This window comes from Sphingobium ummariense RL-3 (genome assembly GCF_000447205.1).
GTDB classification, from domain to species: Bacteria; Pseudomonadota; Alphaproteobacteria; order Sphingomonadales; family Sphingomonadaceae; genus Sphingobium; species Sphingobium ummariense.
Genome location: NZ_AUWY01000136.1, coordinates 173,014 through 230,684, shown reverse-complemented (window position 1 = coordinate 230,684; position 57,671 = coordinate 173,014). Strand labels below are relative to the sequence as shown.

The window sequence follows — 57,671 nt, the reverse complement described above, 5'->3', positions numbered from 1 at the left end:
CTGGCACATTAAATGTCACGTCCTGTACGCCAGCGCTGATGAACATCGCCTGGAGTGAGGCTTCCCCCAAATCGTTGCTGAGTGTCTGGGTGAGATCGCCGCGGAAAGTCGGGATGGCACCGAGCGTATAGGGGTTCATGGCGCCGACATGATCGATCGGTACCGAACCCAGCGTCCCGGTATCGACGATCGAGTGAAGCACATAGGTGCCGCTTGCCGACATGCCATAACGCCCACCACTTCCCATGAAATCCGCCGTGGTGTCATATTGCAGCGTCGCGTCGATACCCTCCTGCATGAACGATCCCAGGTTGATCGTGCCCGACAGAAACGCGGTGTGGATGCGCTGCCCCGGATTGGCTGGATCGGGGCCATAGGTGAAAGCAGAGCAGAACGCCTGATCGCCGCCGTTGCAGAGCGCGGCGATCTGGGCACTGGTTGGATTGGATATCGCGCCGTTGATTTCGATCCTGTACCAGTCGACCGATACACCCAGCCCGCGCAGTCCGCCCGTACCCCGATAGGCGATGCCAGCCGTCCAGGTGTCCGCAAGTTCCGGCTGCACATTAACATTTCCTGCGGTAGCATTTTGCGGGATATTGTTCGTCTTGCTTATCCCATCAACCATCAGCGTCAGCGGATTCGTGAGCACGCTGCCCGGGCTGAACAACTCGTTGAGCGCCGAGGCGCGAATATCGCGTGACCGTGAGACGCGCAGATTGAGTCCCACGAGCGGCGTCCACACCGCACCGGCCTTCCACGCGGTCTGCCCGCCGGCGGTGCTGTAGTCGGCGTAACGGACCGCGCCATTACCGCTGAGCCCGGTGAACAGCGGCACGGTCGCCTCGACATAGGCTTCCTTGACGCTGAAAGCGCCCGACCAGGGCACGGCGTTGCCGGCACCAAGATAGCCGTTTGCCGCCGCGATCGGATCGGCGGTGAGCTTCTCCGTCTCGCGGCGATATTCGCCGCCCACCGCCAAACGTACGGGCCCGGCCGGCAAATCGAACAGGTCGCCCACGATGTTGGCAGCGGCGGTCAGTTGGGTATAGTCGACGTCACTGGCAGGCTCGCCCCAGATATAATCGTGCGCCGCCGCGCTGCTGTTACCTTCTCCGAACAGATTGAGTGGCTGGCACCCCGCCGCGGCCGGATTGCTCTGCGCAACGGCGCGGCAAACGATTACGCCATTGGGCGTCCCGGTCAGGAACCGGCCTTGATCAACGGCATCGATGGCGAAGTTCAGGTTGCTGGTGATGAGCACCTGCGAACCACGTTGTCGATAGTAATTTTCGCCATAGCTCGCATGCGCATCCCAATTCCAGCCGTCGCCCAACTCCCCCTTTAGGCCGATCGTGCCATGTGGCGTTTCATTGGTGACGCGGAACTGGTTATTGCCGATATCGAACCCGATGCGGCTGATGTTGATGCTGCTCGTCTCTGGCAGCACTGCACGGACGGCGACGGGAAGAAAGGCATTGTCTCCCCGGATGACCTGGCGGTCAAGGCGCAGGACCGCGCTCCGGATGTCGCCCTGCGCCTTGGACCAGCCGCCCTCGGCATAAGCGGTGAGGCTGTCGGAAACGTCGAAATAGAGACTACCGTAAACGGTGATACGTTCAACGCCCGGCACCGTTGTCGTCTGGGCATTGACCGAGACGCCTTCGCCGCCAACCATCACACGCCCGTCGATCGGATTGCCATAATCGAATCGCCGCAGTGAGCCGTCGGGGTTGAAGGTTAGTCCGACCAGTGCCGCCGGACCCGATACAATCACGCCGCCCGCCCCGAGCGAGTTCACGACATTCTCGGCAAGCAGCAGATTGGTGGGACCATTGCGATCGGTGACGATCAACTGCCCCCGCCGACCCCAGTCCCTAGTGTAGAAGCTGCCGACACCTTCGACGTCCGAATAATCGACACTGAATACGGCATGACCACGCCCGCTCGCAAAATCAGTGCCGGCAAGAAAGCCGACGCGGAAGCGGCGGTCGTCGCCCTGTTCCGAAATGCCAGTCTGCACACGGGCATCGATGCCGTCATATTTCGTCTTCATGATCAAATTGACAACGCCAGAGACCGCGTCGGAACCGTACAGCGCCGAAGCCCCGCCGGTCACCACATCGACGCGGTCGATCATGATCGTCGGGATCAGGTTGAGGTCGGTGGTGGTCGGCACACTCTGATTCGCCGATGGCGCGAAGGGCACAACGCGGGAGCCATTGACCAGGACCAGCGTCCGCTGGCCGCCCAAGCCGCGGAGGTCGGCGGTCGCCTGGCCTGGGCTCGACAGGTTGGTCGCGTTGGCATTGGGCGAGCGCGTCGCCTTGAACGCTGGATTCTGATTGAGCACATCCATGATCGTTTCAGATCCTTGGCGGTCGAGCACTTCATCCCCAATGATCTGAGTAGGAGACGGCGCATCGAGACCATTTTGCGCCGTGCGTGATGCGGTGACGACGATCGCGTCACTCTCGGGCTGTGGGGTCGCATCCTGCGCCGCCGCCGGATAGGCCAGCAGCCCCAAGCCGCTGCACGTAGCCAGAAAACCTGCGTGGTTCATCTTTATTCCCCTCCCTTTAATCAGCGCCGCGCTGTTGGGGGCGGCAGGCCGAGCAGTGCGGCCGGATTATCGACAGTCATCCGGCGCACTTCGGACGCGCTAAACCCGCGTTTACGGAGAAGTCCTGCAACCATCGCGATCATGTCGTCGGGCAGAACCTGCCCCAACTGACCGCCGTCGCTGCTCAAGATGACATTGTCCGGGCCAAGCGTGCGGATCGCTTCGGCATATTGGTCGAAGGTGAAGCTTGCCCGTCGTCCGATCAGGAAGCCCGTAACGAATTCGATTTGCGCGCCCAGCGCCACCGCTTCCTGCATCTGCGCCATGGTCATATCGATCGGGTGGCCAATCGCGTGCGTGACGACGATCCGCGCGATCCCCTGTCGCTTCGCTTCCCGGATCACCATCAGCGCTTCCGTCGGGCTTACATGCCCGGTCGCCAGCGCCAGCTTGACTTCGCTGTCACGTATCTTCGCGGTTGCGATCGCGGCGATTACCGCCTTAGTTTCGGGCAGCAACTCGCCGTTGCGCGACACGCGAACGAACGGCCGGTCCCGGCCTCCCGCCGCGACATTCGCTTCGCTGTCCCAGGTCGGCATGCTGACGATCCGTGCACGTCCGCCCTTCACTTCGCCGAAATGATGAACCGCGGCGGGATTGAGGCCCCCGACCGTAAGGTTAAGGCACAATTGGCCGAATATTTCGACGCCCGGCACCGCTTTCGATGCCAGATAAGCGAGCTGGGCTGTCTGATCATAATGCTGCTTGATCACGAAGCCGCGCATTCCGGCCTTTTTCGCGCGCGCCGCCATCTCGAGCACGTCGAGCGCTCGCCGGGCCTGCACGCTGTGCGGGCCGAAGCTGTCGGGGTCAAGATGCGTGTGAATGTCGATGACATCGCGCAGCAGCGCGCGGTCGGCTGCTGTCGGCGCCGGCAGTTTGCCCAGCGGCGGCGGTTCAGCGCCAGCGCTGATCAGCAGCGCCGCAGCACCCAGCAGGCTCAAGGTTCTTCCCATGCCGATCATAGCCGAATCCTCCCGCCGATGACAAAATAGGTGCCGCGCCGATCGTAGAATTGTGAGTTGGCAACCGTCGGAGTCGCGATCGAGTTGGGCGTGATCGGTGGATCAACGTTGAGCAGATTCTCGACGCGGCCATAAAGCTCGACGGTTGAACTGAGCGCGTAGGCGGCGTTTACATCGACATAGCCGCGGCCCGACACGGTGTTGTCGATCAGGTCGAGCGTCGTGATGTTGAAGCGCGTGTCGAACTTGCCGCCGCCAATATATCGGTATCCCAGTCCGAGCTTCCATGGGCCCGCCGCATAATTGGCGTCCAGGTTAAAGCGCCACTGCGGCAAGCCGGCCGGTGGCGGTGCGATCCCAGCAAGCCCGACATAGTCATTGGTTATGCCATTGGATGTGGTCGAGATTTCGGCAACGTAATTGGCAAGCCCGCGCAGATTGAGTTGCCCAGTGCCGAGGCTGAAGCGGTACTGCAGCTCGATATCAACACCGCTGGTCTTCATCGAATCCGCGTTGAACGGGATCACGTTGACCTGCGTGATGCGCTGAGCGGCATCGCGAACCACCCCGGCGCAGAACTCTGTTCGCCCCTGCTCGCAATAATCAACAATGCTCTGCGGCGCGATCGTCGAGATGGCCTGCTTGATCGCGATCCGATAGTAATCGATGGCCGCACGGAAGCCCGGCAGGAAGCTTGGCTGGAAGATCACACCGGCCGTCAGCGTGTCCGCACGCTCGGGTTTGAGCGCCGAATTGCCACTGGTGATCTGCAGGGTTGGGCGCGACGTATTGGTGCGAGGATCGATGATCGCGCTGATCACCTGATTACCGCGTTGGAACAACTCGTAATTGTTAGGCGCCCGGATGTCGCGCGAAAGCGTGGCGCGAAAGCGCAGGTCGGGAATGGGCGAATAGCTGGTGCCGACCTTCCAGGTCGTGACGCCGCCGCTCAGCTCATAGTCGGTATAGCGGACTGCCGCATTGACATCGAGATTGTCGGCCCAGGCTGCGCCGTTCACCAATGGCACGACAACTTCGGCATAACCTTCCTTGACTGTAAACTCGCCACTGAATGGTTGCGAATTGATCGAGCGCCAACGCCGGAGGGCTGAATCGGCATCCGCGGTAAGCTTGGTCATTTCACGCCGATATTCCGCGCCGAGCGCAAATTTGACATCGCCGGCCCAGGTTTTGAACGGATTGCCGGAGACGTTGGCGGCGAATACATCCTGTTCCTGCCGCGACCGGGTCCACGAAGTCCCGCGATAATAGTCCAGCGCCGCCTGATTGATCGATCCGGCGCCAAATGGATTGATCGGCACGCAATTGCGAATGTCGCCATAGGGATCCTGCGCTGCGGTCGGATTGGGGGTGTTCAGCAGCGCACGGCAGATCGGTTGGCCCGTCGCCGGATTGACCACCGTATCCAGCCCAAGCGTCCAGCGATTGGAGATACGGTTGTAATGGCTGATCGATTCATAATCGTTACGGCTGATCTGGCCCGAAACATCCCAGCGCCAGCCATCGCCAAAGCGACCCTTGAGTCCGAAGGTCCATCGTTTCACGTCAGTCGCATTGTCGAAGACCGAGGTCTGGTCCTCGAAATTCATACGACCGACGGTAATGCTGGTCAGCCCTGCAGCCGCCATTGCAGTGCGAACCGAGGAGGGCAGAAAGGCGTTGTCGTCGCGGACGAGGAAGCCGGCATCGTCGCGATTGGGCGACAGGTCAGACAGCACGTTGACGCGCGAATAGAGAAAATCGGCGAAGAACTCGACATCGTCGCTCAGTTCGTACCGCAATTCGCCATAGCCTGTGATCCGCTCGATCTCCGGCAGGATATTGCCCTCGTCCACCAGCGAGGTGCCATCGCCCCCCGTCATGAACGTGCCGCCGATGTTCGTCCCGTAATTGAACGGAATGACCGTCCCGCCTGGGCCGAACTGCACCCCGGTGCCGGTTGGGAAGCCCAACTGCTGGGCTATCTGAAGGCCCACCGCGCGCGTCAGCACGCCACCCGCGGTCATCTGCACGAAGCGCGAATTATTGGCTATCAACAGCCGCGGCTGTCCGTTGGTACGGGTATAGGCCGGGTTGGTCAGCAACGCGGTCTTGTCATTGCCCCAGGGCCGCGTTCCTTGCGCCGTTTGCCCGTCGTTGTGCATGTAGTCGGCCGCGAAGGTCAGGTGCAGCCTGTCGTCCATAAGACCGATGCCATATGCCGCGCTCACCGATGGTCGATGATGATCGTCATAAATCGACTGACCGTAGGACGTATCGAGCCTGAAGCCCTTGAGATTCTTGTTGAGCAGGAAGTTGACCACGCCCGCGACGGCGTCGGATCCATAGGCAGCCGATGCGCCCCCGGTGACTATCTCGACATTACTGATCAGCGCCACCGGAACGATGTTCGTGTCGATCGTCCCCGCCGGATCAGTGAATGCGACCCGCCTTCCGTCGATCAGCAGCAATGTCCGCTGCGTACCGAGGCCCCGTAGATCGACGTTGGAGGCACCGACGGGTTCGCTCGACTTGCCGATATTTTGGTTGATGCGCAATTGCGGCACGTCATCGAGCAGTTCCGACACAGTGCCGGCTGCTTTCGATTCCAGATCCGCCCGGCTCAACGATGTCACCGGCGTCGGCGCGGTGAAGCCGCTGATGCGCGTGCCAGTCACGGTGATCGCCTGATCTTCGGTGGGCTTTTCGATGGCCGCTGCCTGGGGAAGATCTGGCGCATCTCGTAGCACTGGCGCGGTGCTGATGGTCCGCAGGATAGAATCCGGCGCGCGCCGCGCTCCGCTGGGGACATCGACAACATAGGCATTGGCATTGGCCCTTCTTGCCGCCAGGCCTGATCCGGCAAGCAGCAGGCGCAGGGCCTCGTCGATCGATAGGCTGCCGCGCACCGGCTGGGAACGGACACCCACCATTCGGGTAGGATCGAACAGCACTGCTTTACCGCTCTGCCGACCGAATGCCTCCAGCGCCTGCGCCATGTTCTGCGCGGGAATGTCGTATGAGCGGCGCTCTGGCACTGCGGCCGCTGCCATCGGTAAATTTGGGAAAGCTCCCAATGTCATGCCAGCAAGCATCATAGCCAGAATCCGGCCGCGAGCCCGATAGTGCATCCTCACCCCCAATGTCAGCGGCGCATTTATTTGTGCCTATGCTGACTAAGACGCAGCCGGTCTGGGGGTCCGAACGCCGGACGAAAATAATTATCAGTCTGGCTGTCTATCAAGGCGCTCGCGCCACGTGAGGCGGATCGTGCCACCCTCTTCCTTGTGCGCGCGAACCGGATAGAGTGCTTCCAACGCCGCGACGAAATCGGCTTGGTTAGCCGTCGGGAAAATGCCGCTGACCTTTAGCCGCGCGATCGTGGGGTCATCGACCATCAACGGCATAGCGGAGTAGCGGTTCACTTCCTCCACTGCATCGCCCAGGCTGTCGCCGCGGAAGATCAGGGCGCCGCGGTTCCATGCGGTCTCGCGCTCCACGTCTGCCGCAACGACCTCGACTTCACCTTGGCCTTCGGCAATGAGCTGCTGCCCGGGTGATAGCTCGGTGCGATCGAGCGCCGGGATGATCCGCCCCAAACCGTTATGGCGTACCGGCTCGACCCGCACCTTTCCTTCGACCAGCAGGACCTGGATATGCCCGTCTTGCCGGATACGCACGTCGAAGGCAGTGCCCAGCGCCGTAACCTGCCGGCTTTGTGCCGAAACGATGAACGGTCGGGCTGTATTTTTCGCGACATGGAACATCGCCTCCCCCTGCAACAGGCGCACGTCGCGGCGATCGGCCGAATAACGTACTTCGACAAGCGAGTCGGTGTTGAGCGTCACCTTCGATCCATCGTCGAGCAGGATATCACGCCGCTGCCCGATCGCGGTCGCGAAACGCTGAACATTATCCACGGTCGCGATGTCTGGCACCGCCCTGGGGGAAAGGGTCAGGCTGCCCAGCCCGATGGCAGCCAGCACGCTGGCGGCCAGTGCTGTTCCCAATGCCCAGCGCGGTCCTATCGAACGCTTGCGGACACGCGCGAGTTCGAGCGCGGCGCGGCGCATCTCGCGCACTTCCGGCATGGTTGCGAAAGCACCCACCTGTTCGATACGCCTATCGATCGCGTGCCAAGCCTCGCTATTGGCTGGATCATCGAGCCAGACCTCAAACCTCTCGTCGGCGGCGAACCAGTCTGGATCAAGCTGGCGGCACGTCGCCCACCAGATCGCCGCCTCCTGTGGAGGGTCAGGGGGGGGCTGGTCGCGGCGCGCGATCATGGCAGCTGTTCCCGCAGCAGGGTAAGCACACGGCTGATGTCCTTCTCGATCTGGCGCTGCGACAGGCCGAGCAACGCGGCGATCTCCCGTCCGCTCATTTCCTCGAAGCGGTTGAGTATGAACACCATGCGCGGTCGTTCCGGCAAAGTCTCCAGCGCCTGAATGAAGCGCCGATAACTGTCGCGGCCGATCGCATGCTGTTCAGGTGAAACATCATCGACCAGTCGTCCAAAGGGATCGGCGAAGCCTTCGCTCTCGATGTCCGGCTGCACCCGCTCCCGTCGGGCTCGATCACGCAACAGGTTCATTGCCACCTGGAAGACATAGCCTCCGACATTTTCAACCACCTCACCCTGGGCGCGGCGCGCGAGCGCGGCGAAGACATCCTGCGTCAAGTCATCAGCTTCGGCGCGGTCAGTCACGCGGCGCAAAAAGAAGGCATGCACAGCGCGTTTGTAGCGCAGAGCGAGGGAGGCGACGTCAAGGTCGCTTTCCGGATGCCTCGAGGTGCTCATAATCTCTGTTGCTATGTATGACGCAGAATAACGGGATCTCCGAACACTGCCGACGACGCCCAGCGCGAGGGTGACGCGATGACTGCGCTGACGAGGTTCACCACCATCCTGCGCGATTCAAGGCTTCGTCAGACGACAAGCGGCTGGCCGGCGCTGTCAAGGTATATTGGCGGCACGTAGACAGGCGGCATGAGCCGTCCCTCCCGCAGCCCATTCCGCTACTTCAACTCGTCGCCTGAGGTGATCCGCCTCAGTGTGCTGATGTATGTCCGCTACCCGCTGTCGCTGCGGAATGTGGAGGATCTGCTGTTCGAGCGCGGCGCTACAGAAGTTCTCCTCTGTTCATGCCAATCTCCACAACCACGTCTCACTGGAACGCCATCTCGTCGATCGAAAGACCTACAAGGAACGACGCTCCGCGGCCCTCGCGGAGTGGCGGTCGGTCGCGAGCGAGGCCCCTGCCCTTCCCCACCCGAAGTGCATCCGATGGACGATTTCGCGTTAGACTGACGGCACCGCCAAGGCTCCTGTCGGGGGAATCGGGTTCCCACAGGATCGCGACCTGGTCGGCGCGTTCGGCCAGATGCCGGTCGATGCAGTTGGCGCTGACGTTCAGCCGGCCGTCGGCGAACCACCGCACGCCGAAATCCGCCGCGCGCCCCGCCCCGTCCAGCAGCGCTCCATCTGCCCATCCCGCCGGAACCGGGTAGTAATCGTCCTCGACGGAAGCGGCGAGGGAGGGAGATCGTCCAGCCCGTCCTATTTCACCTTGTCAAGATAGGAGGACATGCGCTTGGCGGCAAACGGGGGCAACTTCACCGCCCTTGCCGCCGCGATCTCTCCGGCGGAGGGCTTGCCCACCTGCACCAGCCCCACCATCCCCATCGAATAATGCGGCATGCACTTGATGCCGTAGAGGCCGGGCTTGGTGACCTTCATCGACACCTCCTTGTTCATGGCCCCCTTCATCGGCGTGGCGCCCGCAGGGAGCATGGTCGGGAGGGTTTCGGCGTTGTGGCTGGGATCGGACGGCTTGAAGTGGATGACGTCGCCCGGCGCGGCCTTTACGAAGGCCGGTTCGAACACCATGGCGCCTTCCGCGCCCTGGTTCTTCATATGGACGATAATGTCCCGCGCGCCCGCAGGCTGCACCGAGAGGAACAGCGCCGAAAAAGGCAGGGCCGCTGCGGCCAGGCGTGGCATGGGGCGATGAATCAAGGCTCTCTCCATGGGCTCGTACGGTGCGATGCACCGGGTTGACCGGAGAGATGCTCCCTCAGCCTCGCGACCGGCAATTGGCCTTTGGTCCTAGAGTGCCAGCCCGCCTTCCGGGGCGACCGGCACCAGCGGAAGGCCCATGTCACGCCAGCCGTCGGTTCCTTCGGCCAGCCACCAGACCCGCCGGTAGCCGAGCGCGTGCAACCGCCGCGCGGCGTTCCAGCTGAGCCAGCAATCGGCGCGGCAGAAGACGACGACCGGCCATTCGCGCCGGCCGCGCGTCAGCCGGGCCATTGCCCGGATGAAGCGCCGTTCGGCATCGGAGGCGATGGCGCCCTGTCCGCCTTCGGGAAACCAGCGGGCGCCTTCTATGCTCTCATGCGGCGCGGCAAGCCGCCAGCGGCCGTCCGCCTGTCGATGTCCGCCCTCGGCGGGCAGCACGTCGAGGAACAGCGCGTCCACGTCAGGGCGGAGCAGCGCAGCGGCGGCAGGCGCGATCCGCGTCACGCCCTCGGGCGGACGGCGCGTGGGCGCACGGTAGCGGGTGATGCGATAGCCGGCCGCGTCGAACAGCGCATCCTGCCCATATGCGATGTCCGGACTGGCAAGCAGCATGGCTACGGCTATCCAGTCCCACCGTAGCATCGATCCATCCTTTCTCATGGCCCAAGGTGCAATGGTAGCGGGTCACGCAGGCGGATAGAGTCCCGACCAAGGGAGAAGGATGTGAAACGCCATGTCGCGCTGTTGCTGGCGCTGGCGGCGGCAGTGCCGGTCCGCGCCGGCCCGGTCGTCGACCCGCTCGGTTCGCCCATGTGGACCGCTCATGCCAGGACGTTGTTCGGCGACGATCCCGTCCGCTTCGATCCACGGGTGAAGGTGGACTTCCCTATAATCGCGGAAAATCAGCGCGCCTTTCCCGTGGTGATCGACGCGCGGACGATTCCCGGCGTTCGGCGCATGATCCTGTTCGCCGACCTCAATCCGATCCCTGTCGCCATCGATTACCGCCCGGTCGCGGCAGCGGCCTATGTCGCGACGCGCATCAAGCTCGATCAGCGGACTCCGGTACGCGGCGCGGTGCAGATCGACAGCGGCGAATGGCTGGTCTGGGGAGGCTGGGTGGACGCGGCGGGCGGCGGCTGCTCGACTCCGCCGGTCAGCCGCGTCAAGGGCGACTGGGCGGACCATCTGGGCGAGATCCGGGGGGAGGCCTGGCCGCTTCCCGGCGGCGACAGCCGGCTGCGCCTGTCCTTCCGCCATCCAATGGACACTGGCCTGGTCGAGAATATTGCGGCCTATCATCTCGAGGAGATCGACGTGAGAGGCGCGGACGGCCGGCCGCTTGCCGAGATGGCGATCTGGGCATCCGTCGCGGAGGATCCAGCCCTCACCCTGATGCCGCGGATCGGTGCCGGCGAGCGGATAGGCATCGAAGCGCGCGACACCAACGGCCGCGACTATCGCGCGCAGGTGGAAGTGGCGCGGCAATCGCCGTTGCCGGCCCCGCCCGCGCCATGATGCGGCTTTCGCGCCGTGCGGTGCTGGCAGGCATGGCCACGCTGAGCGCTTCCCAAGCCCGCGCGGCGGACGCCTATCGCATCGAACCCATCGCCGTTGCCGATGGCATCTGGATGGTGCGCGGCGCGAACGAACCGATCGCGCCAGGCAATGGCGGCGCCATCGCCAATATCGCGATCATCGCCACCCCGGCGGGAACGGTACTGTGCGACTGCGGGCCGTCGATCCGCTATGCCCGCTCGCTCCGTGCTGCGGCCGAGCGGCTGACGGGGACACCGGTGGTCCGCGTCTATGTGACGCATCTGCATCCCGACCATGGACTGGGGATTGCGGCCTTCGAACCCGCCATGGTGGCGGCGCTGCCCGGGACCACGGCCGCGCTCGCGCGGGAAGGCGCTGGCTATTCCGATGCCATGTATCGGATCCTCGAAGACTGGATGCGGGGGACAGAGCTGGTACTGCCCGGTCGGCAGGTCACAACGGAGATGGAGGATTTCGGCGGTCGGCGCCTGCGCCTGCTGGCGCTGTCAGGGCATAGCGGGGCGGATCTGGCCATCGTGGACGAGGCGACGGGGGTGCTGATCGGCGGCGACCTCGTCTTCCACGACCGGGCGCCCAGCACGCCGACCGCCGACCTTGACCGGTGGCGGGCGAGCCTTGACCGGCTGAAGGCGGAACCGCATCGCTGCGTCCTGCCCGGCCATGGCCCCCTCGATCCCGGAGGAGTGGAGGCGATTGTCCAGACGCGGGACTGGATCGACTGGCTGGAACAGGCGCTGACCGACGCCGTGAAGGCGGGGCTCGACATGGTGGAGGCAGGCCGAATCGCCATCCCCGACCGTTTCTCCACCATGGCGGTCGCGCGCTACGAATTGCAGCGCAGCGTGTCGCATCTCTACCCCGCGCTGGAGGCGAGACTGCTACCCCGGATCGACCGGCCCCGCCAGGAATAGGTCAGAAGCGGGCCCGGACGCCGGCATACCAGCGCCGCGGCGCGCCGGGGCCATAGGCGCGCGGGTCGGAAGCGCCCGGCGCTTCCTCAAGCTCGATCTCATCGACCTCGCTGAAGGTTCCGAAGGTCGCATAACGCCGATCGAAGGCGTTGCGCAGTTCGGCGAACAGGCTGACGCCCGGCACCATCGCGATCGAACCCCGCAGGTTGACGGTGAGGTAGCCGCCCAGCCTACCATTGTCGTTGCCCTCGTCGCCGAGCAGATATTGGCCCGAGCGTGCGATCATGTCGCCGCCAACCGACCAGCCCTTCCCCGCAAAGTCCAGGGTCAGCGTCGCGCTGTGGCTGGGAATGCCGGGCAGGCGGTCACCCCGTTGCACTGCAATCTCCCCGTCCTGGTCCGCCTGCGGGTTGGCGGGGCTGGAAAGACTCAGGGGACTGCGGTAGGTCGCGTCGGTGAAGGCATAACTCGCCCCGGCGGTGAAGCCGCCCCGCGACGCCTTGAGACTCAGCTCTACGCCCTGCCGCTGCGTGCTGCCGATATTCTGGAAGAAGGCACGGCCGCGAACGTCGGACGCGACGAACTGGATGTCGTTGCGATTCCGCGTGCGGTAGGCGGACAACAGCCCCTCGATCTGGAAACCTCCGGCGCTCCCCCGCCAGCCGGCGCCGGTTTCCCAGCTTTTCGCGACGACCTGCTTCAGCGGCGGGTCGGCGATGAAGAAATTGGCGAGGCTGCAGGGCGCCTCCTCGTCGGCGCAGGAAAGCTCGGCAGGCGTCGGCGCCCGGTTGCTCTCGGCATAGCCGGCGCGCAGCGTGAGCCCACCGCCCGTCGCATAGTCCAGTTCGATGCCCGGATTGAGCCGCCGGAAGCTGTGCCGCCCGTTGAGCGCCGTGCCGATCCGGTCCTGCAGCACGATATGGGCATGATTGTAGCGCAGCCCGATCTCGGCCGAGAGGCCGGACGCGATCGGCAATCGGTCCTGCATGAAAACCCCCCAATACTCGGTGCGGGCAACCAGGCTCACCGGGGCGATGGCGCCGTCCGGCTGGGCGATGAAGGCGCCCAATCCCGCGACGCTGCGCGTTTCGGTCAGTGCCCCCAGTTCGACCGACGTATCGAAGCGGGTGCGGCTGCTGTCGTAGCTCACCCCCAAAGCGAAATGATTGTCGCCCGCCGGCAGGGGCCGCTCATCCACGATCTGGAACAGCGCCCCCATCGCATCGGTGCGCGTGCGGCCGCGGTTCAGCACGCCATAGCCTTCACCGCCTAGCATGTCCGAGATCGGATCGCCGCCTGTGCCCATGAGGAGGGCCTGAGCCTCCTCCCCATCGTCGCCCCCGACGGTCTCGAGGCACAGTAGTCCTTTGGCATCCTCCTCCTCGCACCCTTCGATATCGGCGGCGTCCCCATTGACGCTGCGCAGGGTGAGGCGTTGGGCATAGAGCGTCCCTTCCAGCCGTGTGCGATCCGCCAGCGCGAGCCAGGGATGCAGGCTGACCCGGCCATAGCGCGCGCGACTGTTGTCCGGCCAGGTGAAGACGGCACGCCGGTCCGCCGCCAGCAACTCGACCGGCGCGACGCCGTTGCCGGTCAGGTCGGTATCCGCGCCGACGAGCTTCATGTGCAGCCCGCCGCCCGCCGCATCGAAGCCCAAATCGGCATAGCCATTATAGAGGGTCGAGGAGGAGAAGGCGCGCCAGCCGTCATCGTGGCCATATTGAAAGGCCGCGAAGGCATTGGCGTCGCCCTTTGCGAAGCCGCCTGCGACGCTTGCCTCGCGATAGCCGAAGCGCCCCCCCGTCAGGCTTGCCTCCAGCCCCGGATCGCTCCCCCCAGTGCGAGTTTCGATGAGCATCGCCCCGCCCAGCGCGTTGAGACCATAGACAGGACTAGCATCGAGCAGGCTGACCTTACGGATGGCCGCTTCGGGTAACAGGTCGAAGGCCACCGTATCGCCGAAGGGCTGGTTGAAGCGCGCGCCATCGAGATAGACGGCCAAACCCTGCGCCTGCCCCTGCAGGGGCGAAGCGACAAATCCCCGATAGACGAGATTGGGTTGCCAGGGGTTGCCCTGCGCATCCTGCAGCGTGACGCCCGCGATCGAGCGCGTCAGCGCGCCGAGCAGGTCCGGCGTACCGGCACTGGCAATATCCGCGCCGGAAACCGCCAGCGCATCGTCGCGATCCACCGCGCCTCCCGGCGCCGTAACGATGATCGGCTGGCGCTCCACATCCTCCGCCGGCGGCTGGGCATTGGCTTGGACCGTGCACAGCAATACGGCTCCGCCCAGCAATCCCTTCCGCCCCACATCCGCCTCCCGTCCTTTTTCTTTCGAGGAGGACTATGGACGGCCTGGCCGCTCGCTCCATTATACCTTCGGTCGGGGCGTCAGCCGGTGACCTTTACGCCGATCCAGAGTGTTCTGGGCGTTCCGAGGTCCATGGAGCCGCCGGCATTGCGGGTGACAACCTCCTCGTCGAACAGATTCTCGCCCCTTGCGACGAGGGTGACGCCCTGGACCAGCGGCAGGCGGGCGATGGCGTCCACGGTCAGCGCGTCGGGCAGCACGTCCGACTGGAGGTCGTCCTCATATTGCCTGGCGACGTAGCGCAGCGTCGCGGAAAGCTGGGGCCCCTGCGCCGGTTCCCAGGCGAGCGTCGCGCTGGCCGAATGGCGCGGGCTCTGGGCGGGGGTGAAGCCGTCGAAGGCATTGCCCGGCGCATCGACCGTGCTGTGGCTATAGGCATAGCTGGCCGACAGGGCGAAGTCCCCGGCATGGCCGGCGGCCGTCAGCTCCACGCCCTTGGCCACGATGGCGTTGACATTGCGCCGCTGGCGCACCGTCGGGCTCAGCGTCACATTGGCGATGGCATCGTCCAGGCGGTTGTAGAAGGCGGTGGCCGACAGCGTAACGCCTGTCACTGGTGTCAGGTCGATGCCCGCCTCGACGCCCTTGAGCTTTTCGGGCGTCAGCGCGGCATTGGCGCGGGTGGTGATCGGAAAGACGACGAAGGGCCGATAGAGCTCGTTGAGCGTTGGCAGGCGGAAGCCGGTATAGCCTGCCGCCCGCAACGCGACCGCATCGCTCGCATGAAAGACTGCCCCCGCCCGGCCGGAGAATTGCCAGTCGGACCGGTCGGCGAAATCGGTGCCGGTGGCAGCGCCGCCGGTGGCGCTCGCCTCCCGGAAGAAGCCGTTGCGGATGCTCCAGCGGTCGGCGCGCACGCCGCCGGTCAGGATCAGCCGGCCGATCGTCCAGTCGTCCTCGGCAAAGGCGCCGACGGTCAGCTGCTCGCCCCCGGCATGGCGCAGGAAGGTGCGCGGATTGGCGGCGACGTTGGCGTTATAGGCGTCCTCGAACATGTCGCCGCTGGCATAGCGGCTATCGACGCCCAGCCGCAGCACATGGTCAGCGCCCACCGGCGGGCGCAGCTCCAGCTTGCCGCCGATGCCGGTGGAGGGCGTGTTGCGCTGGTCGAGCGACTTGCGGAAGCTGCTGGAAGAGATGACGATGTTGGAGAAGTTGCGCGCCTGGACATAGGCGAGCGCATCCACCTGCCATGGGCCGCGCGAGATGTAGCGGATCGAGGCATCCTGGCCTTCGCTGGTCGAATCGGCGCCGCGGAAGCGCAGCGTGCGGTGATCCTCGAACAGGGTGGCGCGGAACTGCAGTTCGGACGTGGCGGAAAGCGGCGCGACGGCGCGCAGGTTGGTGGACCAGCCGTCATAGGCGGCAGGCACGGTGGCGGCGACGCGCTGGTCCTTGGGTGTGGTCTGGAAGCCATCTCCCCGATCCCACCGCCCGGAGAGCGAGACGAGGCCACCACCCAGATCGGGCGACAGGCTGGCGGACAGTTCGGTCGCATCGCGGCTGCCGTAGAAGGCGCTGCCGGAGAAGAGCGGCAACTGGTCCTTCGTAGCGCTCGCCAGTTCGATCGTGCCGGCGACGGCGCCCGCCCCGAAGGCGCCGACCCCGCCGCCGCGCGTCACCCGCACGACGGAGAGGCGATCCGGCACCAGCGCGGAGAAAGGGATGTAGCCAAAGAAGGGATCGGCCATCGGCACGCCGTCGAGTAGCACCAGCGTGCGGCTCGATGCATTGCCGCCCAGCGCGCGCAACGTGGCGCCCTGCGCCGAGGGGTTTGCCGAGCGGCTGTCGGAGCGGCGGAACTGCTGGAAGCCGGCGACATCGCCCAGCACGCTTTCGATCCGCCCCGACGCACTATCCTCCAGCCGCTGGCGGTCGATCACCACCGATCCATAGGCTGGTGTCCCGGGCGGCAGAGGCAAACCCGCGCCGGTGACAATGATCGGCGCCTGCGCCCCCCCCTCCCCGGCCGGAGCCTGCGCGTGAGCCAGTGCCGGCCATGCCAGCGCGACAAATGATAGCGTTATCCCCTTCATGCGCCCCCCCCCTAACGCCTTTCTCCCCGAACCGAAAGCCGAAGGAGCTGTATCCTGATAGAATGCGGCTCCTTCCTGCCAGAGCTGCTCCTGGTGAAAGATCAGAAGAAAAGGATACCCCCGATCGCCAAAGCATCGGAACTCGCCCAGTTTCCATTATGCGCTTCCGAACGGGTGTGGACATATTCGCCGATCAGCGTGACCCAGCTCGTCAGGCCATAACGGAGCTGACCGACCCAGCTCGAATTGCGGTCCACCAGCGTCGGGTTGGCGAGCGCATCGGCTGCATTGGCATAGTCCAGATTGCTCTCGCCATAGCTGCCACCGACGGAGACCTTGCCGAAGGTGGCAAGGCCCTGAAGATAAAAGCCGTGACTGTCGCGCTTGTTGCCGAGCCCGTCGGTGTCGAAGACGTTGAGGCCAGTCGTACCGAGGCCCGAGGCGTCGTAATAGGTGCCCACCAGCGTCACCGGACCGAAGCCGATCCTGGCGCCCGCATCCCAGCCCGCGCCAGTATAGTCCGGCCCCGCATCGACATTATGCTTCTGAGTCAGGCCCGACAGCCACAGGCGGGTCGCTACACCTCCGAAGCTGCGGTCGTAGACGATCTTTGCCTGGAAGCCAGGCTGCTTGTTGGTTTCCGAAGGGCCGGTCGTCGACGAAAGCGGCTCGAAGACGCCGATGCTGACGGTCAGGCCGCCGAAACTGGGCGACGTGTAGGTGATCTGCGGCTGGAAGTCGGTATAGATATAGCCCACGCCGATGCGGCCGAGCGTCGTGTTGGACGGCGCCACATTGCCAGCAGGGGTGCCCGACGAGAGCAGCGTGATGTCGTTCAGAATCGATTCCGACTGGAACAGGCCGATGTCGCGGCCGATCTTCACCTCGCCGAAGCCGGGCCGGCCGAAGGTGAGATAGGTCTGGCGGAAGTCGATGCCGCTGGTCTGTAGCGCGCGCGGATTGCCCGGGCTGTTGGCGCCGCCGCCCGTATAGCTGACCGAGTTGATACCAGGGTACATGCCGAAATGCGCGCCCACGTCCCATCCGCCCTGGTTGGTGGTCGCCTCAACCTTCAGGAAGCCGGGCAGCAGGCCGTTGCGCACAGCGGAACTGTCACCCCCGACCGTCGCGACGCCGCCGACCACGCTGTTGGTGGCGCTGGGCGCCTCGCCATCGTCATGGACGTAGAAACCATTGACCGACCCGGAAAACTTCAGCGTCACGTCGCCGACCTGAAGCCCGACGCCGCTGCCGGCAATGCGAACCACCGGCTTGTCATCCGGTGAGGAGGCGGCAGCGGCAGGCGCCTGCGCGGCGGGACTGCTCTCGCTCTTCAGCAGTTCCGCATATTCCTCGTCGGACAGAATGCCCTTTTCATGCAGCCGCTTCAGCAGATCGGTCGTAGTGCCTGCCATGGCCGGCGTTGCCATGACCGCCAGCGTCAATGCCATCGCTGCTCCGCGCAGGAGCGCCCCCTTTTTCATGCCATCCTCCCTCTGTCTGTCGGCCTTTGTGGCCCGTCGTCAGGGTGCGCCCGGGGGTCCGCCCGTGAAATTGAACTTTGGTTCTCCTTCCTAAGGACTATCCGCGTGCGTTTCAGGGGAGGAGGGCGATGCCCCAAGGCGCGCCGCCGGTGGGGACGGTTCCGACCACCCGCGCGGCGGCTAGGTCGATGACCGACACCTGGTTCGAAAGGCCGTCGGCGGTGTAGGCCCGCGTGCCGTCCGCGCTGATCGCCATATGCCAGACCCGCCTGCCCACCGGCACATAGGCGCGCACCTTGCGGGTGGCGACGTCCACCAGCGCGACGTGATCCGCCCGGCCGAGCGCGACCACGGCGGTGCTGCCGTCGGGCGTGAAGCGGATGCCGCAGGGCAGAATGCGGTGCGCTGCCACGCCGGGAATGGAGAAGGTCAGCGTGTCCGTGACCTTTCGCGTCGCAGCGTCGGCAATTTGCACCGTGCCGCCGACCTCCGCGGCGATCCACAAGGCGGTGCCGTCTGCGGTGAACTCGACATGGCGCGGACGCAGGTCCGTCGGCGTCTCCCCAACCATGGCGCGCGTGCCAAGATCGATCCAGTTGACGACATTGTCCTCCTCCGATGTGACGGCCACCCAGTGGCCATCCGGGCTCTGCGCCACCCCTTCCGGCTCGCCCCCGACATCTACCTGAAACGCCACAGTGCGCGTGGAGAGGTCGACGGCGGTTAGCGCTGCATTATCCTCATTGGCGATGAACAGCATGCCGCCGTCGCGCGAAAGGAAGAACTGCTCCGGGTCTTGGCCCGAGGGCAGGTCGGCAACGACCTTCCCTGTCGCGCGGTCGATCACCTGCACCGCGTGGTCGGCGCTGGCACAGACATATATGAAGCGGCCATCCTTCGACACGGTGATGCCCCGCGGCCGTCCGCCGACGGGCCAGGTGGCAACGACCTTCATCGCCCCGGCGTCGATGACAGTGATGCTGTCGCCCCGTTCGTTGGAGACATAGAGCGTCTCCGCCGCCGCCGGCCCACAGGTGCAGAGCGCAAGCCCCATTGCCGCTCCCGCCATCGTTCCCAGCCTCATCCACATCCTCCCGTCCTTCGCGGCGCATACGCCTTGTTCCAAGGGTCTAATCCGGTGCCTTGGCGCGCGGCATTGGACCAATGGCCAATGGGGCGGGCGCTTCCTCGCGCCTAAGGTCGGCAAAAGCAGGAAATTGCTGCGTTCAAGGTGAGGATACACAGATGCAGATGGGTCGCTTCGCGCTCCTGGGAGCCGGGATCATTCTAGCCGCCGCCACTGCTACCGCGCTCCAGGCGCATGGCGACGTGACGCCCCAGCCGGTGGACACCTCCGCATTGCCGGAAATCGGCGCGGACTGGCTGGAGAAGAACCCCTATAGCGGCAACGGCAAGGCCATCGAGATCGGCCAGTCCGCCTATGGCCAGAATTGCGCGCGGTGCCACGGCCTGGATGCCGAATCGGGCGGCATCGCGCCGGATCTGCGCTATCTCGAACTGGGCGAGTCGGGCGACCAATGGTTCATGCAGCGCTTCCGCCACGGGTCCAGCCATGACGGCAAGGTCTACATGCCCCCCTTCGGCGACGTTCTGGGCCAGAAGACCGGGTGGGCCATTCGGTCCTGGCTCGAAACCAAGCACGAGGGCTGAAGCCATGTTCAGCCGGCGGGGGCTGATCAGGGGAACAGGCGCGGCGCTCGCGCTGGGCCTGCTGCCCGGCAAGGGCGAGGCGGCACCGCTCGCCCGAGTCAAGGCGCTGGGTGTCCTGCGGGTCGTGGTGTACCGGGACAACCGGCCCTGGTCGTGGGAAGAGGACGGCAAGCTGGTCGGACTGGATGTCGACCTGGCCAACGCCATAGCCGCGAAGCTAGGCGTGCGGACGGACATCGCGCAACTAACCGCCGACGAGAGCGTGGACGACGACCTGCGCAATGGCGTGTGGAAGGGCGGCCTTCTCGGCTTCACGCCCGGCGACCTGATGCTCCACATCCCGTTCGACCGCGGCTTCGCGGCGCGGAACGACCAGGTCGCGATCGTCGCGCCCTATTACCGGGAGAGTTTCGGCTTCGCCGGCACAGGCGGCGTGGACCTGGACGCCGTGCCGACCCAGTGGCGTGGGCGGCGGCTGGCGGTCGAGCTGGACAGCATTCCCGATTTCTACCTGGTCGGATCGTTCGGCGGACTGCTGGCAAAGGACGTGGCCCATTATCCGACCGGATCGGATGCCGTGCAGGCTGTGAGCGACGGCAAGGCCGATGCCGTGCTCGCCAGCCGCGCCCAGATCGAGGAGGGATTGCATCGCGCGGGGTCGCCCCCGATCGCGTTGCGCAAAGCGCCGCTGCCTGCCTTTACCTCCCCGGGATGGGACATCGGCATGGCGGTCAGGGAGAACAGCCGCACGCTCGGCGACGCGGTGGAGGAGATCGTCACGGACATGGCGGCCGATGGCGGGATGAAGGCACTGTTCGCACCCTACGGCGTCACCTGGAAGCCAGCGCTCGCGATGGGCTGAAAAAGGCGGCGGCACGGCGACCCAAGGTCCAATTGCCGCCCGATCTCCAGCCCATAATCTAGCCAAAACGGGGGGCGCCAATCCGCGCTCTTGTAACAAGGGAGGATGGTTATGAAGGGACGTGTGATCCGCGCGCTGTCGGGCGCTGCGGCGATGGCGTTGGCAGTGGCTGCCGCGCCGCTGCTGGCCGAGGGGCCGACCGACGCCGACCTGATGAACGACGCGGCCTCGACGGGCGACGTGCTGACCTACGGCATGGGGCCGCAGGCGCATCGCTTCAGTGCCCTGAACCAGATCAATGCCGGCAATGTTGCGAAGCTGGTCCCGGCCTTCGCCGCTTCTTTGGGCGGAGAAAAGCAGCGCGGCCAGGAAGCCCAACCGATCGTCTATGACGGCACCATTTACGTGACGGGCAGCTATTCGCGCCTGTTCGCCTTCGACGCGCGCACGGGCGAGGAAAAGTGGCAGTATGACGCCCGCCTGCCCGACGGCATCATGCCCTGCTGCGACGTCGTCAATCGCGGCGCCGCCATCTATGGCGACAAGATCATCTTCGCGACGCTAGATGCGCGGCTGGTCGCGCTGAACCGGCTGACGGGGAAGGTGATCTGGAACAAGCAGATCGCTGACTATCAGGCGGGCTATTCAGCCACGGCCGCGCCAATGATCGTCAAGGGCAAGGTGATTTACGGCAATTCCGGCGGCGAGTTCGGCATCGTCGGCGCGGTGGAGGCGCGCGACGTGGAGACCGGCGAGTTGCTGTGGCGCCGTCCCACGATCGAAGGGCACATGGGCACCCTCAACGGCAAGGACAATGGCATCACCGGCAAGACCAACGCGACCTGGCAGGGCGACCTGTGGAAGACCGGTGGCGGCGCGACCTGGCTCGGCGGTACCTACGACCCGGACACCAACCTGCTCTTCTTCGGTACGGGCAATCCCGCGCCGTGGAACAGCCATCTGCGCCCCGGCGACAATCTCTATACCAGCTCGACCCTGGCGATCGACCCGGACACGGGCGTCATCAAGTGGCATTTCCAGACCACACCGCACGACGGCTGGGACTTTGACGGGGTCAATGAATTCATTCCATTCGACGCGACGATCAACGGCAAGCCGATGAAGTTGGGCGCCAAGGCCGATCGCAACGGCTATTTCTTCGTGCTCGACCGCACCAACGGCAAGTTCCTGGGCGCCCACAAGTTCGTGATGCAGACGACCTGGGCCGACGGCTTCAATCCCAAGACCGGTCGGCCCAACTATAACGATGCCAACCGCCCCGGCGCACCGGGCGCGGCTGGTGCGAAGGGCAGTTCGGTCTTCGCCTCTCCCAGCTTTCTGGGCGGAAAGAACTGGATGCCAATGGCCTACAGCAACGACACCGGCCTGTTCTACATCCCGTCCAACGACTGGGGCATGGACATCTGGAACGAGGGCATCGCCTACAAGAAGGGAGCCGCCTATCTGGGCGCAGGCTTCACCATCAAGCCGATTGCGGAGGATCATATCGGCGCCCTGCGCGCGATGGACCCCAAGACCGGCAAGATCGTGTGGGAATATAAGAACAAGGCGCCGCTATGGGGCGGCGTGCTGACCACCGGCGGCAACCTGGTCTTCACCGGCACACCCGAAGGCTACCTCAAGGCCTTCGACGCGAAGACCGGACAGGAACTCTGGAAGTTCCAGACCGGATCGGGCGTCGTCGGCAGCCCCGTGACCTGGGAGCAGGACGGCGAGCAATATGTCGCCGTCATGTCCGGCTGGGGCGGCGCGGTGCCGCTGTGGGGCGGAGAGGTCGCCAAATCCTTCAAGGACATCAACCAGGGCGGCGCTCTTTGGGTGTTCAAGCTGCCGAAATAAGAGGAGCTAGAATCATGATCGTCATGGGGCGCGGTAATCACGCAGGGCATTTCTCCGCCACCCCGGCGGCCACGATGCGGCTTGCCACGCCCCCCGGCTTGGCCGATCATCCTGTACGGGGGCAGGAGATGAATCCGTATATGGACGGGGATACCATCATGGAGCGGGTGCTGATCATCGACGACCATCCCCTGGTGCGGGACGGCCTGCGCAGCGTGATCGCGATCAGCTTCGACAATTGCGAGATACTCGAGGCTGCCAGCCTGGAAGAAGCCATGAGTGTGCTCGAGAAGCAGGACAATTTCGACCTGATCCTGCTCGACCTCAACATTCCCGACGTGCGTCGGCTGGACGGCCTCAGGCTGCTGCGGGCGCGCTTCCCCATCCTGCCGGTGGTCATGGTTTCGGGCGCGTTTGACCGGACGGTGGTGCAGGAAGCGTTGGCCGCGGGCGCCGCCGGCTTCATCCCCAAGTCGCTTAAGCGCAGCGGCATTGTCGAGGCCCTGCATCGCATTGTCGCGGGCGAGATCTACCTGCCGGAAAGCATGGGTGACGCGACCGGCCCTTCGCCGGAGGAGGACGACATCGTCCGCCGCATCGACAGCCTGACGCCGCAGCAGCGGACCGTGCTCGTCCATCTGGTGCGCGGTCGCCTCAACAAGCAGATCGCGCACGACCTGGGGGTCTCCATGACCACCATCAAGGCGCATGTGTCGGCGATCCTGCAGAAGCTGGGCGTGTTCAGCCGCACTCAAGCGGTCATCAAGGCCAACCAGGTGCATTTCCGAGCCGACGAGCCGAACTGACCGGCGCCGTTCGCTCCGCCGATTTTTAGGCCAGCATAGTGCGCAGCAGCGCCCGCAGTTGCGCAGGCTTCACTGGCTTGCTGAGCAGCGGGATCGCCCGGTCGTCGAGGCGAACCTTCAATGCCTCGCCCCGGTCGGCCGAGATCATGATCGCCGGGACCGGGGTGCCAAAATGCGCATTGAGCCGACCGATGGCGAGGTCCCCCGTCTCTCCGTCATTCAGATGATAATCGACCAGGACAACGTCGGGCCGCTCGCCAGCGGCGAATTGCCCGACCGCCTCCTCGAAACCGCTGGCGATGCGCACGGCGCACCCCCAGCCTTCGAGCAAGGTGCGCATTCCGCCCTGAATGGTGCGCTCATTATCGATGACGAGGACCGAGAGACCCCGCATCGAGCGGTCGCGCCCGATCCCGTCCGCCCGATCCGCTTGCTCCACCGTCGGCATGCCCGCCGGCAGGTCGATCGAAAAGGTCGCCCCCCTGCCAGGCTCCGATTCCAGTGTGATCGGATGGCCAAGCATGTCGCCTGCCCGGCGCACGATAGCGAGGCCGAGGCCTTTGCCGCCTGGCCGGTTGTCGAAGCGGCGGAACTCCTCGAAGATCAGGGCCTGCTTGTCGGTCGCGATGCCAGGCCCGGTATCGGCGACACTGACACGCACGCCGTCGCCCCGCACCGTGCAGAACAGTCGCACCGAGCCTTGCCGGGTATAGCGCAGCGCGTTGGACAGGAAGTTCTGCAGGATACGGCGCAGCAGCCGCACATCGGACCGGACCCAGAGCGGCTCTGCCTCGATTTCCAGCGCGAGCCCGGCCGACCGGGCGACCGGCGCGAACTCCACCCGTAACGTTTCCAGCATCCGGTCGAGCCTGACGTCCGCGATTTCGGGCTGGATGGCACCAGCATCGAGGCGGCTGATCTCGAGGAGGGCCTCAAGCAGATCCTCGACCGAATCGAGCGCAGTAGAGGTCTGGCTGACCAGCGCCCGTGTCGGCAAAGCGAGGCGCCGGTCGCCCAGCGCCGCGACGAACAGCCGCGCTGCATTGAGCGGCTGCAACAGGTCATGGCTGGCCGCGGCGAGAAAGCTGGTCTTCGACAGATTCGCCTTTTCCGCGATCGTCTTGGCGTCCAGCAGCTGCGCTTCGATCTGTCGCCGCTCCGCCACTTCGTCGGCGAGCTGGCGGTTGACCGCGACCAGCTCGGCAGTCCGCTCCGCCACCCGGCGCTCCAGCGACTCCGCCGTCTCCTGCAGCGCGTTCTGTGCTCTCAGCATGTCGGAGACGTCGGTGAAGCCGATCACCTGTCCGCCCCCGTCCATGGGGTTGCTGCGCACCTCGAAGCTACGTTCCCCGCAGCGCACGAGCCGCTGGCGACGCTCGCCATGCGTACCGTCACCCCGCCAGTCGAGGACACCGCCATCTTCCATGCCCAGCGTCCCGCGGCACCAGTCCATTACCGCTGCATGGGTGCCCAGCCCCTCGCTCCAGTCGTCCGGAAGAGAAAGCAGCCGCTGCAGGGCATCATTCCAAGCCGCCAGGCGCCCTTCGGCGTCGAACAGGCACACGCCTTCGGACAGATTGTCGAGCGTAGACTGAAGCATGATGTTGCGTTCGGCAAGCTCTCGCGCCCGTTCCCGCGCATCTTCCGTCTTGACCTCGGTGATGTCGGTATAGATGCCGACGATGCCGCCCTCGCTCGTCCGCAGTTCGTTGATCTGCACCCAGCGACCGTCGGCCAGTGCTTGGACATGACCGCCCTCCGCCACGCGGTGCCGCGCCAGCCGGTCCGACACCCAGCGGTCAGGACCGACGATGGACCCGCGCGGTTGATGATGGATTGCTGCCAGGCGCGCGATCTCATCGAAATGCATTCCTTCATGCACCTGGTCGGCGATTTCGGGCCAAAAGCCCAGATAAGCTTCGTTGAAGAGGACCAGCCTGTCCTCCGCATCGAACAGGACAAAGCCCTCGTTGATCGAATCGATAGCGTCGCGCAGACGCATCCGGTTCGCGTCGGCCGCCGCATGCGCCTCCGCCAGATCGGCATTGGCCTTCGCCAGCCGGCCGAGCGCGTCCTCCAAGGCTATCGTCCGGTCGCGAACCATGGATTCCAGCGAAATCGCGGTCTCGAACATTGAAAAGGCATTGCCGGCCATGTCGCTCGACCGTTCGACCCGATCCATCAGGGCGGCATTGATCTTGCGCAACTTGCGAACTTCCGCACGCAGCCCTTCGATCTCGGGATCCGCCGCGGTAGCAAGGGGCATCGTATCGCTCATCGGCCGATCGCGAGCCCGCTGAAGGTCTGGTTGACATGCAGCGCATGATATTGCTCGCCATAGGTGTTGAAGCCGATGACGCGATTGCGTGCATAAAGCTCCGACACTTGGCGGCTGATCTGCCGCTGCTCCGCATCGATGCGGTTGAGCACGCAGTCGAACGCGATAACGCGGTCGATCTGGCCGACTTTGCTGCCGATATCCTTGAACAGCGCCTGCATGCCTGCGATACGGTCGACCGGTTCGCCCACGGCCAGCACGATGCCTTCGTCGATCGCGCAGTAGAAGGTCAGGCTGCCGTCAGCGTTGGCGCTCTGGATCGAACGGACGTGATAGTCGCCCCCGGCGCGCACCATCGGCGGGTGGGCGGCGAAGAATTCGACGCCCAGCGCCTCGCCCGCATGGCCGGCAAGACGCAGATATTCCTGCGCAGCGGGCTCGGCATCGATTTCCGTTACGATCCTGTCCTGCGGGACGGCGCCAGTCACTACCATCTTCTCGGCGCTTGGCCGGTAATGCTGCGCCTTGAACACATGTAGCGGCCGCGGCGTCGAGAGGATGGCGACGACCGCCGCATGGGCGTGGAACCGGCCGCCTTCGAAGATTGCCGTTTCCCGGAACATCATTCCGTCGCCTGACGATCCGCCGATCAGAGGGATGTCGCCCAACCCGTCCTGGATGGTCATCGCCAGCAATTCTTCGCGGTGGGAAAGACCGTCGATCAGGAACAGCGCGACATGGTTCACCTGTTCGCCGAGATGACGGCTGTCGCGGTCCGCCACCGCTGCGAGCGACCGGATCGTCTGCCGCGCAGCCACCGGATCGAAATGATCGATGTCGTCGAAGCAGTGCGACACCAGATGGAAGCCCGACGCGGGGAAGCCCACCACGCTGATGCTGTCCTGATCGTAACCGTGCTCGGTCAACTCGCCCGAACTGGTGCAGCCGATGGTCACGATGCCCTCGCTGCGCCGATTGATCGCCCGGGCAAGCGTCGCGCGATCGAATCGATGCGAGCAGAACAGCAGCATTCCCGCCAGCGGTTCGTCACCGAAGCACGCAACAATGTCCTCCATCGCCTGGGCCGGATCGTCGGCGTGGCTCGATGCGAAGGCTATTGCTGAAGCCAGCACAGTCATCCCCTACCCTCACTCGCTACTTTTCCCTGCTTATGCCTCTTTTGCCGCAGGCTTGTCATCCAGGGAAACGATCCGCCGCCGCAGCCGACCCATCATCACATAGGCCAGCAACAGGGTGATCGGCGCCGCGATACCCAGCGCCAGCGCGGAGGAAAAATGCGGCACGATCTTCTCTGCGCCTTTGAGCACATAGCCGAGCAGCCCGAGCGCGTAATAGCCGATGGCGACGGCCGACAATCCTTCCACCAGATGCTGCAGGCGCAGTTGCATCCTGGCGCTGCGGTCCATCGAAGCCAACAGCCGGCCATTCTGGTTCTCGATATGCGTTTCGATGCGGGCGCGCAGCAGGGCGGTGAACTGAGCGGTGCGATCGCCCAGCAGGCGCAGCCGATCGGAGAAGGCGGCGCAGGTGCGCATCGCGGGGTGGAAGCGGCGGCCGATAAAGTCGGCAAGCGACGGGAAGCCCGCAATGGGCTGTACGGCAAGCTCGGTCAGACGGTCCGTGACGATCCGGGCATAGGCCGCGGTGGCACCCATGCGGAAGTCGCAGTCGCCCGCAACCCCCAGCAAAGTGGCGGTCTGGGCCGACAGGTCAGCTAGCAGATCGTCATCGCGCAGCACGCCGCCCTGCAGCAGCCCCGCGGTCTGTTCCAGCCGTTTCTCTACCGCGTCGAGTGTGATCCAGCCGGCCCGCGCCACAGGCAGGCCTAGCAGGGCCATGTTGCGATAATTGCCCAGTTCCTGCAGCCGCTGGACACAGCGGGAGAGATCGCTTGCGGGGAGCGTATTGGCCGCCACCACCAGCCGGCCATAGCCGCCGTCGTGGATGCGAAAGTCGCTCCATATGCGCGCACCTCCCGCAACATGGCAGGACACGAGATGAGAAGCGCGGAATGCCGCCTGCCCGATCAACGCGAGCGAATCCTCCTCGGTCTCGGCCATGATGACATGGGTCGCGCGTATCACCCTGCCTGGCAGCGCTTCGACCCAGGCAATAGCGTCGCCACGCGGATCGCTCGCCGGATGGAGCCATGACAGGGGCAGGGCCGCCGGTCCGGTGAAGGTCAGCGTGACCGTGCTCGCTTCGCTGTGCCGTTCCCAGGCGAGGCGGACATCGTCGGACCAGCGACCCTCCAGATGGCGAGTGCCGTCCGCCTGGAGCGCAACCGGGCAGGCACGCAGGGCGGCCGCCTCGGCCTCGCGCTCCCGTTCGTCGAGCACGCGGATGAGTTGAATCACCTGGGCCGGCAGGTCGAACCGAGGGAAACGCCGCAGGTGCATCTCGCAGACGATCTCGCGCCTGTCCGGATGCTCGGCGAAACGCATTGTCATCCCCCGCGAGGCGGATCGCCGGCCGCAGCGAGTAGGGCGTCCTCGGCATCCGTGAACAGGCGCGAGCGGATCATGAAGCGTACCCCTTCCGGGCTTTCGAGCGACATTCCTGCGCCACGGCCCGGCACGACGTCGATCGTAATCTGGGTGTGGCGCCAATAGGCGAACTGCGCCGCGCCGATCCAGACGGGCACATCGCCCGCGACTTCCCCCAGCCGTACGTCCTGCCCCCCCACCTTGAACTCGCCGCGCGGGAAACACATCGGCGCTGACCCGTCGCAGCATCCGCCCGACTGGTGAAACATCAGTGGGCCATGGCGCGCCGTCAGCCGGGTTATGAGCGCATCGGCTTCCGGTGTCGAAAGCACTCGCCGTGGAATCTCTGCCATCCTGTCTCTCCCGGACGGAAGACGGCGGGCGCCCCAACGGTGCCTGCCGCCGTCGAAGGCGCGCGAGAAATGGCGCGCCTTCGAGATCGGGCATGGGTCAGAAGAAGCCGACCGCCTTCGGGCTGTAGCTGACCAGCAGATTCTTGGTCTGCTGATAATGATCGAGCATCATCTTGTGGGTCTCGCGGCCGATGCCGGATTGCTTGTAGCCGCCGAAGGCCGCATGGGCCGGATAGGCGTGATAGCAATTGGTCCATACGCGTCCCGCCTGGATGGCGCGGCCCATGCGATAGGCGGTATTGCCATTGCGGCTCCAGACGCCCGCGCCGAGGCCGTACAGCGTGTCGTTGGCGATTTGCAGCGCGTCCGCCTCATCCTTGAAGGTGGTGACAGAAAGGACAGGGCCGAAAATCTCCTCCTGGAAGATGCGCATACCGTTATGTCCCTCCAGTACGGTCGGCGTGACATAATAGCCGTCCGCCAATTCGCCGCTCAGCTGCGCGCGACCGCCGCCGGTCAGCACCTTCGCGCCTTCCTCCCGGCCGATGGCGATGTAGGACAGGATCTTCTCCAGCTGGTCGTTGGACGCCTGCGCGCCGATCATCGTGGAGGGATCGAGCGGGCTCCCCTGTACGATCTTCTGTACGCGCGCGACGGCGCGTTCGATGAACTTCTCGTAGATCGACTCCTGCACCAGTGCGCGGCTAGGGCAGGTGCAGACCTCCCCTTGGTTGAGAGCGAACATGGCGAAGCCTTCAAGGCACTTATCGAAATAATCGTCGTCGGCGTCCATGACGTCGGCGAAGAAGATGTTAGGCGACTTGCCACCCAGCTCCAGCGTCACCGGGATCAGGTTTTCGCTTGCATATTGCATGATGAGCCGGCCGGTCGAGGTTTCGCCGGTGAACGCGATCTTCGAGATGCGCCGGCTGGTAGCGAGCGGCTTGCCGGCCTCCACGCCGAAGCCGTTGACGACGTTCAGCACGCCTTCGGGCAGCAGGTCGCCGATCAGCTCCATCAGGACCATGATCGACATCGGGGTCTGTTCGGCAGGTTTCAGCACCACGCAGTTGCCTGCTGCGAGTGCGGGCGCCAGCTTCCACGCCGCCATCAGGATCGGGAAGTTCCACGGAATGATCTGGCCGACCACGCCCAGCGGCTCGTGGAAGTGATAAGCGACGGTGTCATGGTCGATCTCCGCGATCGAACCTTCTTGCGCGCGGACGCAGGCGGCGAAATAGCGAAAATGGTCGATAGCGAGCGGGATATCCGCCGCGGTCGTTTCACGGATCGGCTTGCCGTTGTCGATCGTCTCGGCCATCGCGAGCAGGTCGAGATTGTCCTCCATCTTCTGCGCGAGGCGGTTCAGGATATTGGCGCGCTCGGTCGCGGAGCGGTTCGCCCAGCCTTCCTTCGCCCGATGCGCCGCATCGAGCGCCAGTTCGATATCCTCGGCCGTACCGCGCGCGACCTTGCACGCCACCTGTCCCGTGACCGGCGAGATATTGTCGAAATATTCGCCGCGCACGGGCGCAACCCACCGGCCGCCTATGAAGTTGTCGTACTTGTCGCGGATCAGCGTCTTGCCCGCGAATCGTTCCATTGCCTGCTGCAGCATGCTCCATCTCCTATTGATGCGGATTTGGCTCCACCATGACAGGCAGGCAGACACACGCAATTATACCTTGGACCACCCTTCGGATAGCATGGCGCGAGGCTGTCAAAGCAAATACACCAGCCATTGGGAGGTCGATGGTAAAGCGAATCCATGCCACGCTCCCGGAAGCCAGCCAATCCATTCCACTATTTCAACTCGTCGCCCGAGATGATTCGCCTAGGGCGGATCGACATTTAGGATTCCCAAGCGAGAGGCTGTCTGATTCATGGGGTTCCGTGTTATGGCACGGAGCGGGTGATGGGCATCAAGCGATACGAGTTGAGCGATGGGCAGTGGCAGCGGATCGAGCCGTTGCTGCCTGGCAAGGCGGGGGATCGTGGCCGGACGGGATCGGATAACCGATTGTTCGTGAACGGTTGTTTGTGGGTGCTACGGTCGGGCGCCCACTGGTGCGATCTTCCGGAACGCTATGGCAAGTGGAAGACGGTGCACAGGCGGTTCAGCCGCTGGTGCCATGCCGGGGTATGGGAGCGAGTGTTTGCCTCGCTGGTGGCCGACCGCGACAATCAGTATCTGATGCTCGATAGCACCATCGTTCGTGCCCACCAGCAGGCGGCGAGCGGGAAAGGGGGGCCTGCGACCAGGCGCTGGGGCGTTCCCGAGGCGGGCTGACCACCAAGATCCACATGCTCGCCGACACGTTCGGCCGGCCGCTGCGCTTTATCGTCACCGCCGGCCAGGTCGGCGACATTACCACTGCACCGGCCTTGCTCAACGGCCTGCAGGCCGAGGCCGTGCTTGCCGATAAAGCCTACGACAGCAATGCCTTACGCGCACTGATCGCCGATATGGACGCCATCGCGGTGATCCCGTCGAACCGCTGCCGCAAGGCCGTAATCCCCCACGATGTCGCCATCTACAAGCATCGCAACCAGATCGAGCGATGCTTCAACAGGCTCAAGCACTACCGCCGCTTCGCCACCCGATATGAACGCCGAACCATCCACTTCACCGGCTTCATACACCTCGCCGCCGCCATGATCTGGCTACAATAAATGTCGATCCGCTCTAGTGGTGCTGATATATGTACGCTATCCATTGTTGTGCGGAATGTGGAAGACCTGCTGTTCGAGAGCGGCATCGACATCTGCCCCTTCCCCTCCGGCGACGAGAGCGGACGATGCTGCGCTTCAGGCAGATGAAGGCGCTACAGAACTTCGCCCCTGTCAACGCCAACCTTCACAACCACTTCTCACTGGAACGCCATCTCGTCGATCGAAAGATCTTTAAGGAACGACGCTCCGCGGCCCTCGCGGAGTGGCAGATGATCGCGAGCTAGGCCCCTGCCTTCTTAGCCCACGTGCATCCTGTGGAGACTGATTCGCGTTTGCCTGAACACCTAATACAACCCTCTTTCCATAAGCGCCCCAACCGGTTAGTCATTTGAAAGCCAAGGGGGCTCCGGGGGATCTATGACAATCGGTATCAAGGTGCGTCGCCGCGCTATCTGCCACGCTTCGCTATTCATCTCGTCGGCCATCGCCTTGACTCTGGCAGCGCCGGGCGTCGCGCAGGCGGCCTGCACGCCGAACCCGTCGCGGGCCGGCGAAAAAACCGTATGCTCGGGCGAAGAAACCACCCAGCTGATTGTGAACCAGGCGGGCTCGACGGTTCTGGTCGAGCAGGATGCCACCCTTTCGGCGCCGGATGCCAGCAGTATCCTGGTAACCTTTCCCTATAACAGCTACTGGAACGCTTCGATCGCTATTCAGGTGGACGGCACCGTGGGCGGCGGAACGTCGAGCGCTATCGCGGTACAATCCTATGGAAATTTGGGCTCCTCGGACAATGTGGCTTTCACCATTTCCGAAACCGGCAGGATTTCTGGCCCAACAGGGATAGACCTGCTCCCTCCCACTGGCGTTTATCCATATTATAGAGGCACGGCAGTCTCAGTGGAAAACGGCGGCGTCATCAGCAGCACTGCCGGAGGATTGGCGCTGCACGGCGCTGATGACGGGTCCTCCTACTTCTCCTCGATCCTCAACCGGTCAACCGGCACGATCGGCGCGATCCAGGGGCGAGTGGGAACGCTAATCAACGAAGGCCTGATCGACGGCGCAGCGCTGAGCGCGTTCGCCAAAGAGCCAGCGTCCCAATATTATACCGGCTTGGTTAGTATTACGAATCGCGGAGTAATCCGCGCGAATGGTTCGGCCGATACGCTTCTCCTCCGACAGAACGATAACATTACCAATGAAGGCGACATCTTTGCGGAGGGGACAGGCCGCGCGATCAGCGGTGCAAGCCTGTGGATCACCAACCAGGATACCGGCAGCATCGTTGCCACGCAGACAGCGATCAGTGTCACCCAATCGGTCGAAGTCCACAACAATGGCGTCATTTCCGGCGCTGAGGACGCGATCGTTTCCGACGGCAGTCTGAACCTTACCAATCGCGGCTCGATCCAAGGCAATATCCGCGGCGGCGATGCCGCGTCGTTCATCGATAATATCGGCGGCACGATCGACGGCGATATCCTGTTGGGTGCCGGCAACGACGTTTTCATCGGTGATGTGGACAGGATGGACCAGCCGTTCGGCACCGTTACGGGCCGGGTCGATGCCGGCGGCGGCAACGACATGCTGGTGTACAACTTCCTGAAAGACAGCGTGCTGGACAGCCCCGTTTCCAAGCCCGACACGATCGAAACCGTCAGCTTGCGGGTTGGCCGGGATTCGACTCTCACCTTGTCGGAAAGCTTCTTTTCCACCGAAGCCCTGACCCTGGGCGGCGCTGACGTCGGCTATTACAACACCCGGAACGAATTCGTCCTGGCCGGCTCGATCGATACTCAAGGGCCGGCTCTGCTGGAGGACAACTATAACAGCAGTGGTTTCGTCATATCCCAGATGGGGACAATCGTCGCCCATCTTTCCGGCGCAGGCTCCTATGCCGCAAATCTCCGATCCGCGTCTCTGTTCGACAATAGCGGCACGATAACGGCGATCGGCGGCAGCGGTGTGGCCGGAACGTCGACCCGGATCAGCAACAACGGCACCATCACCGCCGATGCCACCGCCGTTCGCGCTTGGTACGGGCTGGACAATAGCGGAGTTATCAGATCCAGCCAGGGTGTCGGCGCCGACATCGTCAATGACGATTCTTCAAACAGCGGTACGATCGAAGGGGTAACCGTCGGTGTCCGCGTGCAAGCAAGCACATTCGTCAACAGCGGCACGATCTCGTCTGCCGGCCATGGACTTGAAATCGGTTCGAACGGGACAGTCATCAACCAGTCGACCGGTGTGATCACGGGCGGCGCAGCGGGTGTGTCAACACCCGCTGACGATATGTATCGTGGTGGTATCCAGGTCATCAATGCCGGTATCATCAGGGGCAATGTCGATCTGGGTGGGCAGCGCTACTATGGTGGGTCTGGGAATGTCTTCGCCGCGCTGTCCGGCAGCACCGTCGATGGCGACATCTATCTCGGCTCCGGCTACGACATGTTCGCCACCTCGCTGGTCAACAATGGTCCGGGCGAATTCGCTGGTCTGACGGGCCGGGTTACGGGCATCGGTCCTGCAACGCTCCGGTACTTTGTCGATGCAGATACGACGACCGCCCCCGCTCTGAAGGGCTTTTTCTCCGATCTGTCCTACCAGCTTTCGAACGACGCGACGCTCACGCTGACCGGATCGAACGGCGTCGGTCTCAGCGTCGCGGGGTCGGGCCAGGTCGTGCTGACGGGTGACATGACCGGCACCACGGATAGGTCTTTGATCGACTTGACCGCTATGGCTATCGCGCTCGACGGTGCTGACCAGCCGCCGGCCAACACCATCGCCATGACCAACAACGGAACGATCACCTTCAGGCAGGGCACTTTCTCCTACGGCACCGCCATCGGCGTCGGTGAAGGCAACAGTTTCACCAATAATGGCACGATCGACGTAAGGGTGGGCATCTCTCTCTACGGGCCTTATGGCACTGCAATCAGCGGTGGCACGACCGTCGTAAACAATGGCGTGATCCGACTGAGCGGGTCGACCGGCATCCGGACTTCCTTCACACCCGACGCGATCCTTCGAAATGCTGGCGTGATCGAGCAGGTCGGTGGCGGCGCCCTGTCGGTCGGCGTGAACGGATCGGGCACCATCCTCAATACGGGGAGCATCGAAACCGAAGGCAGTGCCATAGTTATTTCCGGAGGACCGGCTTTTCTTTCCAACAGCGGCATCTTGCGCAGCAGCGCCGGGCACGCGGTAAGCAGCACGGACTATTATTATGCGTCCCGCGTCTGGAATCAGGTCGGCGGCCTCATTGCGGGTGGCCCCGGCGTCCCTGCGATCGCCCTCAGCTCAGGCAGCATCCTCGCCAATGAGGGAACGATCCAGGGCGACGTGATCTTGCGCTACGATCCTTACGGCTATGGCTATGACAGTGGTTCGAGCATCTTCATCAATCGCGGCGGCACGCTGAATGGCAACCTGACGCTGTCGAAAAATGACGACATCGTTATTGCACTGAACGGCGACACCGGCGTGTCCGGAACCATCGATACCCTGGCGGGGATCGACACTTTCGTCCACGCCTATGACAAGAGCACGACTGTGGCGCTGGATGCAGGCATCATGCCGCCCGCCGGGTTCGAGGATCTGGGGTTCGCCGCCTATGGCACGGACACGGTCCTTACCCTGACCGGCGAGCGGTCGCAGACGAGGCCCCTGTTCTTGGCCGGCGACGGAACCATCGTGAACGATATCGTCATGAACGAGACCGGCGCCACCGGCCCGACGTCGATAACCCTCGGCAGCGCGACCGATCCCGCCAACAGCGTCGGCGCAGGATCGACATTGACATTCGTCAACCGTGCTACTCTGGCGCGCGGCGTCGCCGGCTATGCACGGGCGCTGGACAATCAGGGCACCATAATGGGCTCCGACATGTACCGGCCCGCCATTCAGATCGTGGCCAACGACCCTACGGGTTTCAGCTTCCGCAACAGCGGCACGGTCGCAGGGGCCGATGTCCCTCAGAACGCGTATGGCGGGGATTGATATGCCGTCTCCATCGATCGGATGGCGACGGTCACATCGGCTCGCAACAGCTTCGACAATAGCGGCCAGATCATCGGCGGCGCGCTCGTCACCGCCAACACGCGCAGCTTCAGCTTCGTCAATTCGGGGCGGATCACCTCATCCAACCCCTATTATGCGGCTGCGGTGCTGACGGTCGGCCCGCGCTACAATCTCGAATATCCCAGCACACCCAATGCCGACGACGCATCGATCCTGAACAGCGGCACCATAGACGGGAAGCTGACCGCAACCTTGTCCGCGCGACGGGTGACCGTCATGAACAGCGGTGTCGTCCACGGCTCTGTCTACGTCAATCAACCCGGTCGCCTGGGCGGCTATGACCAGTTCGGCTACCCGGCCGAGACCCATCAGGACAGCCTCAGCTTCACCAACAACGGCTCTGTGCTCGGCGCGACAGTCTCCAGTGCGGCCGTCGCGATGGATATCGCCAACAGCGGCAGGATCGGTCAGGCCGACACGGCACAGCCTCAGGGCACGGCGCTGTCCGTTGTCGTCCGGGCCGACGTGGATCGTGCGGTCCGCATCACCAATGACGGATCGATCGTCGGAACTGGGGCAGCGGCCTCCGGCATCGTCGTGGGTGCCTACAGCGGGGAAGCGGAAGAAAGCACGCGCGTCCCGCCAAACAGCACGCTGACCCTGACCAACAGAAGAACGATCACGGCTGACGATGGCGCGGGATTTTCGCCGCCCCCGTACGGATATGGTCCGAAAGAGCTGATCGGCGCGACTGCGGTCGGTATCATGGCACCTGGCGACGGCGCGAGCGAAGTGAGCATCGTCAACGCTCAGGGCGCGACGATTTCGGCCAGCGGATCGACCTCCTACCTCCCGCGCTATTGGGGTCAGGGCGACGCGCCCCCCACCGTGCCTGAAGGATATCTCGCAACGGGATCGCTGGCGGTGGGGGTCCTCGCGGACAAGGTATCGCTGGACAATGCCGGCACGATCCGCGGCAATGCCGGCGGAATGATCGATGCCGACACCGTGATCAGCTGGAACGACTACGCGCTGGATCTGTCCGAGAAATTCCTGGCTGGCGCGGTACAGACATTTCATTCGGTGGATACCGTCGTCAACCGGTCGACCGGCGTCATCATCGGATCGATTGATCTTGGCGATGGAGACGACAGCCTGATCAACGCCGGCAAAATCGATGGCGACATCTATCTGCGCGCCGGCGACGACAGCATGACGCACAATATCGGGGGTGCGCTAACAGGCACTGTCGACGGGGGCGATGGCATTGACAAGGCCGTCATCGACATAACGGGCGGCGGCCTGCTCAACCAGAAGCTGCTTGCGCACTTCGTCAATTTCGAAAGCAAGCTCATCAGCGGATCGGGCACCGTCAAAACCGATGGACCGTTCACCGAGGATACGCTGTTTCTGCGTGACGCGACCCTGACGCTCGGTGCAGGACAGACGTTGCAGACGGCTGGGCCGGTAGCGGTGACCTTCGCTGGGGGCACCAACTCGTTGGTGAACAACGGCACGATCGTCGGCGGGCTGGACCTGACCAACGGCCGGAACCAGTTGGTGAATGCCGGCACGATCACGGGGAGCATCCTGTTCGGACAAGACAGCCGCGTGACGGGCTTGGCCGGCTCGGTGATTTCGGGAAGGATCGATGTACCGAAGGGCGCGGTCTTCGCCTCGGCCGGCACGGTCAACGGCGCGATCGCCGTCAGCGGCACGCTCGCGCCGGGCGCCTCTCCCGGTACCATGACCGTTAACGGCAATGTGACGCTGAACGGTGGGTCGAATGCTCTGTTCGAATTCACGCCGACGGTCAGCGACGCGCTGGTTATCAATGGATTTCTGGCCATCAAGGATGGCGCCAAGCTGACCCTCACCGGCAACCGGCCGCTGACGCCGGGCGTCTACACGATCGTTCGCGCCAGCGACGGCATTACCGGCAGCTTCGGCACTAACATCATGCGTGACGAGACAGTTGCGGGCGTGCTGAGTTTCGGGGCCAAGGAGATTCAGCTGACTGGCCTGTTCCAGCTGAGGACCGGGGCGTTGGCTCAGGTGGAGCGGACGAAGGACTATCTCAACACGCTCCTGCTGGGCGGCAAGGCGACGCCCGGCATGCTCTCTGCATTCCCCGGCATGGTGGACGCCGAGGGCTATGGGAACGAAGCGGCGCTCTCTACGCTCAGCCCCGAAGCCTATGCCTCGGCGGCTCAGATCGGGATCGAGAATGGCTTGGCTATCAGCGGGGCGCTCCGTTCGGTGCAAATGGCAAGACTTGGCGACGAAGCCGGGCTGTTCGCCTTTGGGCAGGCCTATGGCAATGGCCGTACCTTCGATGCGGATGCTCGCGGAACAGCGCAGGCTGATGTGGATAGTTCGGGCTATCTCGGCGGCCTGGGCTATGGCAACAGCACCCTGGGTGCAGCACTGTTTGTCGGCAACGAAGAAAGCAAGCAGCGTCTGGGCGGCACCGCCATGAGCAATGACGCGGATGGCCTGTTCTTCGGCGGCCGCCTTCACTACGCGAACGGCGGCCTTTCGGCCGGGGCGACGCTGATCTTCGACCGAGCCAAGGTGGACACGTCACGCAATCCAGCCGGTGGCAGCGCTACGGGCAGCCATTATGACCTCCACAGCACAACCATCGACGGATGGCTGAGCTATGGATTCGCAATCCGCAGCGGCTGGCGGGCGGGGCCGCAGATCGGCCTTACCCGCGTCAGCGTCAAGCGCGACGCCGCAAGCGAATCCGGCGGGGCCTTCGCGCTGAATGTCGCCAAGCAGACATATGACGCCACTTTCCTGAGCGCCGACCTGAAGCTCGAGGCACCCAGCGAGGAAAGTCTGAGCCCATGGGTTGCCGTCGGCATGCGCCATAAGCTGGACGGCGATGCCATCGATGCGGCCGGTTCCTTTCTTGGCACGAATACGGCTTATACCGTCGTCGGCGTGGAGAGAAAGAAGACCCTGCCTCACGCTGCTGGCGGCTTGAATATGGTGATCTCGGCGAAGCTATCCATATTCGTGAATGGTGATGTGGAATTTTCCGGTCGGAACGGACAACAGCATGTCAATGGGGGTGTCACCTTCAAATTCTGATCGAGGGGTCTAGCCCCCAGCGGTGCTGTCAAAGCAAACAGGTCATTTGTAGACAGGCGGAATGTAGAAGACCTGCTGTTCGATAGGCTTCCGCCGCTGGCGATGGCACCTCGACGAGATGTACGTCAAGATCAACGGCGAGATGATGTACCTCTGACACGCCGTCGATCACGAAAGTGAGATCCGCGAGAGCTATGTCACCAAAACGCGCGACAAGAAGGCTGCTCTTGCCTTCATGAAGAAGGCGCTGAAGCGACACAGCTCGCTGGAGGCGATCACCACCGATGGCCTGCGATCCTATGGCGCGGCGATGATGGAGCTCGGCAATCGCGGCAAGCAGGAGGTCGGACGCTTGGCCAATAACAGGGTAGAGAACAGCCACCTCCCCCTCCGGCGACGAGAGCGGACGATGCTGCGCTTCAGGCAGATGAAGGCGCTACAGAACTTCGCTCCTGTCAAAGCCAACCTTCACAACCACTTCTCACTGGAACGCCACCTCGTCGATCGGAAGACCTATAAGGAAAGACGCTCGGCCGCCCTCGCAGAGCGGCGGTCGCTGGCAAGCTAAGCCCCTGTCCTTCAGTTCGAGGTACATCCAGTGGAGAAGCGGTTCGCGTTTGTCTGACGCACTCCTGTGAAGCTTCGATATCGAACCAAGACTTTCTTCCGGGGTCCAGTGCGCCAAACCACCCTTGATCAGCGCGCTTTGGCTTCGAAAAGCTTCAGTTCTCGTTCCAGTCGCCATTGCCGTTCGGCCTTGGGACTGGTCGCGAGGAAGGCTTTGCAGGTCGGCGCATCGGGCGACGCGCAGGCGGCAACCATGGCGCCGCCCGCGCGGTCCCGCCACAGGCTTGGCCCCTGGAGAAAAGCGTATTGGAGGCCGTCGCGCGCAATCTGTTTCAGGTCGCGATAGCCCAGTGCCTGTTCAGTGACGGCGCGCAGATATTCGTTGGTCATGTCGCTGCGCGATACGCCTTCGTCATCGGTCGACAGCACCACCGGCACGCCTGCCTCGCGATAGAGCGACAGCGGGTGCATCGCGCCTTTCACCCCCAGGATCACGGCATTGCTGGTCAGGTTGATCTCCACCGCGACCCTGTCTCGTGCCATGCGCCTGAGGAGGACAGGCGCATCGCGTTCATAGCTGATGTCGACGCCATGGCCGATGCGGCTGGCCCCGGCCACTGCCACGGCATCCTGTATGTGAAAGGCCAAATCGCGCGAAGGCACCAGCCCCAAAGACAGTTCGCCGGCGTGGAGCGAGAGCTTCACCTTGGGATAGCGCGCTTTCAGGAAGGCGATCATCGCCATGTGCAGCCGATAGTCGCGGATCGCGATGGGATCATGTTCGGGCGCGGCGATATTGACGCCGACGAAGCGCGGGTCGGTGTCGGCCATGGCGAAGGCCAGCGAGAGTTGGACGAAAACCTGCGCTGGCGGCATGGTGCGCAGCGCCGTGAACAGATAACGCATCGCCACATCGCAGGGGGGCGCGGGTGTCGTGCCGCCGCAGCCATCGGCCTGTGCCATTTCCGCGTCATAGCTGTCATAATCGGCCGTTACCTGCCGCACGGCATCGGGCAGGAGCGGGGCGATCCGGGTATAAAGCGCGTTCAGGTCGCCGGCGTCCGCGCCGCCAACCTTTGCCGCCAGCTCGGCAGCGACGCGCGATCCGCTCGACAATTCCAGATAGGATACATGATCGGCGGCCGCCTGCCGCCGGGCAAGCGTCAGCGCTTCCCCTACATGGCGCGAATAGGCCGCGCCGAACCGCTCGAACGTCGAAAAGAATCGGTCATAGCCCGCCACTGTCGGGTCGCCCGTCCCAGCCTCGAACCCGCGTGTGGAGAAAGCGTTGATGGCGGCGGCATAGCGCGGATAGTCGCGCTCCAGCCCGGCGGCGGGAATGCGGCCGGGTCCTTCGCAGGGCGGTCCGACCAGCTTGTAGCTGTCCGCCATCAGGCAAAGCCCGTCCGCCGCCGCCCATCGCAAATAATCCTCGGCGAAATTGGCCCCGCCCGCATGATTATGCAGATCGCCGCCCTTGGGCATCTCTTGCAAAAAGAGGCGCAGGCGCGGTGGGCTGGCCGCGACGCTGTCCATATAGGCGGCGGTGCGTGCTTCGTCGGACACGGACGGCGTATCTGCCAGCGCCGGGGTGGCGGTGAGCAGCAGCGCTGCGATCCATCTCGTCAAGCCTATCATGTCATCCCCCGAAACGAACCCAAGCCGCGAAGCCGCTGTGGCGGTGTCGCCGCGGCGCAGCAATCACCATATTACGCACATGACATTGCCTTTATTCGGCCGGATCGAGGCATTGCCGCCTAATTTTTACATCGCGTCGTCGCGATAACGGCAATGGACGCTGCGCCGCATCCTTCATAGGCCAGCCCCGACGGACGGATTGCGGATATCGCGGCGCTGCCCGTCCAGCTTATCACAAGGGAGTGTGACGGGTGCCGACAGGGCGGCGGAGTATGCGGCGATGACTGGCGGATATTGGCCGCGATATGCGCTTGCGTTCGCCGCGCTGGCGCTCGGCGCGTCGGTCGTCACCCATTCGCAGGATGCCCCGACCGCGTCATCCGTCCCGGCGTCCGCAAGCCCTAATGGCCCGCCCGACATGATCGGCGACTATTGCGGGCGATGCCACAATGACGACGACCGGGTCGCCGGCCTGTCGCTCGACGATCTGCGCACCGCCGATCTGCAATGGGGCAAGCATGTCGAGGAATGGGAGAAAGTGCTGCGCCGGGTGAGCCTTGGCGAGATGCCCCCGCTCAATAAGCCGCAGCCCGATGCCGCCCAGCGCGCCGCCTTCGTCTGGTGGCTGGAAAAGTCGCTGGACGATTATGCCGCAGCTCATCCCGACCCGGGCCGCGCGACCATCCGCCGGCTCAATCGAGTCGAATATGCGAACGCCGTCCGGGACTTGCTGGCGCTGAAGATCGATATGTCGCGTGAGTTGCCGCAGGACAATTCGGGCTATGGCTTCGACAATATCGCCGATGTCCTGAGCGTCTCGCCGACACTGATGGATCGCTATATCTCCGTGGCCGGCAAGGTCGGGCGGATGGCGACGGGCCTTACTTCGCGCAAGCCGTTCGTCACAAGCTATGAACTGCCCAAGGACGGATCGATCATGAATGGCGGCCGTCCCGCCTATAATGAGCAGGCGAGCGACGATCTGCCGCTGGGCTCGCGCGGGGGCGGCGCTTTCACTTATTACGCCCGGCACGATGGCACATATGAGATCAGCGGCTGGCTGAATGCCAATACCAATAATGAGACCGACAGGCTGCCCGAGGATAAAGTGAGCGTGCGCGTGCCGATGAAGGCGGGCGCGCACGTGGTGGGCCTGTCCTTCCGCCGGCGGCTTGCGCCCGAGGAAAGCGTGCAGACGCTGCGCAACGATCTGGACAAGGTGCCGATGCCGACCGCCGCGCCGCAGATGCTGCCAATGGACGTGTCCATCGACGGCAAGGTGGTGAAGACGGTGGCGGTGCCGTCCTATCGGCTTTCGCCCCGATACGCGCAGCAGAATTATCCGCGCGACGTATTGCAGATCGATGTCGCGGGACCGTTCGCGCCGAAAGGGATGGCGCGCACGCCCAGCCGCGACCGCATTTTTCTCTGCAATCCGAAGGGCGAGGCGGCGCAGACGGCCTGTGCGCGGCGCATCCTGGGCTCGCTCGCCCGGCGCGCCTATCGCCGGCCGGTGACCGACGCGGACCTCGCTCCCCTGATGCGCCTCTATGCTGCCGAGCGGGCGCGGAGCGATTTCGAGCATGGCATCGAGGCCGGGCTGGAAGCGATCCTGGTGTCGCCGCACTTTCTCTTCCTGGTCGAGGGCGATCCCAAGGGTAGCGCGCCCGGCAGCGTCCATCCCATCAACAATTATGAACTGGCGTCGCGCCTGTCCTTCTTCCTTTGGAGCAGCATTCCCGACGACATATTGCTGGACCTCGCCGACAAGGGCCAACTCCGCGACGAGGCGGTGCTCGACGCGCAGGTGACGCGGATGCTCGCCGATCCGAAGGCACAGGCGCTCACCACCAACTTCGCCGGGCAATGGCTGTATCTGCGCAACCTGGATCAGCAGCGGCCAGATATCAGCGTTTTTCCGCAGTTCGACGCGCGGCTGCGCAGCGCCATGGGACAGGAAACCGCGATGTTCTTCAGCTACGTGCTGCGTACCAACCGCAGCCTGCTGGATTTCATTTCCGCCAATTACAGCTTCATGAACCAGCGGCTGGCCGATCATTATGGTATCGGCGGCGTCAGCGGTCCGGCGATGCGGCTGGTGAGCCTGCCTGCGGACTCGAACCGTGGCGGATTGCTGGGGCAGGCGAGCATCCTGACCGTCACCTCCTATGGCAATCACACGTCCGTGGTGAAGCGCGGCAAGTGGATTCTCGATAATATGCTGGCCGCCGCGCCACCGCCGCCGCCGCCCGACGTGCCCGCACTCAAGGAAACGCGCGACGGCCGATTGCTGACCGCGCGCGAGCAGCTTGAAATGCACCGCGCCGACCCGGCCTGCACCGGCTGTCATGTGAAGATGGATCCGCTCGGCTTTGCGCTTGAGAATTTCGACGCGATCGGCGGCTATCGCCGGATGGACGCGGGACAGGCGATCGACGCTTCCGCCGTCCTGCCCGACGGCACGAAATTCGCCGGCATAGGCGGGCTGCGAGACGTGCTGATGGCGCGCAAGGACCAATTCACCGCCGCTTTCACTGAAAGGCTGCTGACCTATGCGCTGGCCCGGGGCCTGACCGGCCGCGACATGCCGATGGTGCGCGGCATTTCCCGCGCGGCGGCGGCGGACGGATATCGCATCCAGACGATCGTGCGCGGCATCGTGAAGAGCGACGCCTTCCTCCTGCGAAAGACCCCGCAATCATGAGGCTGATCCGCAATCCCCTTGATCGCCGCACGATGCTGCGCGGCCTCGGCGCGACTATGGCGCTGCCCTTCCTGGAGGCGATGATGCCGAGCGCGAAGGCGGCCGACATCGCGGCTCGGCCCAAGCGCCTCCAGATATTCTATTCGCCCAACGGCATGATGATGAAGGATTTCGTGCCCAGCAATACCGGCGCGGGTTTCACCCTGCCATCGACGCTGGAGCCGCTCGCCGCGCACCGGGAGCGGATCGCTGTCGTCACCGGCCTGGGCCATCCGCAGGCCGCTGCGATGGGCGACCGCCCGGCAGGCCATGGCCGATCCTGCCCCGCCTTCATCACCGGCGTGCATGTGAAGCAGACCGAAGGCACCGACATACGCTGCGGCGTGTCCATGGATCAGGTCTTCGCCGATCATCTCGGCGACGCGACGCAGTTGAGTTCGCTGGAACTGGGCATCGACCAGGCCAGCCTGCTGGGCAGCTGCGACATCGGCTATAGCTGCGCCTACACCAATGGCATCAGCTGGCGCAGCCCCACCGTGCCCCTCCCCGTCACTGCCAATCCGCGCGACGTGTTCGAAAGACTGTTCGGCGACGGCGAGACGCTGGACGAGAAGGGCCGGATCGCGCAGCTGCGCCGCCAAACCAGCATCCTCGATTTCGTGATGGAGGATACCGCCCGGCTGTCCCGCGATCTCGGCATGGCGGACCGCGCCAAGCTGGACGAATATCTGACCGCGACCCGCGACATTGAAAAGCGTATCCAGCGGGCCATGACCTCGCCGGTTACGACTGGGCCCGGCGACATGGTTCAACCGGCCGGCATCCCCGACAGTTTCGACGCACATGTGCGGCTGATGATAGACCTTCAGGTCTTGGCAATGCAGGCGGACATCACTCGCATCGGCAGCTTCATGATCGGGCGCGAGCTCAGCAATCGTACCTATCCTGAGATAGGCGTGCCGGACAGCCATCATATGCTGAGCCATCACGGCAACAACCCGGACAAGATGGAAAAGCTGGCGAAGATCAACCGGCATCATATGGGCTATTTCGCTTATTATCTGGACCGGATGCAGGCGGTGAAGGATGGCGAAGGCTCCCTTCTCGATCGCACGCTGGTGCTGCGCGGGTCGGCCTTCGGCGATCCCAACGACCATGACCATATGGACCTGCCAGTGATCGTGGCCGGCGGCCTCATCAAGGGCGGGCGGCACATCGCGGCGGAGAAGGGAACCACCATGTCCAACCTGTTGCTCACGGGCCTCCACCTGCTCGATGTGCCGGTGAAGGCGATCGGCGACAGCAACGCACCGTTCAGGGCATTGACGGATGCCTAGGCACGCAGAGCAAGCCCGTCATTCCCGCGAAAGCGGGAATCCATCTCCCACACTTTCGCCTGGACGCAAGGTCCGGGGATGGATCCCCGCCTTCGCGGGGATGACGTTGGCATTTTGGGGAAGCGTTGCCCAGGCTCAGGGTCCACTCCTCGACGCGATCAAGGCGAATGACGTGGCGGGTGTGACCAGTGCGCTCGCGGCCGGGGCCGATCCGAACGAGAGATCCAGCTTCGGCGCGACCCCGCTTGCCTGGGCGGTCAGCCGGCAGAACCCCGATATGGTGAGGGCGCTGCTCGCCAAGGGCGCGAAGGCTGACATGGCGGAGAGCGATGGACAGACGCCGCTGGCGCTTGCCTGTGAACTGGGTGATGCGCGGATAGTAACGCAGTTGCTGGACGCCCATGCCGATGTCCGCGCGGCACGGCTCGACGGCGTGACCCCGCTCGCCATTTGCGCGCGTTTCGGCCCGGCGAACGCGGTCGCGCGGATGCTGGCGGCGGGTGCACCGGCGGACCGACCCGACGCCATGGGGCAGACGCCCTTGATGTGGGCGGCGTCTTCCGGTCGGGTCGAGGCGATCGCGCCGTTGATCCGGGCCGGCGCTGATGTCAACCGCGTGTCCAAGGGCGGCTTCACGCCCCTCTTCTTTGCGATCCGCGATGGCTCGGTCCCCGCGTGCGAGGCATTGATGGCGGCGGGCGCGAAGGCCGACTATCGCGGTCCGGAGCGGACGAGCGCGCTGCAACTCGCGCTCTATCAGCATCATTACGCAGCCGCTTTGCTGTTCGTGGCGCGCAGCGGCGACCTTGCCGAGCGTGACCGGGAAGGACGGCAGCCCTTGCATGTCGCGGCGTCAGGGGGCGACGCCGATCTGGTGGCCGCGATGCTGGCGAAGGGGGCGGATGTGAACGGCCTCACCGGCTCGACCACGATCAAATGGGTGACCGAAGCGAATTTCGGCGTCCCGCCCCCGCCGGTTCCGCCGACACCGCCCCTGCTGATGGCGGCATCGGGCGGCCATGCGGCTGTCATGCGGCAGCTGGTCAACGCCGGCGCCAAGGCGGATTTCGTCGCGGCGGACGGGACCAACGTCCTGCTGGCGGCCGCTGCCGGCGGCAGTGTCGAGGCGCTCGACTATGCGCTCACGCTCGCGCCCGACGCCAATTTCGCCAACGCCGCCGGCGCAACGCCGCTGCATGTCGTGCTCAACGGCGGGCCAAAGCCAGCGCTTGAGCCCATGCTTCGCCTGCTGGCAGCGCATGGCGCCCGGACCGATATCGCGACGAAGCGCGGAGCGACCGCGGCGCAGATGGCCGCAAATGGCCTGAGCGAGGTCAAGAGCGTCTTCCTTAAGGTGTTCCCGCAGCCGCCCGCGACCACTCTCGCGACCGTACGGAAATAGATCGACAAGGACATTGGACAGACAGGCATGAGCATATATCGAACCACCCGCCGCATCGCGCTTCCGCTAGCGGTGCTGACATTGGCAGGCGCAGTTGTCGCTGCACCCTCCGATCCCAAAGCCACGCGGCAGGCGAGCTTCAAGAAAATGGGCGCCGCGATGAAAGTGCTGAAGGAGCAACTCGCCGGCGGCTCCCCCGCCAAGCCGGGGATGCTGGCCGCGGCCCAGACGGTCGCCGCCACCGCGAGGCAGCAGGGCGCTCTCTTCCCGGCCGGTAGCGGTGCGGGTACCGACGCCCTGCCCGCCATCTGGACGCAGAAGGCGACCTTCGACGCGCAGATGGCGAAGCTTGTCGCGGAATCGGGCAAGCTGGTGACGGTCGTCAATGGCGGCAATGTCGATGCCATCGGCGCACAGTTCAAGGTCGTCGGCGGTACCTGCGCGGGCTGCCACAAGCAGTTCCGTGCGGATAACTGAGGCGGAGCGCGCCCGATGAAGCCGATCATTCAGCCTGTCTGGGACTTGCCGCTCCGCCTGTTTCATTGGCTGCTCGTCGGGCTGATCGCCTTTTCCTGGTGGAGTGGCGAGAATCACGAGATGGAGTGGCATCGCTGGTCGGGCTACGCCATTCTCTTCCTGCTCGTCTTCCGGCTCTATTGGGGCCTGGCTGGTGGACGAACGGCCCGCTTTTCCCGATTCGTGCGCGGTCCCCGCGCGGCCCTCGCCTATCTGCGCGGCTCGGGAGAAGCCGATGTCGGCCATAACCCGCTGGGCGGCTGGAGCGTGGTCTCCATGCTGGCGATCCTGATCGCGATGGTGATGGCGGGGCTGTTCGCGGTCGATGTCGACGGCCTCGAATCAGGGCCACTGGCAGATTATGTCAGCTTCGATGCCGGCCGCTGGGCGTCGGACGTGCACAGCCTGATCTTCAACCTGCTGATGGGGCTGATCGTGCTTCATATCGCGGCGATCCTGTTCTACCTGCTGGCGAGGCGGCGGAACCTTATCGGCCCGATGATCACCGGCAGCGTAAAGGCGGTGGATGGGGCAGCCGCTGTCCCCCTCCGGGCCTCGGTGTGGAGAGCGCTGACCGGTCTGCTGATCGCGGCCGCGATTACCTATTTCGTGTCCAAAGGGCTTCATCTCTGACCGTCATGTTGGCACTCCGGGCGGGGCTGCCAGAGGCTGCGCCGTCCGATCCGGCACCAGCAGGTTGAGCACCACAGCGATCAGCGCCGCCGGCAACACCCCGGATGTCAGTACGATCCGTAGCGTGTCGGGCAGATGGGACACCGCGTCGGGCTCCAGTTCCAGTCCTATGCCGATGGACAGCGCGACGCCGAAGATGAGCATGTTGCGCTGAGTCCAGTCGACACCCGACAGGATCGACAGCGCGGCCGAAGCGACCATGCCGAACATCACGATCACGCCGCCGCCCAGCACTTCGATCGGGATGGTGGTGACCAGCGCCCCGACCTTGGGCGCGAGACCGCAGGCGATCAGGAGCAGCGCGCCGATCGTCACGATATGGCGGCTCATGATGCCGGTGATGGCGATCAGGCCGACATTCTGGCTGAAGCTGGTGTTCGGCATCGCGCCGAATACGCCGGCGATCGCGGTGCCCATGCCATCGGCGCAGGTCGCGCCGATCAGTTCCCGGTCGCTCGCCGGCCGGCCCGCGCCATTTTCGCAGATCGCCGACACCGCGCCGATCGATTCGATCGCGGAGATGAAGCCCATCAGCACGAAACCCAATATCGCCGAGGCGGACAGGGCGAAGCCGAAATGAAAGGGCGAGGGCAACATGAACCAGGGCGCTGAGCCCACCGGCGCGAGCGACACGCGCCCCAGCAGGGCGGCGGCCGCATAGCCGGCCGCCAGTCCCAGCAGCACCGATGCGATGGACCAGATGCCCCGTCCGAAGAAGCTGAGGCCCAGCGTCGTGAACACCACGATCCCCGCCAGCATCCAGCTGATGCCCGCACCATAGGCAGGCGTGCCCTGCGCGGAAACGCCGCCGGCGGCATATTGCACCCCGACGCGCATCAGCGACAGGCCGATCATCAGCACGACGAGGCCGGTGACCATCGGCGGCAAGGCGAAACGGATGCGACCGATGAAGAAGCTAACCCCTATATGGAACAGTCCGCCGCAGATCGCGGCGGTGGTCAGTTGCGCCATGGCGGTAACGCCCTGCCCAGCGACGATCGGGATCATCACCGGCAGAAAGGCAAAGCTGGTCCCCTGCACCAGCGGAAGGCGCGCGCCCGCCGGGCCGACACCGATCGTCTGGATGAGGGTGGCGACCCCGGCGAATAGCATCGCCATCTGGATCATGTAGATGAGCGCGCTCGAATCGGGCGATCCAAAGCCGAAGCCCGCCGCACCCGCCACGATGATGGCGGGCGTCAGGTTGCTGACGAACATCGCCAGCACATGCTGGATGCCGAGCGGCACCGCGACGGCAAGGCCGGGGAAATGATCGGGATCGCGCGCCTGGTCGGCCGTCATCACACCGGCGCGGAGCGGAATGTCAGGATTCGGCGGCGGCGCGTGCATCAGGCGGCTTCCATCAGACGGGCAAGCGAACGGTCGGCGGCGCGCACGATGTCGCGGCGGCTGGCCTGCACCAGATCGCCGTCGCGCACGACCGCGCGCCCCTCGACAAAGACGTCGCGCGCGCCGGAGGGCGGGGCGAGCAGCAGCGCCGCCACCTTGTCCCAGGCGCCTGAGGACGGGATGTCAGCCATGTCCCACAGGGCGATGTCGGCGCGCTTGCCTGCTTCAATAGATCCGCAATCGGGCCGGCCCAATATCTCTGCCCCGCCGCGCGTCGCCAGGAACAGCGCATGGCGCGGATCGAAGGCGGATGGGCCGCCGACCGCGCGCTGGAGCAGCATCGCCTGCCGCGCTTCAAGCAGCAGGTGCCCGCTGTCGTTCGACGCCGAGCCGTCCACGCCGATGCCGACGGGAACGCCTTGTGCGACCATGGCACGCAGCGGCGCGATGCCCGATCCGAGACGGCAGTTGGAGCAGGGGCAATGGGCGACGCCGGTCCTGCTTCGCGCGAACAGGTCGATTTCCTGAGGGTCGAGTTGCACGCAATGGGCGTGCCAGACATCGGGACCGATCCAGCCCAACTCCTCGGCATATTGGCCCGGCCGGCAACCGAAGCGCTCCAGGCTGAAGGCGACGTCGTCGGCATCCTCCGCCAGATGGGTGTGCAGCATCACCCCTTTGTCGCGCGCGAGCAGAGCCGCGTCGCGCATCAACTCGCGGCTGACGGAGAAAGGCGAGCATGGGGCGACGCCGACCCGCACCATCGCACCGTTGGCGGCATCATGGAATCGGTCGATCACGCGGATGCAATCATCAAGGATCGCGTCCTCGCGCTCGACCAGACTATCGGGCGGTAGGCCGCCGGCGCTTTCCCCCACGCTCATCGCGCCGCGCGTCGGGTGGAAGCGGATGCCGATCCCTCGCGCGGCGGCGATCGTATCGTCCAATGTCACGCCATTGGGGAACAGATAGAGATGGTCGCTGCTGAGCGTGCAACCCGAAAGCGCCAGTTCCGCGAGGCCAAGCTGGGTGGCCACGAACACATCCTGGGGCGTGTATTGCGCCCAGATCGGATAGAGGCGCTTCAGCCAATCGAACAGCGATACATTGATCGCGCCGGGCAGCGCACGCGTCAGCGACTGATAGAGATGGTGATGCGTGTTGACCAGGCCGGGAGTGACGACGCAACCGGTGGCGTCGATCACCGCATCGGCGTCCCGCACCAGCGCGGTCAGTTCTGCCGCCGTTCCGACCGCTTCGATCACGCCATCGCGGAAGGCCAGCACCCCCTCCGCAATCTCGCGCCGCTGGTCATCCATGGTGACGAGAATGTCGGCATTGCGGATGACCGTCAGGGTCACTCGGGCGGCGCCTTTTCATAGCGATCCCAATGGCCGATCAGTTCGTCGACCACCTTCGACCCCACGACATAGAGGCTCTCGAGCGAGGCTTTCATGCCCGCATAACCTTCATTCTCGCGCAGCAGATAGTCGGCGGCGGCGACGCCGGGCGGCGGCATGGAGAAATTGCTGCCCGACCGCAGCACCAGAACCCGGTCCTTGTCCGCCTTGTTGATCCTGTCGAGATAGGTGATCGCCTGAAGTGTGCCCGTCTCCTCCATGGCGGAGGTCACGAATTCGCCCTTGCCGCTGGTCGAATAACGCACCCAATCATTCGCCCAGTCGGTGAGCAACTTGCCATGCCAGAAGGTCATGGCAGAGAGTTGGTCGCCCATGAGTACGAAAGGCGGTTTTTGGGCGTTGGGATAGCCGGTATAGCGGGCGCGCTCCTTCACAATGCCCGGATCGTCGGGTAGCTTCATGTCCTTGGTCAGCGCATAGGCCCAATCGGTAAGCTTGGAATTGAGCGCAAAGACCCGGCCTTCGGTGATCGGCGGACTCTTGTCATCCGGCCCCTGCTTGTCGAGCGGGAAGAATCCCGATTTCCAGCCCTTGGGAATTTCGCGCGCGTCGATCTCATGCGCCAGATCGCCATCGACGCTGTAGCGCGCCCAGGCGGCCGACCCGATCGAGGCGTCCTGCGGGTCGATACCGGCGATACCCGCCACCAGCCAATAGGCATGGGACAGGTCGAAACGCGGGTCGAGGCCCAGCGCCATCACTCCGGTGCCCGACCGCGCCGTGCCGACGCCCGTCACCATCGCGAGGATGCGGCTGTCGGGATTATAATAGAGGTCGTGATAGCCTTGCGGGAAAGCAATGCGGGTATCCAGCTTGCGCCGTTCCTTCCACAGCTGGAATTCGCCGGGTGCATCGCCCGTGTCTGCGCCGATCTCGAACATGGTGACGATCACGACACGGACCGGAAGCGGCTTGGAGCAAGCCGCGCCGGGCGCGCAGTCGGTTGCAGGTGCCTGTGCATATGCCACCGGTGCGAGCAGCAGGGCCGCTGCTGCGAGCAGGAGAAGACGCGGGATCAGGGACATCAGATCATTCTTTCGAGCGCATAACTGGTTCGTGCTCCTGCGGTGGGCGAAGCCCGGAGCGGCGTTACGCACACCGCGCCGGAACGCCCGCATCCGCAGGAGCACGATGGAGGGGGCGCCGAACCAGCCGGGCACCCCCTGTTCATCAGAACTTGTACACCGCCGATGCCTGGAAGCTACGCGGACGTTCCGGCAGCACAATCGTGCTGCCGAACAATTCGGTAAAGTTGGCGCGGAAATATTTCTCATTGGTCGCATTCTTGACGACCAGCCGGAACAGGAAGGGCCCGGTCTCGTAGGACGCGCTGAGGTCCACGGTCGTATAGGCAGGGAGCTTCACCGCCTGGCTCTGGCCCGAATAGACCGAGTCGACATGGACCACACTGCCTGACAGGGCGAGGCCGAAATCGAACGCGTAGGTCGCCGTCGCCGAGAACATATTTTCGGGAATACCGGCGCGTTTGGAATCGCTCCTGCTGGTGATCGGCACCAGGCCGATCGGCTGGCCGCCGAGATAGAGGGTGGGATCAGTAACGTTGACCAGATCGTCGATGCCGAAGAAGCTGAACAGCGTGCCGTCGTGCAGCGCGGTCAGATTGTAGACATTGGTGTGGGTATAGGCGCCGGTGATCAGGAGATGCTTGTCGACTGACCAGCGCAGTTCGGCTTCCAGACCCTTGGTTTCGACCGACTGGTTCACCGTGATCGACTGGACATTATAGTCGGTGCGCTTCTGCTTGTAGACCGACACGGCGGCATAAAGCGTGTTGTCGAGCCAGCTGCCCTTCATCCCCGCCTCATAGAGTTTCGACGCGGAGATATAGGTGCCGGCAAGCACGTCGGTCGGGTAGATTTCTGCACCCTGCCCCGCGATGACGGTCGATTGCCGGGCGACCGTGCCATAGGGGATGAGGCCGAAAGGCAGCTTGTAGTTGGCGCTGGCCGACCAGGACCAGGCGCCCTTGCTACCGCTGGCGTTGTTATTGACCGGATCGGGATCGGGCGCCTCCATCTTCGATGTGATGTTGGTCGCCTTGACGTCCAGATGGTCGTAGCGCGCGCCCAGCGTCACATCCAGGCCGAAGGCGAAGTCGAGATCCGCCAACCCCGCAAAGGCTAGGTCGCTATAGTGGCCAACGACATAGTTGGTGAAATCGCAGTCGCATTCGGTCGACAGCAACCGGTCCGACAGCGCGTCATAGCCGACGGTCAGGTCGACGCGGTGGAAATATTCATAGTTGAAATCGTCGCCATGCTTGAAGCTGGTGTAGCGGATGGAGGGAGAGAGCTGGAAGGCGAATTTGCCTATGTCGCTCTCAAACGTCTTGGACGCGACGATCTTGTCCTCGACCACCCAACTGTCATGGAATTGCGAGAAGCCATAGGCGTTCTCGTTCAGATTCTTGTAGCTGTCATAGAACCACTGGTTTTTCAGCTCGAACCCGCTGTCAGCGGTGTAGATGGTGTCGAAATAGAGAGTCGTACCCTTGTTGTTGAGCTTGTCGTCCTTGCCTGTCAGCGTGTCGCGGCGGCTCAATTTGGCCGTGCCGGTGTTGACGAGGTTGAGCGGACCGCCGGCGTAGCAGGCGTCGGTAATCGAGGAGGCGAAAACGCCGCCGCCGCAGGCAAAGCCGCCGAAGATCGACAGGCCGCCGGGCGACACGACATTGATTTCCTGCTGCGAAATCTGCCCGTCGCCATCGGTGTCGATCGGCTGGGCCTGGCCGGTGATATAGGTGCCGTTGTCGACCAGTTCCTGCGTCAGACGGTTCCAGCCGCCATTTTGCTGGCCCTTGTAGTTCTGATATTGGCCGCCCCATTCGATGCGGACATGGTCGGACAGATCGGTGTCAAACGAGCCCTGCAGTATATATTGCTTGGTATCCATGTTGCGATAATAGCTGCCGTCATCCTCATATTGGCCGAACAGACTGTAGCCGAATTCCTGCTCGCCGATCTTGAGCGGGCCGGACACCTCGCCCTTGAAGATGTTCATGTCCCAACTGCCGCGGGTGTAGCTGAGTTCGCCCGACGCCTTGTCGCGCAGCTTGCCGTCGGCGACGCGTGCCGATTTGGGCACGAAATTCATATAGCCGCCGGTCTTGGATGGGCCATAAATGGGCGAGGCCGGGCCACGCACAATGTCGATGCGATCCGACGCCGCGATCGGGGTTGGATAGTTGCCCGGGTTGTCGAGCCGGCGCATACCGCGGAAATAGACTTCGCCCGGCGTGCCGCGAATGTCGAGTGCGCCGCCGACGCCGAAGAAGCTGTTGGTGAAGGTGCCGGGCGCCTGGGCGACCAGATCATAGATGTCCGTGATACCGAAACGCTCGATCTGCTCCTTGGAGATGGTCGAGGCGGAGCGCGGTGTTTCCACGATCGTCTTGTCGAAGCCGAAGATGGAACCGACATTCTTGACCGGCAGCGCATCGAGCGCGCCGGTGACGACGATATCGTCTGTCGGTTCTTCGGCGGGCGCGGGGCTCTGCGCCAAAGCGGGTGCCGTCAATGCAGTGCAGGCCAGCAGGCCGGCTGCGATGAGGTGGTAGGGAGCGCCCCGTGCGGATTTTTGGGACGCGATGTTCTGTTCGACGGCCGACGAATTCATGTTAGTCATTATTATATACCCCCCTTTGCCCGTCGAGCGCCGCCTTGTGGCAGTGCGCCCCGGTTCTTTCCCTGATCTCCTCTCCGTCATTTTCGAAAGATGCCGCCGCGCATGATTGGATGCTGCGGGACAATTACGTTGACTGCTCCGCCCTTGCGATGACCCCCGACGACCCGTGTCGCGTGGCGCGGAATATATTCACAGGAGGAATTAGGGGCTTGACGGGTTGCGAGCAAATGCCATGAAATCGACGCCGCGTTGCAAAAAATAGGTTGGCATGCCGGCTCTTTCCCGCTTTCTTCGGTATTTTCTCGCAGTTGGCCGACTGGGTTCGATCCGGCGGGCGGCGGACGAGTTGAACGTCTCGGCCTCCGCGATCGACCGGCAAATACTGAATGTCGAAGCCAATCTAGGCATGCCGCTCTTCGAGCGCCTCCCGACCGGCCTTCGCCTGACTGCGGCGGGCGAGATCATGATGGCCGCAGGCAGCAAGTGGCAGAAGAATATGGCCGACGTCCGCGCGCAGATAGAGGATTTGCGCGGCCTCAAGCGTGGCCATGTCGATATCGCCGTCATCGACGCCCTGGCGAAGGGGTATATTCCGTCCGTCATCCAATCAATCCAAGGCAAATATCCGGGAATCAGCGTTGGGGTAAGGGTGCTGGAAAACGACTTGGCTCGGCAGGCAACGGCTCGGGGTGAGGTGGATTTCGGCATTTTCTTCGATCCGCAAAGTTTTCGCGACCTGGCGGTACGCGCCTTCGTTGACGTCGTGCTGGGCTTCGTAACGCCCAGCGGCCATCCGTTCGGCGCGAAGCGGGAGGCGCGCTTTTCCGCCTGTAGCGGGTCGAAACTGATCGTACCGGCACAGCCGCTCGCCGTATATGAGCAGGTTTCAGTACTGGAAGGCACGACCGGCGTGATCATGGAAAAAGCCGTGTCCTCCGACAATATCCAGATGATCACCTCACTCGTGTTGCAAGGCGTCGGTATCGGCATTCTGACGTCGCTGGACGTTATCACTGAAGTGCAGCGGGGTCTGTTGTCTTTTACGCGGATCTCCGATCCGATCCTGCGGCCGATGACGCTGGGCCTGTGCACGGCTTCGGCCCGCACGCCTTCCTATGCCGCCGCGATGATGCTGCAGGAGATCGAGAACGGCTTCGGCCAGCTCAGCTATCCCCTGTCGATCGAAGGGCCGAGCGACCTGTAACTTTTGTCGCGTTCCGATTGCCCAAAGCCTGCCGACCCGATAGCGGCGGATTTCCAGACTTAACGGATTCGCGTAATGAGCATAGAGGCCGCCCCTGAACTTCACTATATCACCGACCAGGCGTTTCTGACCGATGTCAGAAGCGTCGCACGACAAATAACCGACGGCGACTGGAAACCCGACTTCGTGATCGGTATCGGGCGCGGCGGCCTCGTGCCGGCGGTTTACATCTCGCATCATGCCGACCTGCCGATGCTGTCGATCGACCATAGCTCCAAGGTGCCGGGCTTTGCCGACGAACTGCTGGCGAAGGTCGCCGCCAAGAGCGCGGCCGGCGTGAAGCTACTTTTCATCGACGACATCAACGATAGCGGCGGCACCATCGCCTATGTCCGCCGGTTGCTGGCGGACAATGATTGCGAGGGCGCCAACCTTCGTTTCGCCGTCCTCATCAACAACAGCCGGTCGCGCGCGACCGTCGACTATTGGGCGCAGATGATCGACCGGGAGGAAGACAAGCGATGGTTCGTCTTCCCCTGGGAAGCGGTCGGCACGCGCAACGCGATCATCGAGGAAGCGCTGTCCGTCCCCGAGCGTCTCGCCTGAGGGAGGAAGATTTGCGTATCTGCGTCTATCTCGGCTCTTCGCCCGGCCGCTCGCCCGTCTATGCACAGGCGGCTGAGCGGGTCGGGGCGTTGCTTGCCGAGCGCGGGATCGGCCTCGTCTATGGCGGCGGCACCGTCGGGCTGATGGGGATCATCGCCGATGCCGTCTGCGCCGCCGGAGGCGAGGTGATCGGCGTCATCCCCGAAGCGCTGCGCGCGCGGGAGCATGACCATCAAGGCATCACGCAGCTGCATGTCGTCAAGACGATGCACGAGCGCAAGGCGATGATGGCGAAGTTCGCCGATGGCTTCATTTGCCTACCGGGCGGTATCGGCACGTTGGAAGAGATATTCGAAGCCTGGTGCTGGTCGCAGCTTGGCTATCACGAAAAGCCGTGTGGCCTGCTCAACGTCAACGGCTTCTACACGCCGATGGCCCGGTTCATCGATCAGGTGGTGGAGGAAGGCTTCCTGCAGCCGCGGCATCGCGCGATGTTGCTGGTGGAGGATGAGCCAGACGTGCTGCTCGACCGGATGGCGCAATATCTGCCTCCCAAGACCGAGCATTGGCTGGGCGCGGACGACGTCTGAAGCGCATCAGTCCGCTTTGCGCCGTTCCCCCATCAGCCGCACCATCAGCGCCTCCAACCGCTTGGTGTCGATCGTCCTGACGACCTCGGCCGGCTGCTCGCCCAAGTCCGGCCGATAGTCGCGGTGCCAGGACAGCATGTCGCCATAGCCTGGCCCAAACTGCGTGTTGTAGTCGATGAACAACATTTCGCGCCGGCTGATCATGCCGGGGTCGAGCCACACGCCAGCGGCAATCTCGTCCCATAGCGGAAAGCCCGGCTCCATCGCGCCGATATAGGTGGCCAGCGTGGGCGGCGCTGCCTTCGCCATGCGATCGAGGAGCGCCCTGGTGCGCTGCGTGTCGGTCGAGGGATCAACCGGCACGATGGTGATCTTCCGCCACGGGCTGCGCGAAACGATGCTGGCGGCTTCGGGATCGAAACGCATGTTGAATTCGCGGCGCGGCGTATTGACGAACTCCCGGGCGAACTGCTCCGCCGACACATTGTCGAGCGTCTGTCGGGGATTGAGGCTGCCGCCCATATAGACCAGTTCCCTCGCCAACGCCGCAAAGGCCGGGTCGAGCCGCTGTGCCAGCGCCAGATTGGTAAGCGGCCCGCAGGCGATGATCGTGACCTCGCCCGGATAGCGACGGACCATGCGGATCAGGAAATTGGCGGCGATCTCATCGGCCGGCTTGGTGGTCGGGTCACCTTCGGGAAGATGCACGGGATCGTCGGGACCGAAATAGGGCGGCGTGCTCTGCTGGGTGGGCTCCACCCATTGCTTCATCCACGCGCCCTTCCAGGTGAGCTTGCCGTAGAGTGCTTCCCACCGATCGGTCAGCTTTTCGGAATTGAGCAGGGGATAGGTCGCGCCCTGAACGACCGGCACGTCGGTCCGGCCCGCAATCTCCAGCCCGCGCAGCGCCATCGCGGTGGCGCGGTTGGCCCAGACATTGCCCGACACGGTGGTGATGCCCAGTACATCGACATCAGGCGCCTGGAGCAGCATCAGATGCATCAGCGCAAAGCCTTCATCGTCGATGATGACCTTACGCCGGTTGTCCTGCGCCTGCACGGCGCTGACCGACAGCAGGACGACGAGGATAATGGACAGCAGCCTCATGGTTGTGCCGCCAAATATGTGTCGATCCGTTTGAGATGCGCGGACACCGCATCGGGCGGCAGGAAGGAACCGATGAAGCTGTTGCGCGCCAGTGTGGCGAGTTGCGCGCGCGTCAATCCGCGTGCCGCCGCGACCGCACGGTAATTGTCGGCGACATAGCCGCCGAAATAGGCCGGATCGTCGGAATTGATCGTGGCGTGGAGGCCCTGCTCCAGCATCCGGTCGATCGGATGATCCTCCATTCGGTCGATCACGCACAGCTTCAGATTGGAGAGCGGGCAGACCGTCAGGGTCATACCCTCGCGCGCCAGCCGGTCCGTCAGCGCCACATCCTCCAGCGACCGGTTGCCATGGTCGATGCGGTCGACGTGCAGAATGTCGAGCGCCTCATGGACATAAGCGGGCGGCCCCTCTTCTCCCGCATGGGCGACCAGTTTCAGTCCCTTGTCCCGCGCGGCGGCGAAGACGCGGGCGAATTTCTCCGGCGGATGGCCGATCTCCGAGGAGTCCAGGCCCACCGCCGTGATCCGGTCGAGCCAAGGTTCGGCTTGCGCCAGCGTCTCGAAGGCTTGGGCTTCGCTCAGATGGCGCAGGAAGCAGAGGATGAGACGGCTGGTAAGGCCATGATTTGCTTCTGCTTCCGCGCAGGCGGATAGGAGCCCCTCGATCACTGTCTCGAACGCGATGCCGCGCGCCGTGTGGGTTTGCGGGTCGAACATGATCTCGGCATGGCGCACGCCGTCCGCCGCCGCTCGTTCGAAATAGGCGGTCGTGAGATCGT

General features: G+C 64.0%; 40 protein-coding genes and 5 pseudogenes (2 of these 45 only partly in view). 20 read left to right on the top strand and 25 right to left on the bottom strand.

Annotated elements, in window-relative coordinates:
* The 6 genes and pseudogenes from M529_RS47515 to M529_RS47500 all read right to left on the bottom strand — a co-directional run.
* Positions 1–2,527 carry the 5' portion of a TonB-dependent receptor plug domain-containing protein gene (locus M529_RS47515; RefSeq protein ID WP_021320212.1) on the bottom strand. It extends 230 nt beyond the left edge of the window, so 2,527 of the gene's 2,757 nt are visible here — the first part of the coding sequence; the start codon lies at positions 2,525–2,527; its stop codon lies off the left edge, out of view.
* 56 nt (positions 2,528–2,583) lie between these two features.
* Positions 2,584–3,579 (bottom strand): DUF6282 family protein, encoded by a 996-nt coding sequence (locus M529_RS47510; RefSeq protein ID WP_201766368.1) that lies wholly within the window; start codon positions 3,577–3,579, stop codon positions 2,584–2,586.
* A 5-nt stretch (positions 3,580–3,584) separates the two neighbouring features.
* Positions 3,585–6,176, bottom strand: a complete 2,592-nt coding sequence (locus M529_RS47505; protein WP_408021353.1) for a TonB-dependent receptor domain-containing protein — start codon at positions 6,174–6,176, stop codon at positions 3,585–3,587.
* 237 nt (positions 6,177–6,413) lie between these two features.
* Positions 6,414–6,587: pseudogene (locus M529_RS50780) on the bottom strand (STN domain-containing protein); the annotation flags it as partial.
* Between the two features lie 225 nt (positions 6,588–6,812).
* Positions 6,813–7,874, bottom strand: coding sequence for a FecR family protein (locus tag M529_RS47935; RefSeq protein WP_021320209.1), 1,062 nt, complete (start codon positions 7,872–7,874; stop codon positions 6,813–6,815).
* Positions 7,871–8,389: an RNA polymerase sigma factor gene (locus M529_RS47500; RefSeq protein WP_021320208.1), complete on the bottom strand. Its 519-nt coding sequence runs from the start codon at positions 8,387–8,389 to the stop codon at positions 7,871–7,873. Before M529_RS47500 ends, M529_RS47935 begins: the two co-directional genes overlap by 4 nt.
* 189 nt (positions 8,390–8,578) lie before the next feature.
* On the opposite strand from M529_RS47500, the pseudogene M529_RS50815 reads away from it, so the two are divergent.
* Positions 8,579–8,710: pseudogene (locus M529_RS50815) on the top strand (IS6 family transposase); the annotation flags it as partial.
* A gap of 208 nt (positions 8,711–8,918) precedes the next feature.
* Here M529_RS50815 and M529_RS50775 read toward each other — a convergent pair.
* The 3 genes and pseudogenes from M529_RS50775 to M529_RS47485 all read right to left on the bottom strand — a co-directional run.
* Positions 8,919–9,152, bottom strand: a pseudogene (locus tag M529_RS50775) (hypothetical protein); the annotation flags it as partial.
* Complete coding sequence (locus M529_RS47490; RefSeq protein ID WP_021320206.1) at positions 9,149–9,592, bottom strand: pseudoazurin; 444 nt, start codon at positions 9,590–9,592, stop codon at positions 9,149–9,151. The gene M529_RS47490 and the pseudogene M529_RS50775, both read right to left, overlap by 4 nt.
* Before the next feature lie 105 nt (positions 9,593–9,697).
* Positions 9,698–10,252 carry a rhodanese-like domain-containing protein gene (locus M529_RS47485; protein WP_031295884.1) on the bottom strand — a complete coding sequence of 185 codons (555 nt, stop codon included), beginning with the start codon at positions 10,250–10,252 and terminating at the stop codon, positions 9,698–9,700.
* Positions 10,253–10,333: 81 nt separating this feature from the next.
* On the opposite strand from M529_RS47485, the gene M529_RS47480 reads away from it, so the two are divergent.
* Positions 10,334–11,128 (top strand): quinoprotein dehydrogenase-associated SoxYZ-like carrier, encoded by a 795-nt coding sequence (locus M529_RS47480; RefSeq protein WP_021320204.1) that lies wholly within the window; start codon positions 10,334–10,336, stop codon positions 11,126–11,128.
* The gene (locus M529_RS47475; RefSeq protein ID WP_031295881.1) at positions 11,128–12,081 is read left to right on the top strand and encodes a quinoprotein relay system zinc metallohydrolase 1; all 954 of its coding nucleotides are present in this window, start codon (positions 11,128–11,130) and stop codon (positions 12,079–12,081) included. The genes M529_RS47480 and M529_RS47475 overlap by 1 nt, the downstream gene beginning before the upstream one ends.
* A 1-nt stretch (position 12,082) precedes the next feature.
* On the opposite strand, the gene M529_RS47470 is transcribed toward M529_RS47475, so the two are convergent.
* The 4 genes from M529_RS47470 to M529_RS47455 form a co-directional block, all read right to left on the bottom strand.
* Complete coding sequence (locus M529_RS47470) at positions 12,083–14,359, bottom strand: TonB-dependent receptor (RefSeq protein WP_236617765.1); 2,277 nt, start codon at positions 14,357–14,359, stop codon at positions 12,083–12,085.
* Positions 14,360–14,472: 113 nt separating this feature from the next.
* The gene (locus tag M529_RS47465) at positions 14,473–16,488 is read right to left on the bottom strand and encodes a TonB-dependent receptor plug domain-containing protein (protein WP_021320201.1); all 2,016 of its coding nucleotides are present in this window, start codon (positions 16,486–16,488) and stop codon (positions 14,473–14,475) included.
* A 101-nt stretch (positions 16,489–16,589) separates the two neighbouring features.
* Positions 16,590–17,972, bottom strand: coding sequence for a porin family protein (locus tag M529_RS47460; protein ID WP_021320200.1), 1,383 nt, complete (start codon positions 17,970–17,972; stop codon positions 16,590–16,592).
* A 112-nt stretch (positions 17,973–18,084) separates the two neighbouring features.
* Positions 18,085–19,056, bottom strand: a complete 972-nt coding sequence (locus M529_RS47455; RefSeq protein WP_031295877.1) for a PQQ-dependent catabolism-associated beta-propeller protein — start codon at positions 19,054–19,056, stop codon at positions 18,085–18,087.
* A 161-nt stretch (positions 19,057–19,217) separates the two neighbouring features.
* Between M529_RS47455 and pedF the strand changes: the two genes are divergently transcribed.
* The 4 genes from pedF to M529_RS47435 all read left to right on the top strand — a co-directional run bounded on the left by pedF (position 19,218) and on the right by M529_RS47435 (position 23,171).
* Positions 19,218–19,643: a cytochrome c-550 PedF gene (gene pedF, locus M529_RS47450; RefSeq protein WP_021320198.1), complete on the top strand. Its 426-nt coding sequence runs from the start codon at positions 19,218–19,220 to the stop codon at positions 19,641–19,643.
* A gap of 4 nt (positions 19,644–19,647) precedes the next feature.
* On the top strand, positions 19,648–20,505 hold the full coding sequence (locus tag M529_RS47445; protein ID WP_021320197.1) for a substrate-binding periplasmic protein: 858 nt from the start codon (positions 19,648–19,650) through the stop codon (positions 20,503–20,505).
* A 111-nt stretch (positions 20,506–20,616) separates the two neighbouring features.
* Positions 20,617–22,365: a methanol/ethanol family PQQ-dependent dehydrogenase gene (locus M529_RS47440; protein WP_021320196.1), complete on the top strand. Its 1,749-nt coding sequence runs from the start codon at positions 20,617–20,619 to the stop codon at positions 22,363–22,365.
* 14 nt (positions 22,366–22,379) lie between these two features.
* Positions 22,380–23,171, top strand: a complete 792-nt coding sequence (locus tag M529_RS47435; RefSeq protein WP_021320195.1) for a response regulator — start codon at positions 22,380–22,382, stop codon at positions 23,169–23,171.
* A 25-nt stretch (positions 23,172–23,196) separates the two neighbouring features.
* Here the strand turns inward: M529_RS47435 and M529_RS47430 are convergent, their stop codons facing one another.
* The 5 genes from M529_RS47430 to adh form a co-directional block, all read right to left on the bottom strand.
* Positions 23,197–25,437, bottom strand: a complete 2,241-nt coding sequence (locus M529_RS47430; RefSeq protein WP_152522686.1) for a hybrid sensor histidine kinase/response regulator — start codon at positions 25,435–25,437, stop codon at positions 23,197–23,199.
* An 8-nt stretch (positions 25,438–25,445) separates the two neighbouring features.
* Complete coding sequence (locus M529_RS47425; RefSeq protein ID WP_021320193.1) at positions 25,446–26,588, bottom strand: FIST N-terminal domain-containing protein; 1,143 nt, start codon at positions 26,586–26,588, stop codon at positions 25,446–25,448.
* 30 nt (positions 26,589–26,618) lie between these two features.
* Positions 26,619–27,914 (bottom strand): DUF3422 domain-containing protein, encoded by a 1,296-nt coding sequence (locus M529_RS47420; RefSeq protein WP_021320192.1) that lies wholly within the window; start codon positions 27,912–27,914, stop codon positions 26,619–26,621.
* A 2-nt stretch (positions 27,915–27,916) separates the two neighbouring features.
* Complete coding sequence (locus tag M529_RS47415) at positions 27,917–28,309, bottom strand: DUF779 domain-containing protein (RefSeq protein WP_031295875.1); 393 nt, start codon at positions 28,307–28,309, stop codon at positions 27,917–27,919.
* A gap of 97 nt (positions 28,310–28,406) precedes the next feature.
* Positions 28,407–29,927: an aldehyde dehydrogenase gene (gene adh, locus M529_RS47410; RefSeq protein ID WP_021320190.1), complete on the bottom strand. Its 1,521-nt coding sequence runs from the start codon at positions 29,925–29,927 to the stop codon at positions 28,407–28,409.
* Positions 29,928–30,230: 303 nt separating this feature from the next.
* On the opposite strand from adh, the gene M529_RS48885 reads away from it, so the two are divergent.
* From M529_RS48885 to M529_RS47385, 5 genes and pseudogenes are all read left to right on the top strand, one after another.
* Positions 30,231–30,982 (top strand): IS5 family transposase gene (locus M529_RS48885; protein ID WP_152522588.1). Its coding sequence is split into 2 segments (ribosomal slippage): positions 30,231–30,549 and positions 30,549–30,982, totalling 753 coding nucleotides; the frame shifts between segments, so codons are not numbered across the junction.
* A gap of 98 nt (positions 30,983–31,080) precedes the next feature.
* Positions 31,081–31,266: pseudogene (locus M529_RS49585) on the top strand (IS6 family transposase); the annotation flags it as partial.
* Positions 31,267–31,399: 133 nt separating this feature from the next.
* Positions 31,400–34,990 (top strand): beta strand repeat-containing protein, encoded by a 3,591-nt coding sequence (locus M529_RS47395; protein WP_021320188.1) that lies wholly within the window; start codon positions 31,400–31,402, stop codon positions 34,988–34,990.
* A gap of 21 nt (positions 34,991–35,011) precedes the next feature.
* Positions 35,012–38,110: an autotransporter family protein gene (locus M529_RS47390; protein WP_021320187.1), complete on the top strand. Its 3,099-nt coding sequence runs from the start codon at positions 35,012–35,014 to the stop codon at positions 38,108–38,110.
* Between the two features lie 85 nt (positions 38,111–38,195).
* Positions 38,196–38,678, top strand: a pseudogene (locus M529_RS47385) (IS6 family transposase); the annotation flags it as partial.
* Between the two features lie 128 nt (positions 38,679–38,806).
* On the opposite strand, the gene M529_RS47380 reads toward M529_RS47385, so the two are convergent.
* Positions 38,807–40,306, bottom strand: coding sequence for an adenosine deaminase family protein (locus M529_RS47380; RefSeq protein WP_236617764.1), 1,500 nt, complete (start codon positions 40,304–40,306; stop codon positions 38,807–38,809).
* 289 nt (positions 40,307–40,595) lie between these two features.
* Between M529_RS47380 and M529_RS47375 the strand changes: the two genes are divergently transcribed.
* The 5 genes from M529_RS47375 to M529_RS47355 all read left to right on the top strand — a co-directional run bounded on the left by M529_RS47375 (position 40,596) and on the right by M529_RS47355 (position 46,907).
* Positions 40,596–43,019 (top strand): DUF1592 domain-containing protein, encoded by a 2,424-nt coding sequence (locus M529_RS47375; protein ID WP_021320184.1) that lies wholly within the window; start codon positions 40,596–40,598, stop codon positions 43,017–43,019.
* Positions 43,016–44,356, top strand: coding sequence for a DUF1552 domain-containing protein (locus M529_RS47370; protein WP_021320183.1), 1,341 nt, complete (start codon positions 43,016–43,018; stop codon positions 44,354–44,356). The genes M529_RS47375 and M529_RS47370 overlap by 4 nt, the downstream gene beginning before the upstream one ends.
* A 100-nt stretch (positions 44,357–44,456) precedes the next feature.
* A complete protein-coding gene (locus M529_RS47365; RefSeq protein ID WP_021320182.1) occupies positions 44,457–45,758 on the top strand; it encodes an ankyrin repeat domain-containing protein in 1,302 nt (433 codons plus the stop codon).
* Between the two features lie 27 nt (positions 45,759–45,785).
* Positions 45,786–46,235, top strand: a complete 450-nt coding sequence (locus M529_RS47360; RefSeq protein ID WP_021320181.1) for a c-type cytochrome — start codon at positions 45,786–45,788, stop codon at positions 46,233–46,235.
* Between the two features lie 15 nt (positions 46,236–46,250).
* On the top strand, positions 46,251–46,907 hold the full coding sequence (locus M529_RS47355; protein ID WP_021320180.1) for a cytochrome b/b6 domain-containing protein: 657 nt from the start codon (positions 46,251–46,253) through the stop codon (positions 46,905–46,907).
* A 3-nt stretch (positions 46,908–46,910) separates the two neighbouring features.
* Here M529_RS47355 and M529_RS47350 read toward each other — a convergent pair whose 3' ends face one another.
* From M529_RS47350 to M529_RS47335, 4 genes are all read right to left on the bottom strand, one after another.
* Positions 46,911–48,317, bottom strand: a complete 1,407-nt coding sequence (locus M529_RS47350) for a uracil-xanthine permease family protein (protein ID WP_021320179.1) — start codon at positions 48,315–48,317, stop codon at positions 46,911–46,913.
* Positions 48,317–49,678: an 8-oxoguanine deaminase gene (locus M529_RS47345; protein WP_021320178.1), complete on the bottom strand. Its 1,362-nt coding sequence runs from the start codon at positions 49,676–49,678 to the stop codon at positions 48,317–48,319. Before M529_RS47345 ends, M529_RS47350 begins: the two co-directional genes overlap by 1 nt.
* Positions 49,675–50,763 carry a purine nucleoside permease gene (locus tag M529_RS47340; protein ID WP_021320177.1) on the bottom strand — a complete coding sequence of 363 codons (1,089 nt, stop codon included), beginning with the start codon at positions 50,761–50,763 and terminating at the stop codon, positions 49,675–49,677. Before M529_RS47340 ends, M529_RS47345 begins: the two co-directional genes overlap by 4 nt.
* A gap of 145 nt (positions 50,764–50,908) precedes the next feature.
* Positions 50,909–53,383, bottom strand: a complete 2,475-nt coding sequence (locus tag M529_RS47335) for a TonB-dependent siderophore receptor (protein WP_031295863.1) — start codon at positions 53,381–53,383, stop codon at positions 50,909–50,911.
* A 268-nt stretch (positions 53,384–53,651) separates the two neighbouring features.
* On the opposite strand from M529_RS47335, the gene M529_RS47330 reads away from it, so the two are divergent.
* The 3 genes from M529_RS47330 to M529_RS47320 all read left to right on the top strand — a co-directional run bounded on the left by M529_RS47330 (position 53,652) and on the right by M529_RS47320 (position 55,783).
* Positions 53,652–54,587 (top strand): LysR family transcriptional regulator, encoded by a 936-nt coding sequence (locus tag M529_RS47330; protein WP_021320175.1) that lies wholly within the window; start codon positions 53,652–53,654, stop codon positions 54,585–54,587.
* Between the two features lie 75 nt (positions 54,588–54,662).
* A complete protein-coding gene (locus M529_RS47325; protein WP_021320174.1) occupies positions 54,663–55,193 on the top strand; it encodes a phosphoribosyltransferase in 531 nt (176 codons plus the stop codon).
* 11 nt (positions 55,194–55,204) lie between these two features.
* On the top strand, positions 55,205–55,783 hold the full coding sequence (locus tag M529_RS47320) for an LOG family protein (protein WP_021320173.1): 579 nt from the start codon (positions 55,205–55,207) through the stop codon (positions 55,781–55,783).
* 6 nt (positions 55,784–55,789) lie between these two features.
* Here the strand turns inward: M529_RS47320 and M529_RS47315 are convergent, their stop codons facing one another.
* Together M529_RS47315 and M529_RS47310 are read right to left on the bottom strand one after the other, a co-directional pair.
* Entirely contained in the window at positions 55,790–56,890 is a 1,101-nt protein-coding gene (locus M529_RS47315; RefSeq protein WP_021320172.1) for a nucleoside hydrolase, read from the bottom strand.
* Positions 56,887–57,671: the 3' portion of an adenosine deaminase gene (locus M529_RS47310; RefSeq protein ID WP_021320171.1), read on the bottom strand. The gene runs 232 nt beyond the window's last position; only the last 785 of its 1,017 coding nucleotides appear in the window; the start codon falls outside the window, past its right edge; the stop codon is at positions 56,887–56,889. The genes M529_RS47315 and M529_RS47310 overlap by 4 nt, the downstream gene beginning before the upstream one ends.

Bases quoted from the DNA above. Each gene is read 5' to 3' on its own strand.
- M529_RS47355 (WP_021320180.1), top strand. From the start codon at position 46,251: ATGAAGCCGATCATTCAGCCTGTCTGGGACTTGCCGCTCCGCCTGTTT.
- M529_RS47510 (WP_201766368.1), bottom strand. From the start codon at position 3,579: ATGGGAAGAACCTTGAGCCTGCTGGGTGCTGCGGCGCTGCTGATCAGC.
- M529_RS47445 (WP_021320197.1), top strand. From the start codon at position 19,648: ATGTTCAGCCGGCGGGGGCTGATCAGGGGAACAGGCGCGGCGCTCGCG.
- adh (WP_021320190.1), bottom strand. From the start codon at position 29,927: ATGCTGCAGCAGGCAATGGAACGATTCGCGGGCAAGACGCTGATCCGC.
- M529_RS47485 (WP_031295884.1), bottom strand. From the start codon at position 10,252: ATGCTACGGTGGGACTGGATAGCCGTAGCCATGCTGCTTGCCAGTCCG.
- M529_RS47390 (WP_021320187.1), top strand. From the start codon at position 35,012: ATGGCGACGGTCACATCGGCTCGCAACAGCTTCGACAATAGCGGCCAG.
- M529_RS47430 (WP_152522686.1), bottom strand. From the start codon at position 25,437: ATGCCCCTTGCTACCGCGGCGGATCCCGAGATCGAAGGGCTGCGTGCG.
- M529_RS47475 (WP_031295881.1), top strand. From the start codon at position 11,128: ATGCGGCTTTCGCGCCGTGCGGTGCTGGCAGGCATGGCCACGCTGAGC.
- M529_RS47420 (WP_021320192.1), bottom strand. From the start codon at position 27,914: ATGCGTTTCGCCGAGCATCCGGACAGGCGCGAGATCGTCTGCGAGATG.
- M529_RS47435 (WP_021320195.1), top strand. From the start codon at position 22,380: ATGATCGTCATGGGGCGCGGTAATCACGCAGGGCATTTCTCCGCCACC.
- M529_RS47935 (WP_021320209.1), bottom strand. From the start codon at position 7,874: ATGATCGCGCGCCGCGACCAGCCCCCCCCTGACCCTCCACAGGAGGCG.
- M529_RS47490 (WP_021320206.1), bottom strand. From the start codon at position 9,592: ATGCCACGCCTGGCCGCAGCGGCCCTGCCTTTTTCGGCGCTGTTCCTC.
- M529_RS47395 (WP_021320188.1), top strand. From the start codon at position 31,400: ATGACAATCGGTATCAAGGTGCGTCGCCGCGCTATCTGCCACGCTTCG.
- M529_RS47340 (WP_021320177.1), bottom strand. From the start codon at position 50,763: ATGTCCCTGATCCCGCGTCTTCTCCTGCTCGCAGCAGCGGCCCTGCTG.
- M529_RS47375 (WP_021320184.1), top strand. From the start codon at position 40,596: ATGACTGGCGGATATTGGCCGCGATATGCGCTTGCGTTCGCCGCGCTG.
- M529_RS47500 (WP_021320208.1), bottom strand. From the start codon at position 8,389: ATGAGCACCTCGAGGCATCCGGAAAGCGACCTTGACGTCGCCTCCCTC.
- M529_RS47425 (WP_021320193.1), bottom strand. From the start codon at position 26,588: ATGACTGTGCTGGCTTCAGCAATAGCCTTCGCATCGAGCCACGCCGAC.
- M529_RS47455 (WP_031295877.1), bottom strand. From the start codon at position 19,056: ATGAGGCTGGGAACGATGGCGGGAGCGGCAATGGGGCTTGCGCTCTGC.
- pedF (WP_021320198.1), top strand. From the start codon at position 19,218: ATGCAGATGGGTCGCTTCGCGCTCCTGGGAGCCGGGATCATTCTAGCC.
- M529_RS47315 (WP_021320172.1), bottom strand. From the start codon at position 56,890: ATGAGGCTGCTGTCCATTATCCTCGTCGTCCTGCTGTCGGTCAGCGCC.
- M529_RS47335 (WP_031295863.1), bottom strand. From the start codon at position 53,383: ATGACTAACATGAATTCGTCGGCCGTCGAACAGAACATCGCGTCCCAA.
- M529_RS47360 (WP_021320181.1), top strand. From the start codon at position 45,786: ATGAGCATATATCGAACCACCCGCCGCATCGCGCTTCCGCTAGCGGTG.
- M529_RS47325 (WP_021320174.1), top strand. From the start codon at position 54,663: ATGAGCATAGAGGCCGCCCCTGAACTTCACTATATCACCGACCAGGCG.
- M529_RS47440 (WP_021320196.1), top strand. From the start codon at position 20,617: ATGAAGGGACGTGTGATCCGCGCGCTGTCGGGCGCTGCGGCGATGGCG.
- M529_RS47330 (WP_021320175.1), top strand. From the start codon at position 53,652: ATGCCGGCTCTTTCCCGCTTTCTTCGGTATTTTCTCGCAGTTGGCCGA.
- M529_RS47370 (WP_021320183.1), top strand. From the start codon at position 43,016: ATGAGGCTGATCCGCAATCCCCTTGATCGCCGCACGATGCTGCGCGGC.
- M529_RS47365 (WP_021320182.1), top strand. From the start codon at position 44,457: ATGACGTTGGCATTTTGGGGAAGCGTTGCCCAGGCTCAGGGTCCACTC.
- M529_RS47460 (WP_021320200.1), bottom strand. From the start codon at position 17,972: ATGAAAAAGGGGGCGCTCCTGCGCGGAGCAGCGATGGCATTGACGCTG.
- M529_RS47350 (WP_021320179.1), bottom strand. From the start codon at position 48,317: ATGCACGCGCCGCCGCCGAATCCTGACATTCCGCTCCGCGCCGGTGTG.
- M529_RS47465 (WP_021320201.1), bottom strand. From the start codon at position 16,488: ATGAAGGGGATAACGCTATCATTTGTCGCGCTGGCATGGCCGGCACTG.
- M529_RS47415 (WP_031295875.1), bottom strand. From the start codon at position 28,309: ATGGCAGAGATTCCACGGCGAGTGCTTTCGACACCGGAAGCCGATGCG.